Genomic DNA, 55,105 nt, shown 5'->3' with positions numbered 1-55,105 from the left:
CCGCGGGCACCGAGCCGGTGAGCGGCACGGTCGTGGTGGGGTTCGCGGTGCCGGTCGCCGAGCGGTACTGGATCGAGAGGCCGCCGAGGGCGATCTCGGCGGCGGTGGGGTTGTAGAGCTCCACGTAGCGGTTGCTGAACGCGGCGCCGGCGGAGCCTCCGCGGGCGAAGACCTCGCTGATGACGAGCTCGTCGCCCGAGGGCGCGGCCGCGGCGGAGGTCGCGACCAGCGGAGCGGCCGCCAGGGCCAGTCCGGTCAGGGCCGCCAGGCCGAGCCCGCGCCTCCGGCGGCGGTCGGGCGGGGTGGGAGAGTCGGGCATGGTGGTCCTCTCGATCGCCGCTCGGAAGAGCGGTCGCAGCGTCGTCGCCGCGCGGCGCGGCCGGCGCACCCCCGGAAGGGGCACGCATGGTCACGCTATGCAGTGCGGGTGCCCGGCCTGTGAACCGGACGTTTCATGAACGTAAACTCATCCACCGACATCGGGGCGCGCGGGTGCCGCTCGCGGCGCGTTCGCGGCTTCGCGGGCCACACTCGTCGGATGATCTCCTTCGAGCTGGCCCGTGCCCTGCGCACGGCGGGCGTGCGCTGGACGCCCCGCACCGGTGACCGCTTCCGCATCGAGCGGGAGGGCTTCGACGGCGACGTCTTCACCGTCAGCGACATGACCATCGAGGCGCACGAGTACCCGAGCGGGACCGTCCTCGGCTTCAACGGCACCACGGAATGGGCGCTCGACTCCGTCTCCCTGGAGGACTCGCTCTGGCTGCCGCGGGAGGACCAGCTGCGCGAGCTCCTCCGCGGGACCTTCCGCTCCCTTCGTCGCCTCGCCGAGCCGGAGACGCGGTTCGCCGTCGAGGTCGAGCTCGGCGGCCGGGCGCGGACCTTCGAGGACGCGGCGGCCGAGAACGCCTACGCGGAGGCGCTGCTCGCGCTGGTCAGCTCGGTCGCGGTCGACCTCGACGACGTGGACGAGCTGGACGCGGCCGACGAGCCCGACCGGGCGGCCGAGCGGGCCTGAGGCTCCGTCCGACCCCGACCCTCCGCATCCGGCGGGGCTAGGACGCCGCCTTCTCCGCCGCCGCGGTCTTCTTCGGGGTCCGCTTCTTCGCAGGCGCGTCGGCGCCCTTCTCCGGGTCGGCTCTCTTCGCCGCGGGCTTCTTCTTCGCGGCGGTCGTCGCCGGAGCCTTCGCCGCCTTCTTCGGGGCAGGCGTCGTCGCCGCCTTCTTCTCGGCGGGAGCCTCCTCCGCCGGCGCACCTTTCGCCCCGCGGCTGCGCTCGACCGAGCGCTTGAGCGCCTCCATCAGGTCGAGCACCTCGCCGCCGCCCTCCTCCTCCGGCGCCTCGCCGAAGGTCGCGGCGGTGTCGAGGGCGTCGCCCTGCTCGATCTTGGCGTCGATCAGCGTGCGCAGCTCCTCCTGGTACGCGTCGTGGAACTTCGCGGCGTCGAAGTCCTCGGAGTAGGAGTCGACCAGGTGCGCCGACATCTCGAGCTCGCGCGCCGCGATCCGGGTGCTGCCCTCCAGCGACGGGAACTCGACCTCCCGTACCTCGTCCGCCCAGAGCAGGGTCTGCAGCATCAGCAGCTTGCCGCGCACCCGCAGCGCCGCGAGCCGGGTCTTCTGCCGGAGCGCGAACTCGACGATGGCGGTGCGGTCGGTCTCCTCGAGGGTGCGGCGCAGCAGGACGTAGGCCTTGGGGGAGGAGGAGTCGGGCTCCAGGATGTAGGCGCGGTCGAACATGATCGGGTCGACCTGCTCGCTGGGCACGAACTGCACGACGTCGATCTCGCGGTCGCGCTCCTCCGGCAGCGCCTTGAGCTCGTCCTTGGACAGGATCACGGTGCGCTCGCCGTCGTCGTAGGCCTTGTCGATGTGGTCGAAGGTGACGACCTCGCCGCAGATCTCGCACTTGCGCTGATACCGGATCCGTCCGCCGTCCTTGTCGTGGACCTGGTGCAGCGGGATGTCGTGGTCCTCGGTCGCGCTGTAGATCTTCACCGGCACGTTGACCAGGCCGAAGGTGATCGCGCCCTTCCAGATGGCTCGCATGCGCCCAGTGAACACCGTGTCCCCCGGCCGCCGGAAGCCCTGTCGGACGTGAGGGAGCCCCCGACCGTCGAAGGGACCCGCCGCAGCTCGACGGTCCGGGGTCCCCTCAGGGCGGAACGACGGAGCCGCCCGGTCGTCGCGGAGCGACGGCCGGACGGCTCCGAGGCGGTGGCGGCTAGCCGCGCTCGGCGCTCCGGCGGCGCAGCGCGGCGAGCAGGAGCCCGCCGACGCCGCCGGCGATCAGCAGTCCGCCGAGGCCCAGCGGCAGGCCGACGTCGGCTCCCGTCGAGGCCAGGGGCGGGCGGCCGCCGGGGTGCGGCGCCACGGCGGTCGGCGTGCTGCTCGGGGTGGGAGCGGCCGTCGGCGCGGTGGTGGGCGCGGTCGTCGGGGCGACGGTCGGCTGCGCGGTCGGAGCGACGGTCGGCTCGGCGGTCGGGGCCACGGTGGGCTCCGGCGTCGGGGTCGGCGTGGTCGGGTCCTTCTCGGCGTCGATCGCGGAGGTGTCCGCGGCGAACGAAGCGGTCACGAAGGCGATGGCCTTCGACGTGATGCCGAGCGCCTCCTGGTTGATGTTGTCGATGTCATCGGCGGCGGAGTGGTAGTTCGGGTCGTGCGTGATGCCGGCGGTGCCGCCGAACAGCGCGACCTCCTCCTCCGTCTTGACGTCGTCGGCGCCGGTGAAGACGCCCGAGGACGGGATGCCGACCGAGATGAAGCCGTCGTAGTCGCTGCGTCCGTCGAACGCGGTGTCGATCCAGGGCTGGTCGATCGAGTCGAAGTAGTCGGTGAACGCCTTCTCGGTCGCGATCGAGCCGGCGGGCACGTCCACGGGGGCCTCGTAGGTGGACTGGTCCGCGTCGTAGACGGAGATCACGTAGTTCGGCGAGGCGACCATGTCGAAGTTCATGTAGGTCGCGATCTTCGAGGCGTCCTCCTCCGTCAGGGAGTCGACGTAGGTGTAGGAGCCGACCAGGCCCACCTCCTCGGCGCCCCACCAGGCGAAGCGGACCGCGTTGGTCGTGTCGCCCGCGGCGGCCAGCTGCACGGCCGTCTCGAGCAGCGTCGCGGATCCGGAGCCGTTGTCGTTGATGCCGGGGCCGGCGGGCACGCTGTCGAGGTGCGCGCCGAGCATGACCACGTTGTCGTGGTCGCCGCCCGGGGTCTCCGTGACGATGTTGAAGGTCTCCACCTCGGTCGTCGTCTGGTCGATGAGGACCGAGACGCTCGCGGGGAGCGACGCCAGCAGCGCCTGACCCTCGGCCTGCGTGACGCCGACGCCGGGGACGGCGGCCTCGTCCTGTCCGCCGAACGTCCCGTTGAGGGCGTCGCTCGGCGCGTTGTCGTAGATGATGATCGCGGCGGCGCCGGCGGCACCGGCGGCGACCGACTTCTCGAGGAAGCTGCAGGAGCCGCGGCTGACGAGCGCGACCTTCCCGGTGGCGTCGCGGCCGGTCCAGGCGTCCGTGGTGCAGCCGAGCGGATCGACGGGGGCGATGAGCTCGCCTGTCACGCCGCCCTCGGGCGTCGACGGAGTGAACTCCATCGGGGTGCCGACGGCGCCGGTCCCGGTGGTCAGCGTGAACGCGTCGATCGTCTGCGTCGCGGTGGTGAAGTCCTGGCGCTGCGTCGTGTAGCCGGCGTCCGCGAGGACCTCCTCGACGTACGCGCCGCTCAGCTCGTAGCCCGGAGTGCCGATCGCGCGGGTGCCGCCGTTGGCGTCCGCGATCGCCTGGAGCGCCTCCAGGTGGGTCATGATGCCGTCGACCGTGACGGTGTCGGCGAAGTCGACCGGCTCGACGGCGCTCGCCGTCGGCGCGAAGGCGAAGCCGGCGACGAGGGCGCCCGCTCCGATCATCGTGCTCGAGCCGATCAGCGAGCGGCGTCGGCGGCCGCTCGGGGTGTTCGTGGTGGTTCGCGCCACTGGGGCTCCCTCTCCTCGAGAACGGGCCGCCGCGTCGGCGGCCCCGACGCGCACCTCCCGAAGACTGGGAGGGGATCGCGTCCTCTGCGAGGGTATTCACAGGAAACGGTGCGGCCCAGTCCCCCCTGCCAGATTTCATCCGGACGAAACACGGACCGGGCCGGCGGGTCGGTCAGGCCGTCGCCGGGCTCTCGGCCCACTCGCGGAGCATCGCGAGCGTCTCCTCCGGACGGTCGCGGTGGGGGCTGTGACCTGCGCCCGCCACGACCGCGTACCGGATGCGCGGATTCGCGCGCAGCACCAGGGCGGCGAGGGAGGGAGGGAGCAGCGTCTCGACCTGCGGGTCGCCGGCCAGCACGAGGACCGGCGGGCGGAGGCCCGGCAGGTCCGCCAGCAGGTCCCACGGGTCGTTGTCGTCGATCGTCGCGGCGACCGCGGCCGGATCGGCGGCCCGCACCGCGGCGAGCTTCTCGGCCCGGTCCCGCTCGTCCCAGAGCGGCTGCGCGACAGCGAGCTCCTCGGCCGAGACCGCGAGACCGGCGAGCTCGCCCGCGCGGACGGCGGCCCGCTGCTCCGGGGCGAGCCGGAGCACCGGGTCCAGCAGCGCCAGGCGCCCCGCCCAGCCGGACTCGCGGGCGGCGGCGCGCACCGCGACCACTCCGCCGAGCGAGTGCCCGACGACGAGGTCGAACCGTCCCCGCGCGAGGGCGTCGTCGGCGTAGGCGTCGTGGCGGGCGGAGCCGCCGCGCGGCCCGTCGCCGTGTCCGCGCAGGTCGGGAGCGGAGACGCTCCAGCCCGCCGCGGTCAGCTCGCGGCTCAGCCGCCACCAGGTGCGGCCCGAGCCGCCCAGGCCGTGCAGGAGCAGGACCCTGCCCGCCGTCATCGCCGGAGCCTCAGTCGAAGCGCGGGTCGCGGCCGGTGCGCTCACCTGTCGCGAGCCCGGCGATCGCGGCGAGGTCCTCGTCGTCCAGGGCGAAGCCGAAGACGTCCAGGTTCTCGCGGATCCGCTCCGGCGTCACCGACTTCGGGATCACGACGACGCCGAGCTGCACATGCCAGCGCAGCACCGCCTGCGCCGGCGAGACGCCGTGCTTCGCGGCGACGCGGGCCAGGGCCGGCTCGTCGAGGAGGCGCCCGCGGGCCAGCGGCGACCACGCCTCGGTGACGATCCCGTGGGCGGCGTCGAAGGCGCGCAGCTCCTCCTGGGGCAGCCGCGGGTGCAGCTCGACCTGGTTGATCGCCGGCACCACTCCCGTCTCGTCGAGCAGGCGCTGCACGTGCTCCTCGGCGAAGTTCGAGACGCCGATCGAGCGGGCCCGCCCCTCGCTCTGCAGGCGCTCGAGGGCACGGTAGGTGTCGACGTAGCGGTCGCGCGAGGGAATCGGCCAGTGCACGAGGTAGAGGTCGACGTAGTCGGTGCCGAGCAGCTCGAGGCTCCGGTCGAAGGCGGCGAGCGTCTCGTCGAAGCCGTGGTCGTCGTTCCACACCTTGGTCGTCACGAAGACCTGCTCGCGGGGGAGGCCGCTCGCGCGGATCCCCTCGCCGACTCCGCGCTCGTTGCCGTAGAGGGTGGCGGTGTCGACGTGCCGGTAGCCGGCCTCCAGGGCGACGGCGACCGTGCGGGCCGCCTCCTCGTCGCCGATCTTGTAGACGCCGAGCCCGAGCTGGGGGATCGCGCGGCCGTCGTTGAGGGGGATCAGGGGGACGCTCATGCCTCCCATGCTGGCATGCGCCTCAGACGCTCCAGTCGAGCTCGCCGTGCGGTCCCACGTGCACGTCGTCCTCGATCAGCGCCGCGAGACCGGCCACCCCGAAGAGAAGGCGCCGCTCGGCGCGCTCCGCGTCGCTGCGCTCGTCGATGCCGCGCACGGCGAAGTGCACGTCGTGGCCCGCCTGCAGGCCCTCGACGCCGAGCCGGCCTCGGAGCGCGCGCACGGGGCGCCGGCCGATGCCGAGTCCGCGCCAGAGGGAGCCCGTCTCGAGGACCACCGCCGTCTCGGAGGCGACGACCCCGTGCTGCTCGCGGTGCGCGGTGAGCTGCCACCCGTAGCCGAGGTGGTGCAGGCGGGTCGAGTGCGGGCCGCGCCAGGCGTGCGAGGACTCCTCGCGGCGGAAGTAGACGGGACTCGGGCGGAAGGACCCCTGCCAGAGCGCGGCGGCGAGCTCGGTGCACCACTCCGGGGTCTCCGGATCGGACCAGGGGTCGAGGAGGTCGGTCCGGGCGGCGGCGCGCCGGTGCTCGCGCACCAGCTCCTCCGCGTCCTCCCGCAGTCCCATGCCGCCCCCTCGCCGTCGTAGGCCTTCACCCTAGGGTGCCCGACAGGCGCCGGACAACCGGGGTGGCGGCCTAGGAGGGCAGGGTGACCGGCTCGGTGTCGGGGAGCGGGCTGGCGTCGCGCCCGCGGAGATCCGGGTGGTACCGGCGGCCGAGCAGGGGCACCAGGAAGCCGACCAGGGCGAAGGCGGCGGCGACGACGATGGCGGCGGTCGGCCCGGCCTGGTCGATCTGCACGCCGGCGATCGCGGAGCCCAGCGCTGCGCCGATCAGCTGACCGGTGCCGACCCAGCCGTAGGCCTCCGCCGTGTCCGAGAAGCGCACGCTCGAGGCGGTGATTGCGAACAGAGCCGCGAGAGCGGGGGCGATGCCGATGCCGGCGAGGAACAGCGTGACGCACAGCCACCAGAAGTCTGTCGAGACCGCCGCCAGACCCATGCCGACCGTGACGATCAGCATCCGCCGCGCGGTCGCCCACCGGCTGATCGGGATGTGGCCGAGGGCGAGGCCGCCGACCAGGGAGCCCGCCGCGAACACGGCGAGCACGACGCCCGACTCGACTCCGCCCTCGCCGAACACCGCGACGACGCCCGCCTCGACCGCCGAGCAGGCGCCGATCAGGAGGAAGCCGACGACCGTGGCCAGCAGCACCGGGGGCTTCGTGAGCACCACGCCGAGGCGGCGCTTCGAGCGCGGGATGCGGACGCGGCCCACCTCGGGCGAGGCGATGAACCAGATCCCGCCGCCGATCAGGAACGCGGCGGCGGTCAGGATGCCCGCGACCGTCGACACCTGGATCGACACGAGCGTCGCCAGCACCGGGCCGAGCACCCAGATGATCTCCTGCGCGGAGGCGTCGAGCGAGAAGAGCGGGGTCAGCTGCGAGCTGGTGACCATCTTGGGGTAGATGGTCCGCACGGCCGGCTGCACCGGCGGCATGCTCAGGCCGGCGACGAACCCGATCACGACGAACTGCCACACCTCGAGCGGGAGCACGGCCATCGCGATGATCGCGCCCGCGCAGACCACGAGGGTGATCGTCAGCACGCGGCGCATCCCGAGCCGCCCCATCAGGCGGCTGGTCAGCGGCCCGGCGATGGCCTGCCCGATCGACATCGAGCCGAGCACCAGGCCGGCGGCGGCGTAGGAGTGGTGCACCCGCTCCACGTGCAGGAGGAACGCCAGCGAGAGCATCCCGAACGGGAAGCGCGCGGTCAGCTGCGCGAGGATGATGCGCCCCACCCCGGGGGTCTTCAGGAGATCGGTGTAGCTGCCCACCGGACGACACTAGCGCTCCGGAGGGGACTGCGGTTCGTCGAGGGAGACCGCTGCCCGAGGGTCCCTCGACGGGTCGCGGTTCCCTCGGCGGAGGGGCGCGTCAGCCGGCCAGCACCTTGCGGATCCGCTGCAGCGACACGCTCTCGGCGGTGCCGAGCGACTGCGCGAAGAAGCTCACCCGCAGCTCCTCGATCATCCAGCGGGCGCGCGCGATCCGCTCCGGGGCGTGCGCGGGCAGCGGCACGACGCCGCCTGCCGAGCGGTAGAGCTCCTGGGCCGCCTGCACCTCGTTCAGCCAGACGCGGTCGCGCCCGACGTTCTCGGCGATCTTTCCGAAGCGCTCGGTGATCCCGCCGAGGTAGCGCGGGAGGTGCCGCAGCCGCTCCACTCCGGTCGCCGAGACGAAGCCCGGGTAGACCAGGCCGGAGAGCTGCTCCCGCGCATCCGTGAGGGCGGGCAGGAGCGCCATGCTCGTCGAGGCCTTGAGCGCCTTCTCGACGCCCCGGGCGGTGGTGAGGATCGTCGTGACCGTCTTCACGGTCTCGAACATCGCGTCCATGACGCTCGCCGAGACCCGGTCGCGCACGGCGTCGAACTCGGCGCGGAGGAAGAGCATCCCGTCGGGCTTCATCCGCCAGAGGACCGCGTCGACGCAGGCGAGCAGGCAGTCGGTGAAGAGCGCGGTCGTGTTCTGGTACGGGCTCTGCGCGAGCACGAGCTTCTCGTTCGAGGTGAGGTGCTGCTGCACGTAGGCGACGGGGCTCGGCGTCGCGAGCAGGAGGAGGCGGCGGACGCCTCGCGGGTGCTCGCGCGCCTGGTCCTCGGCCGTGGCGAGCAGGCGGATCGAGACCGAGTCGCCGTCGTCGATCAGGGCGGGGTAGGCGCGGATGGTGTTCCCGCCCTGCCGGGTGTCGGTGACGCGGGGCAGCTCCGGCATGTCCCAGGTCCTCAGGCCTCGGCGCTCGAGCGCGTCGGGGACCCGGGCCTCGACCACGCGGGCGACCTCGTCGCGGACCCGACCGCGCAGGCGCTCGGCCAGCGGGGCGAACTCCTTGCCTGCGGCGACCGTGCGCCCCCGCTCGTCGGCGACGGCGAAGGTGACCCGCAGGTGCGAGGGGATGCGCTCGAGGTCGAAGTCCTCGGGCTGCACCACCACGCCGGCCTCGCGGCGGATCGCTCCGGCCAGGGTCGCCGCGAACGACTCCGTCGGCGGGTTCGGCACGTCGTGCGGCAGGGACGCGGTGAGCTTGCGCGCCCAGTCGTTCGCGGGCACCACGTTCCGGCGCAGGTGCTTGGGCAGCGCCTTGATCATCGCGGTGACCAGCTCGGCCCGGAGCCCCGGCACCAGCCAGTCGAAGCCGAGGGGCGTCACGCGGGGCAGGAGGGCGAGCGGCACGTGCACCGTCACTCCGTCCTCCTCCGTCCCCGGCTCGAACCGGTACGAGAGGCGGAAGCGCTGGTCGGCCTGGCGCCACTGCGTGGGGAACGCGGTCTCGTCGATCTGCTCCGCGTCCTCGGGGAGGAGCGTCTCCTGCGTCATCGTCAGCAGGTCGGGCTCGTCGTGCTGGGTCGTCCGCCACCAGGAGTCGAACGAGCGCACCGAGGTGATGTCGCGGGGGAGTCGGCGGTCGTAGAAGTCGAACACGGCCTCGTCGTCGACGAGCAGGTCGCGGCGGCGCGTGCGCTCCTCCAGCCGCTCGAGCTCGGCCCGCAGGGCGCGGTTCTTGCGGTCGAAGGCGTGGCGCGACTCCCACTCGCCCTCGACGAGGGCGTGCCGGATGAACAGCTCGCGGGCGTACGAGGCGTCGATCCGCGAGAACTGGACGCGGCGGCGGGCGATGATCGGCACGCCGTAGAGCGTGACCTTCTCGTAGGCGACGGCCGCGCCCTGCGCCTTCTCCCAGTGCGGCTCGCTGAACTGCCGCTTGACGAGGTCGCCCGCGATCGCCTCGGCCCAGGCCGGATCGATCGCGGCGTTCGAGCGGGCGAAGAGGCGGCTGGTCTCGACCAGCTCGGCGCTCATCACCGCGTCGGGGAGCTTCTTGGCCAGGGCGCTGCCGGGGAAGATCGAGAACTTCGCGTTGCGGGCGCCGATGTACTGCACGTTCTGGCGCTCGCGGCTCTTCGCCGCGCGCTGCGCCTGCTGCGAGGTGGTGTCCTTGATGCCCAGGTGCGAGAGCAGGCCGGCCAGGAGGCTCCGGTGGATCCCGTCGGGGTCGACCTTCGGCTCGCCCAGCTCGAGCTTGAGGGGGCGCGCGAGCTGGCGCAGCTGGCGGAACACGTCCTGCCACTCGCGCACGCGCAGGTAGTTGAGGTACTCGGCCTTGCACAGGCGCCGGAAGGCGCTCGAGGAGAGCTCCTCCTGCTTCTCCTCCACGTAGTTCCAGAGGTTCAGCAGGGTGAGGAAGTCGCTGGTGGGATCGACGAAGCGCGCGTGCTGCTGGTCGGCCTGCGCGCGGCGCTCGAGAGGGCGCTCGCGGACGTCCTGGATCGTGAGGCCCGCGACGATCGCCATCACCTCGCGGCTGACGCCGTGGCGGCGCGACTCGATCACCATCCGGCCGAAGCGCGGATCGATGGGGAGCCGCGCGAGGTCGCGCCCGATGCGCGTGAGCTGCGGCGCGGCCTCCGCCCCCTTGCGCGGGACGCCGCTCGAGTGCGCGCTCGGCGGCGTGCCGCGCACCGGTGCGGCGTCTCGCGGCGCGGCGGAGGCGGCGGAGGGTGAGCCGGGGACGCGGAGGGCGCCGAGCTCCGTGAGCAGGTCGAGGCCGTCCTTGATGCCGCGGGAGTCGGGCGGAGTGAGGAACGGGAACGAGGCGATGTCGCCCAGTCCGAGCGAGATCATCTGCAGGATGACCGCGGCCAGGCCCGTGCGCAGGATCTCGGGATCGGTGTACTCGGGGCGGCGGAGGTAGTCCTCCTCGGAGTAGAGGCGGATCGCGATGCCCGCGCTGGTGCGGCCCGAGCGGCCGGAGCGCTGGTTCGCGGAGGCCTGCGACACCGCCTCGATCGGCAGCCGCTGCACCTTCGAGCGCGCGCTGTAGCGCGAGATGCGGGCCGTGCCGCCGTCGATCACGTAGCGGATCCCGGGGACGGTGAGGCTCGTCTCCGCCACGTTGGTCGCGAGCACGACGCGGCGGCGGACGCCGGGGGTGCGCCCCTTCTCGAAGACGCGGTGCTGATCGGCCGCCGACAGGCGCCCGTAGAGGGGGAGCACCTCGGTGCCCGGCAGATTCCGGCCCCGGATGGCGTCCTCGGCGTCGCGGATCTCGTTCTCGCCCGAGAGGAACACCAGGACGTCGCCCGGATCCTCGCGCGCCAGCTCGGCCAGGGCGTCGGCGATGCCGGTCATCAGGTCGCGGCTGCCGCTCGTCGCGTCGGGGACGTCGGTGTCGTCGTCCTCCTCCGGCTCCTCGGCGACCAGCGGGCGGTAGCGGATCTCGACCGGGTAGGTGCGGCCGGAGACCTCGATGATCGGCGCGGGCTCGCCGGCGGCGTCGGCGAAGTGGGCCGCGAAGCTCTGCGGGTCGATCGTCGCCGAGGTGATGATCACCTTCAGGTCGGGGCGCTGCGGCAGCAGGCGGTGCAGGTAGCCCAGGAGGAAGTCGATGTTGAGGCTGCGCTCGTGCGCCTCGTCGATGATGATCGTGTCGTACCGGCTGAGCATCCGGTCGTGGTTCATCTCGTTGAGCAGGATGCCGTCGGTCATCAGCTTGATCCGCGTCGAGGCGGACGCCTTGTCGGTGAACCGGACCTGGTAGCCGACCAGCCCGCCGACCTCGTCGTCGAGCTCCTCCGCGATGCGCTCGGCGATGGTGCGCGCGGCGATGCGTCGGGGCTGCGTGTGCGCGATGCTCTCGCGGCCGAGCTCCAGGCAGATCTTCGGCAGCTGGGTCGTCTTGCCCGATCCGGTCGCGCCGGCGACGATGACCACCTGGTGGTCGCGGATCGCGGCGGCGATGTCGTCGCGCCGCGCCGACACGGGGAGTTCGGGCGGGTAGCGGATGCTGAGCACGTCTGACATGAGCCCTCCATCCTACGCCGCGTGCGACAATGCCCTGTCTCGTGAAACATCGCGGGCCACCCTGCCCGGTCGGGCGCTCCGGCGCCGGTCGACCGCGGCGCACGATCCCGTGGAGCACCCCGATGAATCCGCAGTCCCTGCTGGTCGTGCTGAACATCGTGCTGCTGCTCTTCGCGATCCGGGGCGTGCTGTCGAACCCGAGGCTCTCGAAGGTCGCGAAGGTCTCCTGGGTGGCGTTCATCGTGATCGCGCCGTTCATCGGCAGCCTCGCCTACCTGGCGGTGGGCCGTCGCGGCGGGAGCGGCGGAAGCGGCACGGTCGTGCGCGGCACGGAGCGGCCGTCGGGCTGGTTCTTCGAGCGCTGAGCGGCCGGGCGGCCGGGCGGCGGGGGAGATCCGCGGACGTCGGCGCCCCGCGGACCTCCTGACCCTCCGTCCCGCGGCAACCCCCTGACCGCAGGCTCCGCCCGCGTCTAGCGTGGAGCGCATGGCCGATCGTCTGCGCTCCAGTGTCAGCCCCTACCTCCGCTCGCACGCGGACAATCCGGTCGACTGGTTCCCCTGGGGCGAGGAGGCGTTCGCCGAGGCGGTGCGCCGCGACGTCCCGGTGATGGTGTCGATCGGCTACTCCACCTGCCACTGGTGCCACGTGATGGCGCGGGAGTCGTTCTCGGATCCGGTGCTCGCCGCTCGGCTGAACGCGGACTTCGTCGCGGTGAAGGTCGACCGCGAGGAGCATCCGGACGTCGACACGGCCTACCTGACGGCCGCGAGCGCGTTCACCCGGCAGCTCGGCTGGCCGCTGACGGCCTTCGCCACCCCCGCCGGCGAGACCTTCTTCGCCGGCACCTACTTCCCGCCGCGCGCCGTCGGCGGCGTGCCCGCCTTCTCCGACGTCCTCGACGCGGTCTCGGAGGCGTGGCGGCTGCGGCGCGACGAGGTGCAGGCGACGGCGGGCGGCCTGGCCGCGGCTCTGCGCGAGGCGACCGCGGCGCTGCCCGCCGATTCCGCGCTGCCCGGCGACGCCGAGCTCGACGGCGCCGTCCGCGCACTCGCGGACGAGGAGGACCGGGTGCACGGCGGCTTCGGCGGCGCCCCGAAGTTCCCGGTGGCCCCCGTGCTCGGGTTCCTGGCCTCGCGGCCCTCGGGAGCGGCGCTCGCCGAGCGCACGCTGCTCGCGCTGGCCGCGTCCCCGCTCCGCGACCGCGACGGGGGCTTCTTCCGCTACGCGACGCAGGCCGACTGGAGCGATCCGCACTACGAGCGGATGCTGTACGACAACGCGCAGCTGCTGGACGTCGCGGCCGTCCTGCTCGGGCACGACGGCGCCCGGGTGGAGGAGCTGACCGGAATCGCGGAGGGGGTCGCCGCGTTCCTCCTGACCACTCTCGAGCGGCCGGGCGGCGGCTTCGCGTCGGCGCAGGACTCGGAGAGCATCGTCGACGGTCAGCGCTCGGAGGGCGGCTACTACCTCGCCGAGGACCGGTCCCGCCTCGCGCCTCCCGCTCTCGACGAGAAGGTCGTCACCGGCTGGAACGGCCTGGCGATCCGCGCGCTCGCCCGCGCCGGACGCGTGCTCGGACGGGAGGAGTGGCTCGACGCCGCCCGGCGCGCGGCGGACGCGGTGCTGCAGCGGCACCTCGTCGACGGCCGCGTCGCGGTGCGCGCCTCCCTCGACGGTGCCGTCTCCGCGGCCCGCCCGGCGCTGGAGGACCTCGGGATGCTGGCCGGCGGGCTCCTCGAGCTCGCCGTGGCGGAGGGCCGTCCGCGCTACGCGGTCGCGGCGCGCACCCTGATCGACGGCGCGCTCGACGCGGCCGACGGCCCGCTGCCGTTCGCGCTGCCCGGGGGAGGAGACCCGGCGCTGACCGCGCGGGGACTCCTGCTCGCGGCCGATCCCTCCGAGGGCGCCTACCCCTCCGGCCTGTCGGCGACGGCGGACGCGGCGCACGAGCTGTACCTGCTCACCGGATCGCAGCGCTACCGGGAGGCGGCCGAGGCGGTCGTCGCCTCGATCGCTCCGGGCGCGGTCCGCCGGCCGATGGGCTTCGGCGCCGTGCTCGGGCTCGCTTCGCGGCTGGCTCGCCCGGTGCGGCAGCTGGTCGTCGTGGGCGCCGGAGCGGCGGAGGCGGTGCAGGGCGCACGGTCCGCCGGGATCGGCGTGCTGGTCGGCGTGTCCGACGAGGGCGCCCGGGACTGGGCGGACGCGGGCTTCGAGCTGTTCGAGGGGCGGATCTCGCGGGAGGGGCTGCCGACCGCCTACTCCTGCGAGGCCTTCGTCTGCGCCCTGCCGACGACCCGCCTCCCGGAGGAGCTGCTCACGCGGCCGTGACCACCAGCGGCGCCTCGGGGTCGGCGGCCCACTCGTTGAGCGAGCCGTCGTAGACGACCGCCGTGTGGACTCCGAGCACCGCCAGTGCGAGCGCATCGGCCGTCGCGGCGATCCCGCCGCCGCAGTAGAGGACGATCCGCTCGGCCTGGAGAGCGTCTCCGAACAGCGACCGCAGCCGCTCCGGCGGCAGGAGCGTGTTGTCGGCCCGGTCGACGAGCCGCCCGGCGGGGACGCTCCGCGAGCCCGGCAGGTGTCCGAGGCGGGGTCGGCGCCCCTCCTCCCCGGTGAACTCCTTCGGCGGAACCGCGCAGACCAGCGCCCCGGGAGCCTCGCCGCGCACGACGCTCTCGACGCCGGCCTTGTCGATCCAGAGCGGCCGCTCCTCGCGCACGCTGATCCCTCCGCCCACGGCGGGCTCGACGTGCCCCGTCTCGATCGGGCGCTCCTCCCGCCGCCAGGCCGGGAGCCCGCCGTCGAGCACCGCGACGGCGTCGTGCCCGGCCGAGCGCAGCAGCCACCACAGGCGCGAGGCCCACTGGCCGACCGCGGAGTCGTACACGACGACCACCGAGTCGTCGTCGATGCCGAGCGCGGCCGTCGCGGCGGCGAAGCGCTCCGGGTCGAGCCGGGTGAAGGGCAGGGGAGCCGCCGGATCGGACAGCTGCTCGAGCAGGTCGCCGAACACGGCGCCGGGGACATGCCCCTCGAGGAGGTACTGCTCGTCGCCGCTCAGGTAGCCGGGCCGCCCGTCGAAGCCGGGCACGAGCAGCACGCTGGCGTCGACGACGACGAGGTGCTCGCGGCCTAGCTGGTCGGCGAGCCACTGGGTCGAGACGATCGGCCGGGCGAGGTACGGGACGGAGGAGGTGCTCACCCGCCCCACGCTAGGCGCGACCGCCGACATGTGCGCCCCCGTGCGTCACGCACGGTCACGGACGCCACCGGGCGCTCAGCACTCGATGACGTTGACCGCGAGGCCGCCCTCGCTCGTCTCCTTGTACTTCGACGACATATCGATGCCGGTCTGGCGCATCGTCTCGATGACCGCGTCGAGCGAGACGCGGTGGTCGCCGTCGCCGTGCAGCGCGAGGCGGGCTGCGCTCACCGCGGTGGAGGAGGCGATCGCGTTCCGCTCGATGCAGGGGATCTGCACGAGCCCGCCGACCGGGTCGCAGGTCAGTCCGAGGTGGTGCTCCATCGCGATCTCGGCCGCGTTCTCGACCTGGCGCGGACTGCCGCCGAGCACCGCGCAGAGCGCTCCGGCGGCCATCGCGCAGGCCGAGCCGACCTCGCCCTGGCAGCCCGCCTCCGCACCGGAGATCGAGGCGTTCGTCTTGCAGAGCGAGCCGATCGCGGTGGCGGTGAGGAGGAAGCGGCGCAGCCCCGCGCGGTCGGCGCCCGGGACGAAGCGGAGGTAGTAGTGCCCGACGGCGGGGATGATGCCCGCCGCTCCGTTCGTCGGAGCCGTCACGACGCGCCCGCCTGCGGCGTTCTCCTCGTTCACCGCGAGGGCGAAGGCGTGGAGCCACTCCACCGAGGTCGCGCGGGCGCGGTCGAGCGGATCCTCCTCGAAGGCCTCGAGCCGCTCGCGGAGCACCGAGGCCCGGCGGCGGACGCCCAGGCCGCCCGGCAGCACGCCGTCGGTCGCCAGGCCGTGCTCGACGCAGGCGGCCATGGCGTCCCAGATCGCGTCGAGGCGGGCGTCGATGTCGACCCCGGGGTGCAGAGCGCGCTCGTTCGCGGCGGCGATCTCGGCGATGCCGGAGCGGGTCCGATCGCAGGTCGCCAGCAGGTCGAGCCCGGAGACGAAGGGGTAGGGGTGCGGGGCCAGCGCAGCCAGCTCGGCACGCTCGCCCGCGCGCCGGATGAAGCCGCCGCCGATCGAGTAGTAGGTCTCCTCCCACACCGGCAGCGGGTCGTCTCCGACCCAGACGCTGAAGGTGAGGGCGTTCGGGTGCTCCGGCAGCCTCGTGCGCGGCTCGAAGACGACGTCGTCGCGCGTCATCGCGAGGCGCTGCTCGCCGGCCAGGAGGATCGTCCCCCCCGCGTCGAGGCGCTCCCATGCCCCGCGCACCAGCGCCGGGTCGCACGTCTCGGGGTCCAGGCCGGCGAGACCGGCGACCACCGCGTCGGGGGTGCCGTGGCCGATCCCGGTGGAGCCGAGCGAGCCGTAGAGGGTGCAGCCCACCCGGCTCACGCGGCCGAGGAGCCCGGCGTCGCGGATCCGCTCGGCGAGGGCGAGGGCGGCGCGCATCGGTCCGACGGTGTGCGAGCTGGACGGGCCGATCCCCACGCTGAACAGGTCGAGGACGGAGACGTAGGCGCTCATCCACTGAGACTACGCCGGGGCCGGCGGAGTGCGCCGCCCGAGCCGCGCCCGCGACGAAGAGCCACGGAGATCCGGCGTCGACGAGGGTCGGCGGCGGATCAGCGCAGCGTCTTGCGCGCCGAGATCTGGCCGGTGTCGAAGCCGAGCAGGTGCAGGCCGCCGTGGAAGCGGGCGTGCTCGACCTTGATGCAGCGGTCCATCACGACGGTCAGGCCCTTCGACTCGCCGTACTCGGCCGCCTCCTGGTTCCAGATCCCCAGCTGCACCCAGACCGTGGGCGCGCCGACGGCGAGGACGTCGTCGATCACGGCGGGGATGTCGCTCGCCTTGCGGAACACGTCCACGATGTCGGGCACGACCGGGAGCTCGGCGAGGCTGCGGTAGACCGGCTGCCCCAGGATCTCGGTGGCGTTCGGGTTCACGAAGTAGAGCTCGTAGTCGCTCGACTGCTGCAGGTAGGTGGCGACGAAGTAGGAGGAGCGGGCCGGGTTCGGCGAGGCGCCGACGATCGCCACGGTCTTCGCGCGGCGGAGGATGTCGAGTCGCCTGCGGGCGTCGGGGCCCACCCAGGTGCGCTGCGAGCGCAGCATCTTCGCCAGCGGCGAGTTCGCCGGGACCGAGCAGCTCAGCCCGTTGGACAGCTGGACGACCGTGTCGGCGGTGTCGGTGGTGCTCATGCTCAGACCTCCACGGCCGGGGTGTGCAGGGTGGTGGTCGTGTCCTCGGGGAGCTCGGTCGGAGCGTCGGGGGTGCCGTGCTCCTCGACCGCGCGGGCGAGCGCCTGGTCGAGATCGTAGATGATGTCGTCCGCGTCCTCGATGCCGACGGAGAGGCGGACGAGTCCGGGGAGGACGCCCGCGTGGAGGAGCTGGTCCTCGGTGAGCTGGGCGTGGGTGGTCGAGGCGGGGTGGATCACCAGCGTCTTGGCGTCGCCGATGTTGGCGAGGTGGCTGGCGAGGTCGACCGATTCGATGAAGGTCTGGCCGACGGCGCGGCCGCCCTTGACCACGAAGCTGAAGACCGAGCCCGGTCCCTTCGGCAGGTACTTCTGCGCGCGGTCGTGGTGCGGGTGCGCGGGCAGCCCGGCCCAGTAGACCGCCTCGATGCGGGGGTCGGCGTCGAGCCACTCGGCGACGCGGCGTGCGTTGTCGACGTGCGCCTGGATCCGGTACGGCAGCGTCTCGACGCCCTGGGCGAGCAGGAACGCGGAGTGCGGAGCGAGGACCGGCCCGATGTCGCGCAGCTGCTCCGCGCGCAGGCGCGTGAGGAAGCCGTACTCCCCGAAGTTGCCGTCCCACGACAGGTCTCCGTAGGAGGCGACCGGGTCGTGCAGCAGCGGGAACTTCTCGGGGGAGTAGTGGAAGCGCCCCGACTCGACGACGACGCCGCCGAGCGTGGTGCCGTGTCCGCCGAGGAACTTGGTGGCCGAGTGGATGACGATGTCGGCGCCCCACTCGATCGGGCGGACGAGGTAGGGCGTGGCGACCGTGGAGTCGATGATCAGCGGGATGCCGGCGGCGTGCGCGACCGCGGCGAGGCCCTCGATGTCGGCGATCTCGCCGGAGGGGTTCGCGATCGTCTCGGCGTAGAGCACCTTGGTCTTCTCGGTGATCGCCGCCGCGTAGTCGGCCGGGTCGCTCGAGCGGACGAAGGTGGTGTCCACTCCGAAACGGCGGAGCGTGACGTCGAGCTGGGTGATCGATCCGCCGTAGAGGTTGGCGGAGGACACCACGTGGTCGCCCGCGCCGACGAGCGCCGCGAAGGTGATGAACTGCGCCGAGAGCCCGGAGGCCGTGGCGACGGCGCCGAGGCCGCCCTCGAGGCTCGCGACGCGCTCCTCGAAGGAGGCGACCGTGGGGTTCGACAGGCGCGAGTAGACGTTGCCGTACTTCTGCAGCGCGAAGCGGGCCGCGGCGTCGGAGGTGTCGTCGAAGACGAAGGCGCTGGTCTGGTAGATCGGCAGAGCGCGGGCGCCCGTCACCGCGTCGGGGATGTTGCCCGCGTGGATCGCACGCGTCTTGAAGCCGTACTCACGATCTGCCATGCGATCGACGCTAGCGGGAGCCGCCGACACCGCCGCGCCGGAGCGACGCATCGCGTAACAGAGCGGTCCCGCAGTGCAGAGCGACCGTGCGCGACAGAGCGGTCGAGCGGATCGGAGCGCCGATCAGAGCGCCAGCTGCACCGCGGCCAGTCCCATCGCCGCGATCGCCGCCCACGACACCAGGGCGACGAGGAGAGCACGCCACCCCGTCGTCACGAGCGCGCGCACCCGGACGGCGCTGCCGAGCGCGAAGAGGGCCGCGGCGAGGAGCCAGGTCTGCGCGGTGTCGGCGGCGGCGAGCAGTCCCTCCGGCAGGGGGAGGAGCGTGCGCAGCAGCACCGCGGCGAGGAACCCGACCACGAACAGCGGCACGATCGCCGGGCGCGTCCCGCCGGTCCCGCCTCGGCGCCTCGTGACCGCCGCCGCCACCGCGACCATCGGCGCCAGCATGACCACTCGGGTGAGCTTCACCACGACCGCCACGGCCAGCGCCGACGCTCCGGCCACCTGGGCCGTCGCCACGACCTGGCCCACGTCGTGGACCGAGGCGCCGACCCAGTGCCCGAACTGCACGTCGGAGAGCCCGAGCGGCTGCTGCAGGGCGGGGAGCACTGCGATCGCGAGCGTGCCGCAGAGCGTCACCAGCGCGACCGGCGTCGCCTGCTCCTGCTCCTTCGCCCGGGTCGCTCCGGCCATCGCGCCGATCGCCGAGGCCCCGCAGATCGAGAAGCCCGCCGCGAGCAGCAGCGGCTCCTGCCCGGGCAGCCGGAGCGCCCGGCCCAGCGCCCAGGTCAGGCCGAAGGTGGCCAGGACGATCCCGACGACGACCAGGATTGCGCCCCAGCCCAGCGCAGCGATGTCGATCAGAGAGAGCTTCAGCCCGAGCAGGACGATGCCGGCGCGCATCAGCGAGCGGGACGAGAACTTCAGGCCCGGCGCCAGCGCCCCGCTCAGCAGGGGGCGCGCCGCGGGCAGCTGCGCCACGAGGATCCCGAGCGCGACCGCCGCGGTCAGCATCGGCACTGCCGGCACCGTCGCGTGCAGCAGGGCCGCGATCACCGCCGCGACGGCGCAGGCCGCGACTCCCGGGCCCAGCCGCCGGATCATACCCACGAGGGCAGCCACATGTGGGCCTGCCAGAAGGGGAAGGACGTCTGCGCGCCGATCCAGAGCGGCAGGAAGTAGGCCGTCAGCGCGGCCGCCGCCACCGCGAAGACGAGCACCACGAGGACGCCGCGGGTGCGCCGCCTCCGCTCGTCGCCCGGACTCCCGATCACGATCCCGGCCGTCAGCGCCAGTGCCAGCATCATGTAGGGCTCGAAGACGACGCAGTAGAACTGGAACACCGTGCGGTCGAGGTAGAGCAGCCACGGCAGGTAGCCCGCGACGATCCCCATCAGCACGTAGCCGGCGCGCCACTCCCGGTACCGCGCGAGCCGGTAGAGGAGGTACACCAGCGCCAGGACCCCGGCGTACCAGATGAGCGGATTGGCGACCGAGGTGATCGCCTCGTCGCAGCGTGCGGCGGTGCAGCCGTCGACGCCCGTCGCCTGGTCGACGAAGTACATGCTGGTCGGTCGGAGCATGAGCAGCCAGGTGAGCGGGTTCGCCTCGTAGGGGTGCGAGGCCCGCAGGTTGATCGAGTAGTCGTACATCTGCACGTGGTAGTGCCAGAGGCTCTGCGCCCAGTCCGGCACCCACGCCAGAGCCCCGGTCCAGGCGTTGCCGGGGGCCTCCGACGCCCACTGCCGGGCCCATCCGCCGGAGGTGCGCAGCCAGCCCGTCCAGGTGACGAGGTAGGCGATCAGGGCGATCGGCACGACCAGGAGGAAGGTGACCGGACCCTGCTTGAGGATCGCGCCGCTGCCCCAGAACGGCACGCCCGCGCGGCGCCGCATCAGCGCGTCGACGACCACCGCGTACACGCCGTACGCCGCGAGGAAGTAGACGCCCGTCCACTTCACGCCCGCGGCCAGGCCGAAGAGCACGCCGGCCGCGAGCAGCCAGGGCCGCCACCACAGGACCGGCCCCCAGCTCGGCAGCGCTCCCGCCGCCACCTTCCGCGCCAGCTGCAGGTCGGCCCAGCGCCGGTCCAGCAGCACCGCCGCGACCCCGCAGAGCGCGACGAACATCAGGATCCCGTCCAGGAGCGACACCCGCGACATCACGATCGCGTGGCCGTCGAGCGCGAGCATCAGCCCCGCGAAGGAGGAGAGGAGGGTGGAGCGGAACAGGAGGCGGCCGATCACGATCACCAGCGCGACGGCGAGGATCCCCACGACGGCGGTCGCGACGCGCCAGCCGACGCTGTCGTCCGCGCCGAACACGCCCATCCCGAGCCCGATGATCCACTTGCCCAGCGGCGGATGCACCACGAAGGACGGCGCCCCCGTGAAGGTGTCCACGTCGCCGGCCGCGAAGCCGGGGTCCGGGTTCTCGGGCCAGGCGCCCTCGAACCCGAGGTTCCAGAGGGTCCAGGCGTCCTTCACGTAGAAGGTCTCGTCGAACACGAGCGAGCGCGGGTGGCCGAGGTTCCACAGCCGCAGCACCGCGGCCAGGGCGACCACCAGCAGCGGCAGTCCGAGCTCGTACAGCCGGCGGCGCGCGGGGGAGGCGACGAGCCGGGCGTGCAGGTCGTCGAACCAGGAGCCGCGCGGCACGTCCGGGAGCGGGGTGCGCTCCCGCGGTGCGGACGCCTCGGCGGGCTCCACCGGGACCGAGCGCGCCGATCCCGCCGCGTCCAGGAGCAGGTCGTCGAAGTCGCGCTGCGGTCGGTCCGTCACCCGGCCATGCTAACGGGGCGCCTCCTCCCGGGACGGCGGCGATCCGCGGCGGGAGGCCCCGGACCCGGCCTGGGAGACTGGCGGCATGATCATCCTCGCCGGCACTCCCATCGGAAACCTCGGCGACGCCTCCCGCCGGCTCGTGGAGGCGCTGGGCTCCGCCCGCCACGTCGCCGCCGAGGACACGCGCGTGACCATCCAGCTGATGCGCGCCCTGGGCGTCGAGAACCGGCCCGCCCTCTACGCCCTGCACGACCACAACGAGCGCGAGCGCGCCGCCGAGCTGGTGGAGCTGGCCCGCGAGGAGGACCTGCTCGTGCTGAGCGATGCTGGCATGCCCACGGTCTCGGACCCGGGCTACCACCTGGTCGAGGCGGCGGTGGCGGCGGGAGTCGCGGTCACCGCGCTGCCCGGTCCCTCGGCGGTGCTCATGGCGCTCGCCGTGTCCGGGCTCCCGACGGACCGCTTCAGCTTCGAGGGGTTCCTGCCCCGCCGGCACGGCGAGCGGGTCTCGACCTTCCGGGCGCTCGTCGACGAGCGGCGCACCATGGTCTTCTTCGAGTCCCCGCACCGGATCGGCGACGCGCTCGCCGACCTGGTCGAGGCGATGGGCCCGGAGCGGCGCGTCGTCGTCTGCCGCGAGCTCACCAAGATGTTCGAGGAGGTCCGGCGCGGCACGGCGGCCGAGCTGGCCGAGTGGGCCGCCGACGGCCTGCGCGGCGAGATCTGCCTGGTCGTCGAGGGAGCCCCCGCGCGGGAGGCGTCGCTCGAGGACGCGCTGGCCGACGTGCTGGCCCGCGTCGAGGCCGGATCGCGGCTCAAGGAGGCGTCGGCCGAGGTCGCCGAGATCACCGGGCTCTCCCGCCGCGCGCTCTACGAGGCGGCGCTCGCCTCCCGCCGCGGCTGAGGCTCCCTCCCCGGCGGCGATCGCGGCCGGTCGTCCACAGCGTCCGTCACACGCCGGGAGCGGTGCCGCGCGGTGAATAGGATGGTCGCCATGTCCGACGGCGCCTCCTTCTACCTCACGACCCCGATCTTCTACGTGAACGACGTCCCGCACATCGGGCACGCGTACACCGAGGTCGCCGCCGACGTGCTCACCCGCTGGCACCGCCAGGCGGGCGACGACACCTGGCTGCTGACCGGCACCGACGAGCACGGACAGAAGATCCTCCGCACCGCCACCGCCAACGGCACGACCCCCCAGGAGTGGGCCGACCGCCTCGTGAGGACCGCCTGGCAGCCGCTGCTCGAGACCATCGACATCGCCAACGACGACTTCATCCGCACCACGGACGCGCGGCACGAGGTCAACGTCCAGAAGTTCCTGCAGAAGCTGTACGACGAGGACGCGATCTACACCGGCGAGTACGAGGGCTACTACTGCGTGGGCTGCGAGGAGTACAAGCAGCTGTCCGACCTCGAGGAGGGCACCGGCGACTACGCCGGCCAGTACGTCTGCAAGATCCACTCGAAGCCGGTCGAGCTGCTGAAGGAGAAGAACTACTTCTTCAAGATGAGCGAGTACACCGAGCGGCTGCTCGCGCTCTACGAGGAGCGTCCCGACTTCGTCCAGCCCGAGTCGGCGCGCAACGAGGTCGTGAGCTTCGTCCGCCAGGGCCTGGCCGACCTGTCGATCTCCCGCTCCAGCTTCGACTGGGGCGTGAAGGTCCCGTGGGACGACTCGCACGTGGTCTACGTCTGGTTCGACGCGCTGCTCAACTACATCACCGCGGTCGGCTACGGCCAGGACGAGGCGGAGTTCGAGCGCCGCTGGCCCGCGACCCACATCGTCGGCAAGGACATCCTGCGCTTCCACGCGGTGATCTGGCCCGCCATGCTCATGGCCGCGGGCCTCGAGGTCCCCCGGCAGGTGTTCGGCCACGGCTGGCTGCTGGTCGGCGGCGAGAAGATGTCGAAGTCGAAGCTCACCGGCATCGCGCCCGAGCAGATCACCGACACCTTCGGCTCCGACGCCTTCCGCTACTACTTCCTCCGGGCCATCACCTTCGGCCAGGACGGCTCGTTCTCGTGGGAGGACCTGTCGGCGCGCTACCAGTCCGAGCTCGCGAACGGCTTCGGCAACCTCGCCTCGCGGGTCGTCGCGATGCTGCACCGCTACTACGACGGCGTCGTGCCTGCGCCGGGCGAGCCGACCGAGGCGGAGGAGCGCGTGCAGCGCATCGTCGCCGAGGCCGCCGCGTCGGCCGACCGGTCGATCGACGCGCTCGCGATCCACGATGCGATCACCGCCGTGTGGAGCATCGTCGAGGAGCTCAACGGCTACATCACCGAGCAGGAGCCGTGGGCACTCGCCAAGCGCGAGGAGCGCGAGCGCCTCGGCACGGTGCTCTACACCGCGACGGAGGGGCTCCGCGCCCTGGCCGTGCTGCTCTCGCCGGTCGTGCCGCGCGCGACGGCGTCCCTCTGGGAGGCGCTCGGCGTGACGGAGTCGCTCGGCGCCCTCACCGCGCAGCCGATCCGCGAGGCGGGCCGGTGGGGGGTCCTCCCCGTCGGCACGACCGTCGGGACGCTCGCCGCGCTCTTCCCGCGCATCGAGGCTCCCGCGTCCTGACGGCCGCGCCTCGACCCGTGGACGGAGCAGTCGCGCGGCCTTGAGTCGCCGACGGAGGATCCGCAGGAGAGTGCACGATGACCGCGCTCCGAACGCGAGGGGCCGGGTGCGAACGGCCCGCCGCTCCGTGGGGGCGCAGATGACGCGCGAGGTCCTCGACGCTCTCGGGCAGGCGGCCGAGCTCACCCGGCGCCACGTCGGGCACCCCGAGCGCGCCGCCGCGCTCGCCCTGCGCCTGCACCGGGTGACCGCTCCGACCGAGCTCGTCTACACCCGGTTCCCGCCGACCCTCAGCCTGGTGCTGGCCGGCCGGAAGCGCTCGGTGGTCGGCGACTCCGACGAGCGGTGGGGCGCCGGCCGCTTCCTGATCACCCCCGTCGATCTGCCGGTGGTCGCGGCCGTCGTGGAGACCGGCGACCGCGGCGACTTCCTGTCGGCCAACTGGCGTCTCGACCCGCTCGTGGTGGCCGAGATCGCGGCGCTCGCCCCCCGGACGGCCCCGCGGGCTCCCGCCCCGCGGATCGGCACGGTCACGGAGGAGATGGCCGACTCGCTGCGCCGACTCTTCCGTCTGCTCGACGCCCCCGCCGACATCCCGGTGCTCGCCCCCGCGATCACGCGCGAGCTCGTGCTACGGCTGCTGCAGACGGACCAGGCGCCCCGGCTGCTGGCCGCGTCCAGCACCGTCCGCTCGGAGGCCGTCTCCCGCGCGGTCGAGGCGATGAGCGCGTCGCTGTCGCGCGGATGGACCCTCGGCGCGCTCGCCGCGGAGGCGGGCACCAGCGTGCCCACACTCACCCGCCGCTTCCGCGAGCTGACCGGGATGTCGCCGCTGGGCTACCTGCGGCGGCTCCGCCTCGGGGAGGCCAGGAGGCTGCTCCTGGTCCGGGGCGACACCGCCGCGCAGGCCGCGGCCGCGGTCGGCTACGCGAGCGCGTCGCACTTCGGGCGCGACTACCGCCGCGCCTACGAGACGACCCCCGCGGCCGACGCCGCGCTCCACCCCGGGCCGCTCGTCCAGATCCACTGAGCGGCGGGCGCTGTCGCGGGGACTCCGAGCGGCGCGTGCCGCGGCGTCAGACGCGGGCGCCGACGATGCCTCCGTCGACGTCGAGCGTCGTGCCGTGGACGTACGAGGCCTCGTCCGAGACGAGCCAGCGCACGGCCAGGGCGATCTCGTCCGGACGTCCGGGCCGGCCGGCGGGGGCGGACGCGGTCATCTGCTCCAGGATCGCCGCGGCGTGCTCGTTGCCGGGCGTGAGAGTCGCGCCGGGCGCGACGGCGACCACGCGCACGCCGCTCGGGCCGTACTCAGCCGCCCACGCCCGCGTGAGGTGCTCCAGCGCCGCCTTGGTCGCGGGGTAGAGCGCGGTCCCCGGCGTTCCCACCCGTCCCATCCACGAGGTGATGTTGACGACCACTCCGCTCCCGCGCTCGGCCATGGCCGGGGCGATCGCCGCGACGAGCTGGTGCGGCACGCGGATGTTCGTGGTGAGGAGGGACTCGACATCGGCGTCGCTGAGGTCGGCGGTCGGCCCCACCGGGAACACTCCGGCGTTGTTGACGAGGACGTCGATCCGCCCGTCGAGGAGGGTCAGCGCCCGCTCGGCGACGGCGCGGGTCTCCTCCGGCGTGCCCGCGAGGTCGGCGACGAGCGCGGAGGCGGTGCCCCCGTCGGCGCGGATGCCGCGGACGACGGACCCGACCCGCTCGGGGTCGCGTCCGTGCACGAGGACGTGAGCGCCGGCCCCGGCGAGCCGGCGGGCGATGGCTGCGCCGATCCCGCTCGAGGATCCGGTGACGAGGGCGTGGCGCCCGGCGAGGGAGCCGGGTGCGGAGTGGGCGAGGAGCTCGGTGTCTGTCATGGCTCCAGCCTCCCGGCGGCGCGGGAGGCGGGCTGTCCCGATCCGATCGGGTGCTGACCAGATCCGCTCAGGGCGCCTCAGCGGCCGCCTCTCGGCCCTCGTCCACCCGGGACTCCGGTCCGCGCGAGCCCTCCCGGTAGCCTGGAGCGCATGACCGACAGCCAGCACGTCCGCTCCCGCGAGGCCTCGTCCGGCCGCGACCTGACGTACCCGCCGCTGCCCGAGGCGCTCGTCGTCCCCGTCTACGACAACCACACGCACCTCGAGATCGCCGACGGCCTCGAGCCGCTCGACCACCGCGAGCAGCTCGACCGGGCCTCCACCGTCGGGGTCCGCGGCGTCGTCCAGGTCGGCACGGACGTCGAGACGAGCCGCTGGTCGGCCGAGCAGGCGGCGAGCGAGCCGCGCATGCTGGCCGCCGTCGCGATCCACCCCAACGAGGCGCCCGAGCTGGAGCAGCGCGGCGAGCTCGACGCCGCCCTCGCCGTGATCGCCGAGCTGGCGGAGCAGCCGCGGGTGCGCGCCATCGGCGAGACCGGGCTCGACTTCTTCCGCACCGGCGAGAGCGGCCGCGCCGCGCAGTTCCGCTCCTTCGAGGAGCACATCCGCATCGCGAAGGAGCACGACCTCGCGCTGCAGATCCACGACCGCGACGCGCACCGCGAGGTCATCGAGACCCTGCGCCGCGTCGGCGCCCCCGAGCGCACCGTCTTCCACTGCTTCTCCGGGGACGCGGAGATGGCGCGGATGTGCACGGACGAGGGCTGGTACCTCTCCTTCGCCGGCACCGTGACGTTCAAGAACGCCGAGCCGCTGCGGGAGGCGCTCGTCGCGACCCCGCGGCACCTCATCCTGGTCGAGACCGACGCGCCCTACCTCACTCCGTCGCCCTTCCGGGGCCGCCCGAACGCGCCCTACCTCCTCCCGCACACCCTGCGCTCGATGGCCGCGACCCTCGAGACCGACGTCGGCCACCTGGCCGCGACGATCGCCTCGAACACGGAGGCCGTGTACGGCGAGTGGGGCGGCGAGGTCGGCTCCGAGCCGACGGAGCCGGTCGGACCCCTCGCATGAGCGGCCGCCACGCCGCCGAGCCGACGGGCGCCGCGATCCCGCGCCTGCTGGGCCCGGCCGAGATCCGCGACCTCGCGGACCTCCTCGACGTCACGCCGACCAAGAAGCTCGGCCAGAACTTCGTGCACGACGCCAACACGGTCCGCCGCATCGTCAAGCTCGCTCGGGTGCGCCCGGGGGAGACCGTCGTCGAGATCGGCCCCGGCCTCGGATCGCTGACCCTCGGCCTGCTCGAGGCGGGCGCGCAGGTCGTGGCCGTCGAGATCGACGGGCGCCTCGCCGAGCAGCTGCCGCGCACCGTCGAGCTGATGGCGCCGGGCGCCGATCTCGCGGTCGTGCACGCCGACGCGATGAAGGTGCTCGACCTGCCGGGGGATCCGGTCCGGCTCGTCGCCAACCTCCCGTACAACATCTCGGTGCCGGTGCTCCTGCACTTCCTCGAGCACTTCGCCAGCATCCGGTCCGGAGTGGTGATGGTGCAGTCCGAGGTCGGGCACCGGCTCGCCGCCGGTCCCGGCTCCAAGGTCTACGGCGGCCCGAGCGTCAAGGCGGCGTGGTTCGGCTCCTGGACGACGGGCGGCGCGGTCTCGCGTCAGATCTTCTGGCCGGTGCCGAACGTCGACAGCGTGCTCGTCGCGTTCGACCGCGGCGAGGAGCCGGGCGACGAGACCCTGCGCCGCGCCGTCTTCGCGGTCGTCGACGCGGCGTTCGCGCAGCGGAGGAAGATGCTCCGCCAGTCGCTCGCGACCCTCTTCGGCGACAGCGCCGCGGCGATCGTCGCGCTCGAGCGGGCCGGCGTCCCGCAGACCGCGCGCGGCGAGGAGCTGGACGTCGCCGCCTTCGTCCGCCTGGGCCGCGAGCTCGATCCGGCGCGGGTCCCCGTGCGCGGCGCGGCGGTGCCCGACGGGTCGCTGGCGGAGACCGACGGGGACGACGCGGACGGCGACGGGGAGCCCGCCCCGGGTGCGGACGAGGGCGCCTCCGCCACCCTGTAGCGTGGATGCATGGCCCACCGCGCGACGTCGAACCGGGTCCACGCGCGGGCGCCCGGCAAGATCAACGTGTTCCTCAAGGTCGGCGCCGTGCGCGACGACGGGTACCACGAGCTGGCCACCGCGTTCCAGTCGCTCTCCCTCTACGAGGACGTGTTCGCGGAGGAGGCGGCCGACTTCTCGGTCTCCTTCTCGGGCTCGATCGACACCTCCCGCCTGGCCGTCGACGGCTCCAACCTCGCGATCAAGGCGGCTCGGGCGCTCGCCCGGGCGACCGGCTACCGCGGCGGCGTGCATCTCGAGATCGAGAAGAACGTCCCCATCGCCGGCGGCATGGGCGGCGGCTCGGCCGACGCGGCGGCGACCCTGCTCGCCTGCGACGCGCTCTGGGGCACGGCCTGCACGAGGGAGCAGCTGCTGGGCATCGCCGCGAGCCTCGGCGCCGACGTCCCCTTCTCCTTCACCGGCGGCACCGCGATCGGAGTCGGCCGAGGCGACGAGCTGAGCCCGGCGCTCGCCAAGGGCCGCTTCGAGTGGGTGCTGGTCCTCTCGGAGGAGGGCCTGTCGACCCCCGAGGTCTACAGCGAGCTCGACCGGCACCGCGAGCGCCACCTGCACGACTTCCGCCCGATCTCGGCGACCCCCGCCATCGATCCCAACGTGCTGCAGGCCCTCCGCGCCGGCGACGCCGCCATGCTCGCCGACGCGATGCACAACGACCTGCAGGCGCCGGCGCTGCACCTGCAGCCCGGGCTCGCCCGCATCCTCGAGCTCGGCGAGGGCCGCGGAGCGCTCGGCGGCCTCGTCTCGGGGTCCGGCCCGACCGTCGCGTTCCTCGCTCCGGACGCCGATGCGGCGGCCGACCTGCAGCGCGAGCTGAGCTCCGCGCGGCTGAGCGCCGTGCGGGTGTCCGGCCCGGTCCACGGGGCTCGCCTGCTCTCGACCTAGTCGCGGAGGCGGTGCCTCCGGAGCGGGGCTCGCGAGCCTCGCGCCCGGCGCCCTCCACAGACGGTCCGCAGAGAAGTTCCGACCTCGTGGCTTAGAGTGCCGCTCATGTCCCGCCGAGCCACCCTCTTCGCGATCCTCTCCGGGATCGTGGCCGCCGTCGTCGCCCTCGCGGCCGCCGAGGTCGTCGCGGTCTTCACCGGAGCGGGCGGCAGTCCGCTGGTCGCGGTCGGCGGCTTCGTCATCGACATCGTGCCCCCGGGCGTGAAGGACACGGTCATCGCGCTCTTCGGCACCGGCGACAAGCTCGTGCTGCTGGTCTCGATCGGCCTCGCGATCGCGCTGCTGGCCGTCGGCGCGGGAGTCCTCGAGTACCGCCGCCCGCCGTTCGGCGTGCTGCTGCTGGCCGTCGTCGCGGGCGCCGGTGCGCTCGCCGCCGTCAGCCGCGAGGGCGCGTCCGGGATCGACGCGGCGCCGAGCGTCGTGGGCATGGTGGCCGGTGCCGCGGTGCTCCGCTCGGCCTCCGTCCGCCTCCGCGGCTGGCAGGAGGAGCGCGAGAGCGACTCCCCGGACCGCCGGTCGTTCCTCCGCCTGGTCGGGATCGCCGGAGTCGCCGCGGTCGCCGCCGGCATCGGCGCCCGCTTCCTCACGTCCGCCTCCGCCGCCGTCACCGCCGTGCGCGAGGCCGTGTCCCTGCCGGCTCCCGCCTCGGCCGCCGCGCCCGTCGCGGCCGGCGCCGTGCTCGACGACATCGACGGCATCAGCTCCTACGTCACTCCCAACTCCTCGTTCTACCGGATCGACACCGCGCTCTCGGTGCCGTCGGTCGAGCCCGCCGACTGGTCGCTGAAGATCACCGGCATGGTGGAGGAGGAGATCGAGATCACCTGGGACGAGCTGCTCGCGCTGCCGCTCGAGGAGCACCTGGTCACCCTGTCCTGCGTGTCCAACGAGGTCGGCGGCGACCTGATCGGCACCGCCCTCTGGCTGGGCTACCCGATCCGCGAGCTGCTGGCCCGGGCCCGGCCGACCGCCGGCGCCGACATGGTGCTCTCGCGGAGCATCGACGGCTTCACCGCCTCCAGCCCGCTCGACGTGCTGCAGGACGAGGACCGCGCGAGCCTGCTCGCCGTCGGGATGAACGGCGAGCCGCTTCCGGTCGAGCACGGCTTCCCCGTCCGGATGGTCGTCCCCGGCCTCTACGGCTACGTCTCGGCGACGAAGTGGGTCGTCGAGCTGAAGGTCACGACCTTCGCGGAGGACCTGGCCTACTGGTCGACGCGCGGCTGGACCGAGCGCGGTCCGATCAAGATCGAGTCGCGGATCGATGTGCCGCGCCAGGGCCAGCCCGTCGAGGCGCGGACGGTCGCCGTGGCGGGAGTCGCCTGGGCGCCGCACACCGGCATCGCGAAGGTGGAGGTGCAGATCGACGGCGGCGCCTGGCAGGAGGCGCGCCTCGCCGAGCAGGTCACCGCGGACACGTGGATCCAGTGGGTCCTCGAGTGGGACGCGACGGTCGGCGATCACGTCGTGACCGTGCGTGCCACCGACGCGGACGGCACGGTGCAGACCACGGTCGAGCGCCCGCCCGCCCCCGACGGCGCCACGGGACTGCACCGCCGCTCGGTGTCCGTCTCGGAGCCGGCACCCGCGGGCTGAGGTCCGGGGGCCGCGACCCGGCCGCACTGTGATCGACCCGCGGCGGACCGCTCAGGCGGCACCGCCTAGGCTGGATCCCTATGGCACATCTGCTGGGCGCCGAGGCGCTGCGACTCGAGTACCCCACACGCGTGATCTTCGACGACGTCTCCCTGGGGATCGAGGAGGGCGACCGCATCGGGATCGTCGGACGCAACGGCGACGGCAAGTCGACCCTCCTGCGCCTGCTCGCGCAGCGCATCGAGCCGGACAGCGGCCGCGTCACGCACCGCCGCGGCGTCACGCTCGGGATGCTCGACCAGGCCGACACGGTCGACGAGGACCTCACCGTCGCCCAGGCCGTCGTCGGCGGGCTCCAGGAGCACGAGTGGGCGGGCGACGCGCGCACCCGCGACGTGATCGCGGGCCTGCTGCGCGACGTCCCCTGGGACGGAGTGGTCGGCTCCCTCTCGGGCGGCCAGCGGCGCCGGGTCGCCCTCGCGAAGCTGCTCGTCGGCGACTGGGACGTCGTCTTCCTCGACGAGCCCACCAACCACCTCGACGTCGAGGGCATCGCCTGGCTCGCCGAGCACCTCAAGCGCCGTTGGGCGGCGTCGTCGGGCGGGCTCGCGGTCGTCACCCACGACCGGTGGTTCCTCGACGAGATCTGCACCGCCACCTGGGAGGTGCACGACCGCCTCGTCGAGCCGTTCGAGGGCGGGTACGCGGCGTACATCCTGCAGCGCGTGGAGCGCGACCGGATGGCGTCGACCATGGAGGCCAAGCGACAGAACCTGATGAAGAAGGAGCTCGCCTGGCTCCGGCGCGGCGCCCCCGCCCGCACGGCGAAGCCCAAGTTCCGGATCGACGCCGCGAACCAGCTGATCGAGGACGAGCCCCCGGTGCGCGACTCGGTCTCGCTCTCGCAGCTCGCCGTCTCGCGCCTGGGCAAGGACGTCGTCGACCTGCTCGACGTCACCGTCCGCTACGGCGAGCGGACCGTCCTCAACCGCATCGAGTGGCGGATCGCGCCCGGCGAGCGCACCGGCATCCTCGGCGTGAACGGCGCCGGCAAGTCGACCCTCCTCGGCCTGGTCGCGGGCAGCGTGGAGCCGACGAGCGGCCGGGTGAAGCGCGGCACCACCGTGCGCGTCGCGATCCTCGACCAGCAGCTGCGCGAGCTGACCGGTGTCCAGCACCGGCCCGTCCGCGAGATCATCGCGGAGCAGCGCACCAGCTACTCCATCGGCGGCAAGGAGATGACCCCGGGCCAGCTGCTCGAGCGGCTCGGCTTCTCGAGCGCGCAGCTCTCGACGCCCGTGAAGGACCTCTCGGGCGGTCAGCGCCGGAGGCTCCAGCTCCTGCTCATCCTGCTCAGCGAGCCCAACGTGCTGATCCTCGACGAGCCGACCAACGACCTCGACACCGACATGCTCGCCGCGATCGAGGACCTGCTCGACTCCTGGCCGGGCACCCTCCTCGTCGTCTCGCACGACCGGTACCTGCTCGAGCGCGTCACCGACCAGCAGTACGCCGTGATGGACGGCGCGTTCCGCCACCTGCCCGGCGGCGTCGAGCAGTACCTCGACCTGCGCCGCGCGCTAGAGAAGGGCGCGCCCGCGGCGGCCTCGTCGGGCTCCTCCTCCGGCGCGCCGGCGTCGAGCGGACTCGCGGGGGCCGAGCGCCGCACCGCGGAGAAGGAGGTGTCGGCGATCGACCGGCGCCTGCACAAGCTCACGCAGCTGACGAAGACCGTGCACGAGAAGATGGCGACGCACGACCAGGACGACTACGACGGGATCCTCGCGCTCAACGCCTCGCTCCGCGCCTACGAGGACGAGGCGGCAGAGCTCGAGATGCGCTGGCTGGAGCTCTCGGAGCAGCTCGAGGGCTGACGCCGCTTTTCTCCGCGGCACCGGCAGCTGTCCCGTACCGCGTGGGCGGGCCGCCGTCGCGGGCCCGTACCGACCGGCTCAGCCGAAGTCGAGGGAGAGCTTCCGGAGGAGCTGCGCCAGCCGCTCCTGCTGCGCGTGGGTGAGCGCGCCGAGCAGCTCCTGCTCCGCGTCGACCAGGCGGGTGATCGCCGCGTCGACCCGGGCGAGCCCCGACGGCGTCATCTGCACCAGCACGCCGCGCCCGTCGTTCGGGTCGTCGAGGCGCTCGACCAGGTCGCGCTCGACCAGCCGGTCGATGCGGTTGGTCATGGTCCCGCTGGTGACCATGGTCGCCTGGAGGAGCTGCTTGGGGCTCATCCGGTAGGGCGCGCCCGCGCGCCGCAGGGCCGAGAGCACGTCGAACTCCCACGTCTCGAGCTCCGACCGGCCGAAGGCGCTGCCGCGCGCGCGCTCGAGCTGCTTGGCCAGCCGGCGCATCCGCGAGAAGACCTGGAGCGGCGTGAAATCGAGATCGGGCCGCTCCCGGACCCAGGCGTCGACGATCCCGTCGACCTCGTCATTCGCACTCACCCGTCCATTGTGGCGGCTGGGCGGCTCGGGGGACGCCGGGAGGCGGACGGGCCGGGAGGCGGGGACCTCCCGGGCCGCCGTCGTCCGCCCGAGCGGCGGCCGCCCGCGCCCGAGGCGGGGCCGGGGGCGCGGGGGTGGCAGGATGGACGGCGCGCGATCGCGCGGTCCGCCATGGTGTAACGGCAGCACGGCAGCCTTTGGAGCTGTCCGGTCCAGGTTCGAATCCTGGTGGCGGAGCGGCACCAGGACGGTGCGCTCACGGAGGAGAACGCGAAGAACATGGCAGACAGCACGCTCGCCGTCGTGATCCTGGCGGCAGGCCAGGGCACCCGCATGAAGTCCCGCACCCCGAAGGTCCTGCACCGCCTCGCCGGGAGGCCGCTGCTCGGGCACGTGCTGGACACGGCCGCCTCGCTCGACGCGGCGCACGTCGTCACCGTGGTGCGCCACGAGCGCGACCGGGTCGCCGAGGCCGTCCTCGAGCACACCCCCTCCGCACTGGTGGTGGACCAGGACGAGACGCCCGGCACCGGCCGCGCGGTCGAGCAGGGCCTCGCGGCGCTCCCGGCGTCCTTCGCCGGCACGGTCGTCGTGCTGAGCGCCGACGTCCCGCTGCTGGACGCGCCGACCCTCCGCCGCCTGGTCGACGAGCACCTCGCCGCGGCGAACGCGCTCACCATGCTCTCCTGCGTGCTCGAGGACCCGACCGGCTTCGGCCGGATCGTCCGCGGCGGCGACGGCGCCTTCGCCTCCATCGTGGAGCAGAAGGACGCGAGCCCCGACGAGCTCGACCTCACCGAGATCAACGCCGGCGTCTACGCCTTCGACGCCGCCGCGCTCCGCTCGGTCATCGGCGCGATCGGCACCGAGAACGCCCAGCGGGAGAAGTACCTCACCGACGCCGCCGCCGCGCTCAAGGCCGCCGGCCGCGCGATCGAGGCCGTCCCCGTGCAGGACCGCTGGCTCGTGGCCGGGATCAACGACCGCGCCCAGCTCGCCGACGCGGCGCTCGAGCTCAACGCGCGCATCGTGCGCCGCTGGCAGCTCGAGGGCGTCACGATCCAGGACCCGGCGACCACCTGGATCGACGTGGACGCGGTCCTCGCCCCGGACGTCGAGATCCTCCCAGGCACGCAGATCAAGGGCCCGACCGTCATCGCCACCGGTGCGGTCATCGGCCCGGACACCACGCTCGACTCCTGCGAGGTCGGCGAGGACGCGGTCGTGAAGCGCTCCGACGCGACGCTCGCCGTCATCGGCGCGAAGGCCCAGGTCGGCCCGTTCTCGTTCCTCCGCCCCGGCACCGTGCTCGGCGCCCGCGGCAAGATCGGCACCTACGTCGAGACCAAGAACGCCGTCATCGGCGAGGGATCGAAGGTCCCGCACCTCTCCTACGTCGGCGACGCGGTCATCGGCGAGGAGTCGAACATCGGCGCCGGCTCGATCTTCGCCAACTACGACGGGGTGAGCAAGGCGTCCTCCGTGGTGGGCTCGCACGTGCGTGCGGGGTCGCACAACGTCTTCGTCGCCCCCGTTAGAATCGGTGACGGAGCGTACACGGGCGCCGGCACGGTCATCCGCAAGGACATCCCCGCCGGAGCCCTCGGGATCACCGTCGCTCCGCAGCGCAACATGGCCGGGTGGGTGCAGACCCACCGTCCGGGCACCGCGGCGGCCGACGCCGCCGAGGCGGCCCTGGCGTCGGATCCCACCGGATCCGACCAGGCGCCCACCGGAGGAAGCGGAGCACAGTGACCGGCATCACCGCCAGCAACAAGAAGAGCCTGGTCCTCGTCTCGGGGAGGGCGCATCCGGCACTGGCGGAAGCGGTCGCCGCCGAGCTCGGGACCGAGCTCGTCACGACCGAGGGGCGCACCTTCGCCAACGGCGAGCTCTACGTCCGCTACGGCGAGTCGGTCCGCGGAGGCGACGTGTTCGTCCTCCAGTCGCACACGTCCCCGATCAACGAGTGGCTGATGGAGCAGCTGATCATGGTCGACGCGCTCAAGCGCGCCTCCGCCAAGCGGATCACCGTGGTCGCCCCCTTCTACCCCTACGCGCGCCAGGACAAGAAGGGCCGCGGCCGCGAGCCGATCTCGGCCCGCCTCGTCGCGGACCTCTTCAAGGCGGCGGGAGCCGATCGGATCATGTCGGTCGACCTGCACGCGGCGCAGATCCAGGGCTTCTTCGACGGCCCCGTCGACCACCTCTTCGCGATGCCGGTGCTGCTCGAGCACTTCCGCGAGAAGCTCGACCCCTCGACCCTCACCATCGTCTCGCCCGACATGGGCCGCGTCCGCGTCGCCGACATCTGGAGCGACAAGCTCGGCGTCCCGCTGGCGATCATCCACAAGCGCCGCGACCCGAAGGTCGCCAACCAGGTCTCCGTCCACGAGATCGTCGGCGAGGTGAAGGGCCGCGTCTGCCTCCTCGTCGACGACCTCATCGACACCGGGCGCACCATCGCGAAGGCGGCCGAGGCGCTGAAGAAGGCGGGCGCGATCGGCGTGGTCGTCGCGGCCACCCACGCCGTCTTCTCGGACCCGGCGGTCGAGCTCCTGAGCTCGGAATTCATCGACTCGGTCGTCGTCACCGACACCCTGCCGCTGCCGCCGGAGAAGACCTGGGACCGCCTGACGATCCTGCCCATCGCTCCGCTGCTGGCCCGCGCCATCCACGAGGTCTTCGACGACGGCTCCGTGACGTCGATGTTCGACGGCGACGCGTAGGACCCCGCGCCCCGGGTGCGCCCTGCAGAGCGCACCCGGGTCCCGCCCCGGCTCCACCGCCTAGGGTGAGGCCGTGCCCCAGCGTTCGGATGCGACCCTCGCCCTGGCGGCGGTCTTCCTGGTCTGGTCGCCGGCCGCCGCCGCGGCGGGCTGGTGGCTGCTCCTCGGGCTCGCCGTCGCTGCGGCCGCCGCGGCCCTGAGCGCCGTCGCCGATGCCGGGCGCACCGTCCACGACGGCCCCTCCTCCGAGTGGCTCGGGATCGTCGGGCGCGCCTTCGCCTCGGCCGCGCTGGCCCTGACCGCGGCCCAGTCGGTCCTCGGGGGAGCGGCCCGGCCCCTGGCCGTCCTGCTGCTCGTGGCCGTCGCGCTCTTCGGTCTGCGCGGCGGGCGCCTCCCCGCTCGCCCGGTCCTGCTCCTCGTCGGTGCGGTCGTCGTCCTGCTGGCCGCCGCCGCCGTGATCGTGCTGGTGTCCCCTCCGGACCCCGCGCCGCTCGACCCGCTGCGCAACGGAGGGCCGCTGGGAGCCGGCACCGCCGCGGCCCTGCTCCTGATCCTCCTGCCGACCTCCCGCTCCGGCGCGGTGACGGCTCTCCGCCCCGCCCTGCTGCGCATCGGGATCGCCACGGCGGCCGCCGCCGCGCTCGGCACCGGTCTGCTCCTGGCGGCCGGTCCCGAGGTCCTCGCGTCCTCGGAGACCCCCCTGAGCGCTGTCACCCGGGGCACGCCCGCGTCCGGGCTCGTCGGGGCCGCCGCGGTGATCGCGGTCCTGCTCGCGCTCCTCGACCTCGGGAGGAGGGATGCGCGCGCCCTCGTCCGTCTCGCCGGCGCGGGGGAGATCCCGGCAGTGCTCGCCACCAGGAACCGCAGGACCGGCGTGCCGGCGGCGGCCCAGCTCGTCCTCTGCCTGGTCGCCGTGCTCGCGGTCGTGATCCTCGACGCCGACGCGCTGCTCGCCTTCGCCGTGGCCGCTCTGCTGGTGGCGACCATCGTGCGGCGCCTCGACCACGGAGCGGCCGGGGCGAGCGGGCCCGCCCTCGCGTCGGCCGCGGTCTCGCTGCTGCTCCTGCTCGCCCTCCCGGCGGCCACGGCGGCCGCCGCAGCGGTGCTCCTGGCGGCGCTCCTGATCGCGCGGGCGTTCCGGACCTGAGGGGTCAGCCGGCCCGGGCGTCGAGCGCCCGCTCGGGGAGCCGGACGCCACCGCCCGGCTCCGCTGACGACAGGGGAGCTCTCTCCGCAACGAGGAAGGCGCCCCCGCCCGAGGATCCGTGGATCCTGCGGGCGGGGGCGCCTTCCTCGTGCGACGCAGGTCAGTGCGTGGAGGGGTCCTGCTCGACCTCGGTGCGGTCACCCGACCACAGCGTGTGGAAGGTGCCCTCCCTGTCGACGCGCTTGTAGGTGTGCGCTCCGAAGAAGTCGCGCTGGCCCTGCACGAGAGCGGCCGGGAGGCGCTTGGAGGCGAGCGAGTCGTAGTACGACAGCGCGGCGCCGAAGCCGGGGATCGGCACGCCCGAGAGCGCGGCGGTCGAGACGATGCGGCGCCAGGCGGCCTCGCCGTTCGCGACGGCCTCGGCGAAGTACGGGTCCTCGAGGAGGGTCGTGATGCCGGCGTTCTCGTCGTAGGCGTCGACGATGCGGTTGAGGAACTGGGCGCGGATGATGCAGCCCGCGCGCCAGATCTTGGCGACCGCGCCCTTGTCGATCTCCCAGCCGTACTTCTCGGCCCCGGCGATGATCGCGTCGAAGCCCTGCGAGTAGGCGACGACCTTGGAGGCGTAGAGCGCGGCGCGCACGTCGTCCTCGAAGCCCTCGTACTTCTCGACCGGGGTCGGGCGCGAGGTGACGCGGGCCTGCACGGCCTCGCGCTGCTCGGGGTGGGAGGACACGGCGCGGGCGAAGACGGCCTCGGCGATGCCGCCGACGGGGACGCCGAGGTCGAGCGCGTTCTGCACGGTCCAGACGCCGGTGCCCTTCGAGCCGGCCTGGTCGAGGACGACGTCGATGAAGGGGTTGCCGGTGTCGGCGTCGACCTGGCGGAGCACCTCGGCGGTGATCTCGATGAGGTACGACTCGAGGTCGCCCTTGTTCCAGGCGTCGAAGACCTCGGCGATGGCGGCGGGCTCGTGTCCCCCGACGGTGCGGAGCAGGTCGTACGCCTCGGCGATGAGCTGCATGTCGGCGTACTCGATGCCGTTGTGGATCATCTTGACGAAGTGGCCGGCGCCGTCGGTGCCGATGTGGGTGACGCAGGGCTCGCCCTCGGCGACCGCGGCGATCGACGAGAGGATCGGGCCGAGGGTCCTGTAGGACTCGACCGAGCCGCCGGGCATGATCGACGGGCCCTTGAGCGCGCCCTCCTCGCCGCCGGAGATGCCGGTGCCGACGAAGTGGATGCCGGTCTCGCGGACGGCCTTCTCGCGGCGGATGGTGTCGGTGAAGAGCGCGTTGCCGCCGTCGACGATGATGTCGCCGGGCTCGAAGACCTTCGTCAGCTGCTCGATCACGGCGTCGGTGCCGCGGCCGGCCTGGACCATGATGATCGCGGTGCGCGGGGTGGCGAGCGAGGCGGCGAAGTCCTCGATGGTCTCGGACGCGACGAAGCCCGCCTCCGGGTGCTCCGTGATGAGGGTCTCGGTGCGGCCGTAGGAGCGGTTGAACACCGCGACCGTGTTGCCCTCGCGGCTGGCGAGGTTGCGGGCGAGGTTCGAGCCCATCACCGCCAGACCGACGACTCCGATGTTGGCTGTGGCGGTGGGCTTGTCAGACACGGTTCTCCTCGACGTTCGCGTTCAGGGGCGAGCTCAGGCTAGCCCCGGGTCGCTCCGGGGAGCCCGGGTCCGAGCCGTCTCCCGGCTGCACATCAGTCGTGCGGCGCGCGCACGGTCTTGCGCGCGCCGCGACGACCGCGACCGGAACCGGTCAGGCGCCGTGGCCGAGGGGGACGCGCTCCGACGGGATCGGCGGCGGCGGGGGAGTGCCGTCGCCGAACGGGCGGCCGCCGAGCTCCTCGCGGCGCGAGGGGACGAGCCAGCCGGAGAGGTCCGGGCCCTTGGGGACGACGCCGGTCGGATTGATGTCCCGCTGCACCTCGTAGTAGTGCGACTTGATGTGGGTGAAGTCGATCGTGTCGCCGAACCCCGGAGTGGCGAACAGATCCCGGGCGTAGCCCCAGAGCGCGGGCATCGCCGACAGCAGGTTCCGGTTGGCCTTGAAGTGGCTGTAGTAGACGGCGTCGAAGCGGGCGAGCGTCGTGAAGAGCCGCACGTCCGCCTCGGTGATGGTGTCGCCGACCAGGTAGCGGCGGGTGCTCAGCCGCTCCTCCAGCCAGTCCAGCCGCGCCCAGAGGCGGTCGTAGGCCCGGTCGTAGGAGCGCTGCGAGCCGGCGAAGCCGCACTTGTAGACGCCGTTGTTCACGTCGTGGAAAACCAGCTCGGCGATCTCGTCGATCTCCTCGCGGTGCTCCTCGGGGTAGAGGTCGGGGGCGCCGTCGCGGTGGAACGCGGTCCACTCGGTGGAGAAGTCGAGCGTCATCACCGGGTAGTCGTTGGTGACGACCTGGCCGCTCGGGATGTCCACGAGGGCCGGGACGGTGATCCCGCGCGGGTAGTCGGGGAAGCGGGCGAAGAACGCGTCCTGGAGGCGGGGGATGCCCAGCACCGGGTCGACCCCGCCCGGATCGAGGTCGAAGGTCCAGCTGCGCTTGTCGTGGGTGGGCCCGCAGATGCCCATCGAGAGGGCGTCCTCGAGCCCGAGCAGGCGCCGCACGATCACGGCGCGGTTCGCCCACGGGCAGGCGCGGGAGACGACGAGGCGGTAGCGCCCGGCCTCCACCGGGTACCCGTCGCGGCCGTCGGCGGTGATCCGCGTCGGGATGTAGTTCGTGTCGCGGTGGAAGCCGTTCTTCTCGACGTAGGAGCCGAAGTCGTCGCTCGTCATACCCGCACGGTAGGCGGTCCGCCTGGACGTCCGGCTCCGAGTCCGGCGGCGCGACCGCCTGCTGGCGGGCGGCCGCGATGCCGGGTAAGATCGGCAGCTGAACTTCGGCGAGGGATGCACGTGCATCCGTGATCGACGCGGTGGAAGCAGGCGAGGCCCCCACGGGGCGCCACGGACTTCTCCTCACGCTGACATGCGTTCGAGTCGACAAACCGTCCGTGGCCGCAGGCCACGACCCGATCCGGTGGCGTGCGCGCCGCCCAAGGAGAACATCATGGCTGAACTGACCAACAAGGTCGTCGTCGAGGTCCGCACCTCGTTCGGCAAGGGCGCCGCCCGCAAGATCCGCGCGCAGGACAAGATCCCCGCGGTCCTCTACGGCCACGGCACCGAGCCCCAGCACCTCACCCTCCCGGGCCACCAGGTGCTCCTGCTCACCCGCAAGGCGAACGCGATCCTCGAGCTCGACATCGAGGGCGCCGCGCAGACCACCCTGGTGAAGGACATCCAGCGCGACCCGGTGCGCCAGATCATCGAGCACATCGACCTCGTCGTCATCAACAAGGGCGAGAAGGTCGAGGTGGACATCCCCGTGCACGTCGAGGGCGACGCCGCTCCCGGCACCCTCGTCTCGATCGAGTCGAACACCCTCTCGCTCGAGGTCGACGCCACGCGCATCCCGCAGAACATCGTCGTCTCCGTCGAGGGCCTCGAGGCCGGCACGCAGATCACCGCCGCCGACGTCACGCTCCCCGAGGGCGCCACGCTGGTCACCGACGCCGAGGTGCTCATCGTCAACGTCACCGCCGAGGTCGAGCAGGACCTGGGCGAGGACGACGAGACCCCGGCCTCGGGCGACGTCGTCGCCGAGACCGCGGAGTAGTCCGCACCACCCCGGGAACGGGCCCGCTCGCAGCCGCGGCGGGCCCGTTCCGCGTCCGGCGGGGGAGTCCCTCCGCCGCCCCCGAGGAAGAGGAACGACATGGGTGACACCTGGCTGGTCGTCGGACTGGGCAACCCGGGCGCGCAGTACGCGCGCAACCGGCACAACGTCGGTCAGATGGTGCTCGACGAGCTCGCGACGCGGATCGGCGGCTCGTTCCGCCGGCACAACCGCGCCAACGCCGTGGTCGCCGAGGGCTTCCTCCGCCCGGGCGGGCCGAAGCTCGTGCTGGGCAAGCCCAACAGCTTCATGAACCTCTCCGGCGGGCCGACGGCGCAGCTGCTCGACTTCTACTCGGTCGCCCCGGCGCACCTGATCGTCGTGCACGACGAGCTCGACATCCCCTTCGACACCCTGCGCCTCAAGCAGGGCGGCGGTCACGGAGGGCACAACGGCATCCGCGACATCCTCGCGGCGACCGGAGGAGCCGAGTTCCTGCGCGTGCGTGTCGGCATCGGCCGCCCGCCGGGCCGCCAGCAGGCCGCCGACTTCGTGCTGAAGGACTTCGCCGGCCCGGAGCGCGAGGCGCTCCCGATCCTGGTCTCGGACGCCGCCGACGCCGTCGAGCTCATCGCCGACTCCGGCCTCTCCGCCGCCCAGCTGAAGTTCCACACCAGCGCCTGACCCGCCCTCCGCCGAGGGGACCCCGGACGGCGAGGGAGATCGCAGCCCCGGGCTCCCTCGACGGTTTGGGGCTCCCTCGGCGGTCGGTCCGCGGGGCGGCCGTAAACTGGACCCGTGCCCCTCAACGAGATCATCTCGGCGCTGTCGCGCGCCTCCACGTTCGACGATGCTCTCGCGTACGCGGTGCGGGACGCCGACTTCTCGGTGGCCGACGGCCTCCGGGTCCCCCTGCTCGCGGGCCTGATCGAGAGGCGCGCGGAGGCGGGACGCCCGCAGGCGGCGCTGGTGGTCACGGCCACGGGCCGCGACTCCGAGAACGTGCGCGCCTCCCTCGGCTGCATGCTGCCGGACGCGGACGTCGTCGAGTTCCCCGCGTGGGAGACGCTGCCGCACGAGCGCCTCAGCCCGAGCGCCGAGATCGTGGGGCGGCGCCTGGACGCGCTGCGGCGGATGAAGCAGTGGTCCGGCGAGCGGCCCCTCGTGGTGGTCGCCTCCGTGCGCGCGGCGCTGCAGCCGGTCGCCGACAACCTCGCCGACATCGAGCCGATCCGACTCGTGAAGGGCGCCCGCGGCTACGACCTCGGCCGCATCTCCTCCGAGCTGGTCGACCTGGCCTACGCTCGGGTCGACATGGTCACGCGCCGCGGCGAGTTCGCCGTGCGCGGCGGCATCCTCGACGTCTTCCCCGCGGTGGCCGAGCATCCGAGCCGAGTGGACTTCTTCGGCGACGAGGTCGACTCCATCCGCGGCTTCTCCGTGGCCGATCAGCGCTCGCTCCCGGGCGAGGCCGACTCGGTGGTCCTCCCGCCGAGCCGCGAGCTGCTGCTGGTGCCAGCGGTGAGGCAGCGGGCCCGCGAGATGCTTCACGAGTTCCCGAGCCTGTCGGCGATGCTCGCGAAGATCGCCGAGGGCATCCCGGTCGAGGGGATGGAGTCGCTCGCCCCCGCGCTGCTGGAGCGGCTGGTCCCGATCTCGCACTACCTCCCCGAGGGGGCGGCCGTCGCGGTCCTCGCCCCCGAGCGCGTGGCGACGCGGGCGATCAGCCTCGCCGAGACGAACCGCGAGTTCCTGCAGGCGGCCTGGAGCGCGGCGACCGCCGGCGCCGAGGCTCCCATCGACCTCGCCTCGGGCGAGTTCATCTCGCTCGGCGCGCTCCGCGACTCCGTGAAGCTCAGCGCCCCGGGCGCCGACGCTCCCGACCACCCGTGGTGGACGATGAGCACGTTCCGCCAGGGCCCCGCCGCGGGCGAGGCCGAGGTGCTGCCGGAGGAGCTCGGGATCGACGAGATCCTCGCCGTCCGCGTCGAGGGCGAGCCGGTCCCCGGCTTCGGAGCGAGCGTCGAGGGCGCCCTCGCCCACGTCCGCGCGCGCCTGGCCGACGGCTGGACCGTGGTCCTCACCGCGCCCGGCACCGGCACGGTCGAGCGCACCGACCAGGTCCTCGCCGAGCACGAGGTCGCCGCCCGCATCGTCGCCGACCTCCCCGCCGGGCTCGAGACGGGCCTGGCCTACGTGGTGCAGGCCTCCGTCGACCACGGCTTCGAGGTGGAGGAGGCGAAGCTCGCCCTGCTCACCGACACGGAGTTCTACGGCCGCACCGTCGGCTACGACTCCCGAGCGGTGAAGAAGCTCGCCTCGCGCCGCAAGAACGTCGTCGACCCGCTGCAGCTCACGCCCGGCGACTTCGTGGTGCACGCCACGCACGGCATCGGCCGGTTCGTGGAGCTCTCGCAGCGCGAGGTCTCCAGCGGGGGCCGCAACGCGATCAAGACCCGCCGCGAGTACCTGGTGCTCGAGTACGCCCCCAGCAAGCGCGGCTTCCCCGGCGACAAGCTGCTCGTCCCCACGGACCAGCTCGACCTGCTCTCCCGCTACGTCGGCGGCGAGGCTCCGGCGCTGAGCAAGATGGGCGGGAGCGACTGGGCGCAGGCCAAGAGCAAGGCCCGCCGCGCGGTCCGCGACATCGCGGTCGAGCTCGTGAAGCTCTACTCCGCCCGGATGGCCTCCCGCGGGCACGCGTTCCCGCCGGACACCCCCTGGCAGCGCGAGCTGGAGGAGGCGTTCCCGTTCGCCGAGACCCCCGACCAGCTCACCGTCATCGACGAGGTCAAGGCCGACATGGAGCGGCCGATCCCGATGGACCGCCTGCTCTCGGGCGACGTCGGCTTCGGCAAGACCGAGGTCGCCGTGCGCGCCGCGTTCAAGGCGATCCAGGACGGGAAGCAGGTCGCGATGCTCGTGCCGACCACGCTGCTCGTCCGCCAGCACCTCGAGACGTTCCAGGAGCGCTTCGCCGGCTTCCCCGTCCACCTGCGGGCGCTCAGCCGGTTCCAGAGCGCGAAGGAGTCGAAGGAGACGATCGAGGGCCTGGCCGACGGCACCGTCGACATGGTCATCGCGACCCACCGGCTCCTCAGCGACAACATCGTCTTCAAGGACCTCGGCCTGCTCGTGATCGACGAGGAGCAGCGTTTCGGCGTCGAGCACAAGGACAAGCTCAAGGCGCTGAAGAAGAACGTCGACATCCTCTCGATGAGCGCCACGCCCATCCCGCGGACGCTCGAGATGGCGGTGACCGGCATCCGCGAGATGTCGACCCTCGCGACCCCGCCGGAGGAGCGCCACCCGATCCTCACCTTCGTCGGCCCCTACTCCGAGAAGCAGGTGTCGGCCGCGATCCGCCGGGAGCTCCTGCGCGAGGGCCAGGTGTTCTTCGTGCACAACCGCGTCTCGACGATCAACCGCGTCGCCTCGCAGCTCGCCGAGCTGGTGCCCGAGGCGCGGATCGCGGTCGCGCACGGCAAGCTCAGCGAGTCGCAGCTCGAGCGGATCATCGTCGACTTCTGGGAGCGCAAGTTCGACGTCCTGGTGTCGACGACGATCGTCGAGACCGGCCTCGACATCCCGAACGCGAACACGCTGATCGTCGACCGCGCCGACAAGTACGGTCTCTCGCAGCTGCACCAGCTGCGCGGGCGGGTCGGCCGCGGCCGCGAGCGCGCCTACGCCTACCTCCTCTACGACGAGACGAAGCCGCTGAGCGAGACCGCGCACGACCGGCTGCAGACGCTGGCCGCCAACTCGGACCTCGGCGGCGGCATGCAGATCGCGCTGAAGGACCTCGAGATCCGCGGTGCGGGCAACCTCCTCGGCGGCGAGCAGTCCGGGCACATCCAGGGCGTGGGCTTCGACCTCTACCTGCGGATGATCGGCGAGGCCGTCGACACCTTCCGCGGCGAGGTCGCCGAGGGGCAGACCGAGCTGCGGCTCGAGCTGCCCGTCGACGCGCGCATCCCGGAGGAGTACGTCGACAGCGAGCGGCTGCGCCTGGAGGCGTACCAGAAGCTGTCGGCCGCGTCGTCGCCGACGGCGAAGGAGGGGAGCATCGACCTCGTGGTCGAGGAGCTGACCGACCGCTACGGTGAGCTGCCCGAGGCGGTCGAGAACCTCATCCTGGTGTCGAGGCTGAGGATGCGCGCGCAGAAGGCGGGCCTCAGCGACGTGGTCGCGATGGGCTCGAACGTCCGCGTGGCTCCCGCTCACCTGCCCGACTCGATCCAGGTGCGCCTGCGCCGGATGTACCCGACCGCGAAGTACCTGCAGCAGGCAGACGCGGTCGTCGTGCCGATGCCCGTGCTCGACGGCGTCCCGCTCGGCGACCGGGCGCTGATCCAGTGGGTGGCGTCGCTCCTGGACGCGCTGTTCCCGGAACCGGTCACCGTCTGAGGTCCTCGGGGCGGCGCTCCCCGGTGGCGCGCCGCCCCGCTCCGGCGGCCGTCGCCGCTGCGGCAGGGCGCGCTGGCAGGATGGAGGGCATGCCGCTCCTCGCCGCCCGCCGTCCTCGAGAGCCGGAGCCGCTCGCCGGCCCGCTGGTCGCCGTCCGCGGGGTCGCGGTCCGCGCCTCGGGGGTCGAGCTGCTCGCCCCGTGCTCGCTCGAGGCGGAGGCGGGGGAGCGCGTCGCGGTGACGGGCCGCAACGGCACCGGCAAGACCACGCTCCTGCGGGTGATCGCCGGCCTCACCGCTCCGAGCGAGGGAGTCGTGGCGGTGGCCGGGCGCGCTCCGGAGGAGCGCTCCGCCGCCCACCGCCGCGCCGTCGCCGCCCTGATCGGCACCCCTCCCTTCGAGCGGGACCTGACCCTCGAGGAGCACCTCGCGATGGTGGCCGTCTCGTGGGGCGCGCCGGTCTCCGTCGCCCGCCGCGAGGCCGCGGCAGGTCTCGACGCGCTCGCGCTCGCTCCGCTCGCCCGCCGCTTCCCGCACGAGCTCTCCTCCGGGCAGACGCAGCTGTTCTCCCTCGCGCTCGTGCTGGCCCGGCCCTCGGCGGTGCTGCTGCTCGACGAGCCGGAGCAGCGGCTCGACGTCGAGCGGGTGCCGCTGGTGGCGGAAGTCCTGCGGCGCGCAGCCGCGTCCCGGGCACTCGTCGTCGCGACCCACAGCCCTGTGCTGATCCAGGGTCTGGGCGCGCGGGTCGTCGAGCTGGAGCGGGCGTGACGCGCGCGGAGAGGGCTCGCGTCGCCGAGGTGCGGGCTCTGCACCGGCACCGCGCCGCGGCTCCGCCGAGTCCGCGCACCTACGCGGGCTACCTCGCCGCGATGACCGTCCTCGTCGTCGTCCTCCCCGTCGCCCGGGCCCTCGCGCTCCTCGCTGCCGAGGCGGGAGCCGTGCCGGAGCCGCTGATCGCCCTCGCCGCGGGTCTCGCCCTGCCCGCCGCCGTGCTCCTGGGCCGGGTGCGCGGACCCGCGGTGGGCGAGCCGCACACCACGGCCGTGCTGCTCGCGACCGATCTGCGCCGCTGGTCGGTGCTCCGCCGACCCGTGGTCCGGGCGTCGGCCGGTCTCGTGGCGTGCTGCTCCGCCGTCGCGTCGCTCCTCGCCCTCGCCGCCTCCGCGCCGCTCCTCGCGGCCGTCGCCGGCGGCGCCGCGTTCGCCGGCCTCCTCGCCGTCGCCTGGCTCGCCGGTCAGTGCCTCCCCTCGCGCCTCCCCGCGCTCGCGGCGGGCCTCCTCGCCTCCCTCGCGGTCCTCGGGGCACTCCTGCCCGGTGCGCCCACGCCGGGCGGCCTCCTCGCCTCAGCCGTGAGCGGAGCGGAGGAGGTGCGCGCCGCGACCGTGCTGCTCGCGTCGGCCGCGGTCCTCCTGGCCGCGGCGCCCCGGCTGCTCGACGCCGCGCGCGGGCCTCGCCTCCTCGCCCAGGCCCAGCAGTGGTCGGCGACCACCCGGCTCGGAGCGACGGGCGACCTCGCCGAGTCGCTCGACGGGTACCGCGCCCTCCCGGCGATCGGGCGGGGGCTCCGAGCGGTCCGCCTCTCCCCGTTCGCCCTCGCGGTGCCGGTGCGCGACGCGATCGGCGCGCTGCGCACTCCCGGCCGCTCAGCGGTCGCGGTCGTCGCCCTGGCCGTTGCCGGCGCCGCCGCCGTGCTCGCCGCGGTCGTGCCGTCCTCCCTCCTCGCACTCCCGGCCGCCGCGGCGGGCGTGCTCGCCTACCTCGGCGCCGGCGTCTGGAGCGACGGCTTCCGCCACGCCGCCGCGACAGCGGGGCAGCCGGCGCTCCTCGCCCCCGGTCCGTTCGAGCTGCTCCTCCTGCACGCCGTGTTCCCTCTGGTGCTCGCGGTCGGAGTCGCGGTGCTCGGCGCCCTCGCCGCCTCGCTGCTGCTCCCGAGCGCGGCGGTGCCGGTGGCCGCCGCGACCGCCGTCGCCGCCGTCGCCGCGCGGGCGATGGACGCGACCCGGGGTCCGCTGCCGCCGCAGCTGCTCAGCCCGGTGCCGCTCCCGATCGGGGACGGCGCGGGAGTCGCGGTGGTCCTCTGGAACCTGGCGGGTGCACTGGTCAGCGCCTCGATCGCGGTGTCCGTCGCGGCGTCATCCGGCCTCCTCGCCGCGGTGCCGCTCGTCGCCGGCGGCTGCCTCCTCGTCGCGCGGCGGCGTCTCGCGCGGGCCTGAGGCTCCCGGGCGCCCGCGCCGCCCGGATGTCCGCGGAGGCGGCCGGACCGGATGCGAGGATGGTGGGGTGACCGCGCATCCCCGGCTCGACGAGCTCATCCGCACCGTCCACGTCCTCCGCGCCCCGGGCGGCTGCCCGTGGGACGCCGAGCAGACCCACGAGTCGCTCGTGCGCTACCTGATCGAGGAGTCGCACGAGCTCGTCGACGCCATCGAGGCGGGGGACCGGGCCGACCTGATCGAGGAGCTCGGCGACGTCCTCTACCAGGTGCTCTTCCACGCCGACCTGGCGGCCGAGAGCGCCGAGCCCTTCACCATCGAGGACGTCGCGGCGCACATGAACGCCAAGATGATCGGCCGCCACCCGCACGTCTTCGGCGACGCCACGGCCGAGACGGCCGACGACGTCATCGCGGTGTGGGACGAGCTCAAGCGCACCGAGAAGCCGCACCGCACCAGCGTGCTCGACGGGATCCCGCAGGGCATGCCCGCCCTCGCGCTCGCCGACAAGGTGATCGGCAAGGCGACCTCGCTGGGCGTCGTGGACGCCGGCCAGGGCCCTCTGCCCATCGAGTCGGAGGAGGACCTCGGCCCGCTCCTGCTGGCCATCGTCGCCTCCGCGCGCGCCCAGGGGCTCGACGCCGAGCGTGCGCTCCGCACGGCGACGCGCGACCTGCAGGACGAGATCCGCGCGGTGGAGCAGGAGCGGCGCGCGGACTGAGGCGTCCGCCGGCCCGCCCCGGCCGATCTGGGAGAATCGCCGTCATGGCCTCCCCGATCACCCCGCCCCGCGGCATGCGCGACTTCCTCCCCGCCGACAAGGCGAAGCGCGAGCACGCGCTCGGCGTCATCCGCCGCGTGTACGCCTCCCACGGGTTCGACGAGATCGAGACACCGGTGGTCGAGGACTTCGACCGCCTCCACTCCGGGCTCGGCGGCGACAACGAGAAGCTCGCCTTCAGCGTCCTGCGCCGCGGGCTCACCCGCGACGACCTGGCGGCGGTCGACGACGCGTCCGCCCTCGCCGACCTCGGCCTGCGCTTCGACCTCACGGTGCCTCTCGCCCGCTTCTACGCCTCGCACCGCGCCGAGCTGCCGGCCGTCTTCCGCTCGGTGCAGATCGCGCCGGTGTGGCGCGCCGAGCGCCCGCAGAAGGGGCGGTACCGCCAGTTCGTGCAGTGCGACATCGACATCATCGGCGAGCCCGGGCAGCTGGCCGAGGTCGAGCTCATCACGGCGACCGCGGCGGCGCTCGACGCGCTGGGCCTCGAGGACTGCACCATCCGGATCAACGACCGCCGCATCCTCACCGGAATCCTCGAGCACTGCGGCTTCGCCCCCGAGCGCTTCGGCCCGGCGCTGATCTCGATCGACAAGCTCGACAAGATCGGCGACACCGGGGTCGTCGCCGAGCTCGAGGCCGACGGGCCGGACGCGGCCGCGGTCCTCGGGGGCTACCTCGCGCGGATCGAGGAGGCGGTCGCCGCCGGGGGAGTGGCGCTCGAGCAGTCCGCGATCCTCGACGTGCTGCCCGAGGGCATCGACCCGGAGGCGGTGCTCGCGCTCGAGACCCTGGCCCGGTCGCTGCGCTCGCTGCCCGCCGGCGTCTCGCTCCGCTTCGACCCGACTCTCGTGCGGGGCATGGGCTACTACACCGGCACGATCTTCGAGATCGCGCACCCGTCCTCGGGCTCCTCGGTCGGCGGAGGCGGGCGGTACGACGGGATGATCGGCCGCTTCCTCGGTCAGGACGTGCCGGCCTGCGGCTTCTCGATCGGCTTCGAGCGGATCGTCGAGCTGATCGGCGGTGCCGTCGTCGAGCGTCCCGACGCCGTCGTCCTCGTCCACGAGCGCGACGCGGCGCCCGAGCTGCTGCTCGCGCTCAAGCAGGAGCTGATCGCCCGGGGCTCGCGCGTGCGCCTCGAGCGCCGGGCGAAGAACCTCACCCCGCTGCTGGACCGCGCGGCCGCCGCGGGCTTCACCCGCTTCGCGCTCGTCCCGCGGGACGCCGCCTCCGCCGCCGACCTCTCCTTCAAGGACCTCGGCTGAGCTGCACCGGCTGTTCCGGATGAGCGTCGCCGGCTGCCGGCGCTGGGCCATGTCCGCGGGAGGGGCCGGGTGCTGACGGGGCCGTCCCATCGGGCCTGAACAGGGTCTCAGATGATCCGTCAGAGGATCATGTCGATCTGGTCGGATCCTTGTCGGATCCGTGAGAGCCTTAATACCCGCGAAATCTGCGGACACACCCGAGAAATCTCCCCCGGATAGCGTCGAGGCACCCGATCGGCGCGGCTTGGCGCGCCTGCACGGGCACCCCGTCGCGACCCCGCGCACCGCACCGCAGCAGCCCTGACGATCCCCACCCGAGGAGTCCCCTTGCCCCTGTCGCCCCTTCGCTCCCTCCCGGCCTTCGACCGCCGCAGCCTCCTCCGCCTGGCGGGTGTCGCCGGCCTCGCGATCGGCGGCGCCTCCGTCCTCGCCTCCTGCGCCTCCGACTCCTCCGGCGCGTCCGCCGCGGACGGCGGCAACCTCGGCACCCTCAAGGTCCAGCTCTCCTGGATCAAGAACGAGGAGTTCGCGGGCGAGTTCTTCGCCGACTCGAAGGGCTACTTCACCGAGGCCGGCCTGGCGGGAGTGACGCTCACCCCCGGCCCCTCGACGGGCGTGGCCGAGCTCCTCTCGGGCAGCGCGGACGTCGCGCTCAGCGACGCCGTCTCGATCGGCACCGCGATCGCCCAGCAGGAGGCCCCGCTCAAGATCATCGGCGCGACCTACCAGAAGAACCCCTTCACGGTCCTCTCGATCAAGACCGCCGGGAACATCGCCACTCCGGCCGACCTCGCCGGGAAGAAGATCGGCGTCCAGGCCTCGAACACCTCCCTGTTCCAGGCGCTGCTCGCCGCGAACGGCCTGTCCGAGTCCGACCTCACGGTCGTCCCCGTCGAGTACGACCCCTCCGTCCTCGTCAACGGCACCGTCGACGGCTTCATCGCCTACCTGACGAACGAGGCCATCACGGTCGCGGCCGAGGGCTACGAGGTCGTCAACCTGCCCTTCGCCGACAACGGCCTCCCCTTCGTCGCCGAGACCTTCTCGGTGTCGGAGCAGGCGATCGCCGAGAAGCGCGACGCTCTGAAGGCGTTCCTCGTCGCCGAGATCAAGGGCTGGACCGACGCGGTCAACGACCCGGAGGCGGGCGCGATGCTCGCCGTCGAGAACTACGGCAAGGACCTCGGCCTCAACGAGGAGTCCTCCAAGAAGGGCGCCACCATCCAGGCCGAGGAACTGGTCGTCTCGGACGAGACGGTCTCGAACGGCCTCTTCACCATCTCCGAGACGCTGCAGTCCGAGACCATCGCGTCCCTCGCGGGCGCCGGGATCGACGTCACGGCCGAGGACCTCTTCGATCTGACCCTCCTCGACGAGGTCTACGAGGAGAACCCCGAGCTGATGAAGTACGCGGCCTGATCCTGATCCACGAAGGGCACCACTCGTGAGCGACACGACCGACGCCGGCACCCTGCGCGACCAGGGTGCCGGCGGCACCGGCATCCAGATCCACGGCCTGTCGAAGACGTTCCGGATGGGCTCGCGCAGCGTCGCGGCGCTGCAGGACACCGATCTCCACACCGACCAGGGCAGCTTCCTCGCCCTGCTCGGCCCGTCGGGGTGCGGCAAGTCGACCATCCTGCGCATCCTCGCGGGACTGGAGGAGCCGACGTCCGGCTCCATCCGGGTCGACGGCCGCACTCCCCAGGAGCTGCGCCGCGACAACAAGCTCGGCATCGCCTTCCAGGACCACGCGCTCCTGCCGTGGCGCAGCGTCATGGCGAACATCCGTTTGCCGTTCGAGATCGCGGGCAAGAGCGTCGACCAGTCCTACATCGACGAGCTGATCGACCTCGTCGGCCTCCGCGGCTTCGAGAAGGCCAAGCCGGCCCAGCTCTCGGGCGGCATGCGCCAGCGTGTGTCGATCGCGCGGTGCCTGATCCTCAAGCCCGAGGTCCTGCTGCTCGACGAGCCGTTCGGCGCCCTCGACGACATGACGCGGCAGAAGCTCAACCTCGAGCTGCTGCGGATCTGGACGGAGAAGCCCGCCACGACGCTCCTCGTCACGCACGGCATCTCGGAGGCGATCTTCCTCTCGGACCGCGTCGCGGTGATGAGCCCGCGCCCGGGACGGGTGAAGGAGATCATCGACATCGACCTGCCCCGCCCGCGCACCCCCGAGATGCAGCGCACCCCCGAGTTCCACGCCTACGTCGACCAGGCCTCCGAGCTGCTGTTCGGCGACGGCGGCGCGGCCGCGGACGACCGCGTCTAGGAGGCATCGTGGCCACCACGCTCCCCGCGGCCCCGCGCCGCGCCCTGTCCCTGCCTCCGTGGCTCACCGGGCTGATCGGCGTCGCCGCGATCATCGCCGTCTGGTGGATCGTGGCGCTCGTCACCGCGCCCACCGGCGCCGCGACCTACGCGCCCGTCCCCACTCCCGTGCAGGTCGTGCAGACCGCGATGGAGGACGGCGCCGGCTTCTACTGGCGCAACTTCTCCGTCACGATCGGCGAGGCGGCCGTCGGCTACTTCTGGGGCAACCTCCTTGCGCTCGTGCTCTCGGCGCTCGTGCTGGTCCTGCCCTGGCTGGAGGGGGTCGTCTCGCAGCTCGCGGTCATCACCTACTGCGTGCCGATCGTCGCCATCGGAGCGATCGTGCTGCTGATCCTCGGCGGTGCGGACGCTCCCGGGAAGGCGAGCGCGACGGCGATCTTCCTGGCCGGCCTCTCGGTGTTCTTCACCACGGTCGTCGGCAGCCTGCTCGGGCTGAAGGCGGCCGACAAGGCGGCGCTCGACGTCGTCACGGTCTACGGGGGCTCGCGGTTCACCCAGCTGCGCAAGGTCCGTCTGATCGCGGCGCTGCCCAACATCCTGTCGGCGCTGCAGATCGCGGTGCCCGCGGCCTTCCTCGGCGCGATCCTCGGCGAGTACTTCGGCAAGATCGAGACGGGCGTGGGCCCGATCCTGGTCGCGGCGCAGGTCTCGCTGAACTCGCCCCGCGTCTGGGCGCTCTTCCTCCTCTGCGCGGGCGTCGCGCTCCTCGGCTACGGCATCGTCGGACTGATCGGGCGCCTCATCGCGCCCTGGTCCTCCGGAAAGCGGGCATGACCATGACGACCACCGTCCCCGACCGCACGGAGCAGTCCACGGCCACGTCGATCCTCGCGGTCGACGAGCTGCGGCGTCAGCTGCGCACGGCCGCCCTCGGCGCGACTCTCAAGAGCCTGCGCAAGAGCCTGCTCGTCGCCCTGTCCACGATCGTGATCGTGCTGGCGATCTGGATCGGCGTGGTCCTCTTCAGCGGGGTCTCGCCCTACGTGGTCAAGGGCCCGTGGGACGTCTGGCAGCACCTGGTGACCGATGCGAAGGCCGCGGAGCACCGCGCCGAGCTGGGCGGCCTCTTCGCCGTGACCATGGGCGACGCACTGATCGGCTTCGCGGCCGGCCTGGTCGTGGCGATCCTCGGCGCGATCCTGTTCCGCCTGTCGAAGGGCATCGAGCACGCGCTGATGCCGTTCGCGATGCTGCTGCGCTCGGTGCCGCTGATCGCGATGGCGCCGCTGATCATCCTCGTCTTCGGGACCGGCTCGATCGCCTCGGTCGCGGTGATCGGCGGGATCGTCGTCCTGTTCCCCGCGCTGGTGACGATCGCCTTCGGCCTCAACAACGCCTCCCCGCAGATGCTCGACGTGGTCGCGGTCTACGGCGGCAGCACCCTCACCGCGATCCGCAAGGTCGCCATCCCCGGCTCGCTGCCCTCGCTCTTCGCCGCGATCCGCATCTCGGTGCCCGGAGCGATCACGGGCGCGCTGCTCGCCGAGTGGCTCTCCACCGGTGCGGGCATCGGCGGGGCGATCAACGCCTGGTCCGCCCAGGCCCGGTTCGCGGACGTCTGGTCGGCGGTCGTGCTCGTGACCGGCGTCTCGCTCGTGCTCTACATGCTCGTGCAGGTGCTCGAGACCTTCGTCCTCTCCCGGATGTCCCTCTCCCTCACCTGACCCCGTCGCTTCCCCCTTCCGCGGGACGCCACTCGAGTGCGGCTCGCCCGGTGGGTCGCATACCCGGGTGGCGTCTCGCGGGAAGGGGGAGGGCAGGGGGAGCGGAGCGACGGGGCCCGGTCAAACGGTGACGATCGCGTCGACGCGGTGGCCGGCCAGCACCTCGCGGCCGCCGAGCCCGTCGAGCTCCATGACCACCGCGATCCCCTCGAGGCTCCACCCGGCGCGCTCGATCAGGCGGCGGCTCGCGTCGAGCGTGCCCCCGGTCGCCAGCACGTCGTCGACCAGCAGCAGGCGCGCGCCGTGGGGCGCCGCGTCCTCGTGCACCTCCAGCATCGTCTCTCCGTACTCGAGGGTCGCCTGCTCGCGCAGCACGGCCCGCGGCAGCTTGCCGGGCTTGCGGATGGTCACGACGCCGAGACCGGCCGAGTAGGCGGCCGCCGCGGCGAGCAGGAAGCCGCGCGCCTCCACGCCCGCGATCGCGTCGATCCGTCCGCGGTAGGGCTCGATCAGCGCGTCGGCCACCGCCCGCAGGGCCTCGCTGTCGCCGAAGACCGGCGTGAGGTCGCGGAACAGGATGCCCGGGCTCGGGAAGTCCGGGACGACGGCGGTGAGACGGTCGACGTGGTCGGCGGCGGTCGTGGTCACGGGGAACCTCCGGGTCGGCGGGTGCGCCCGGGCCGTCCGGCGATCGGGCCCTGGGAGTCTACGACCGGCCGCGGTCTCCTGCGCTTCGGAGGCGGTCAGTAGACTCCTTCCCGACCGCTCCCGTCTCCGGGAGCCCACCCGTCAAGAGGAGATAGTTGTGGCCCTTATCGAGGCAGTCGTCGCCCGAGAAATTCTGGACTCCCGTGGCAACCCCACGGTCGAGGTCGAGGTCCTGCTCGAGGACGGCGCGTCCTCGCGAGCGGCCGTCCCGTCCGGCGCCTCCACCGGCGCGTTCGAGGCGTACGAGCTCCGCGACGGCGACTCCGACCGCTACCTCGGCAAGGGCGTGCAGAAGGCCGTCGACGCCGTCATCGACGAGATCGGCCCGGCCATCGAGGGCTTCGACGCCACCGACCAGCGCCTCGTCGACGCCGAGCTGATCGAGCTCGACGGCACCGAGAACAAGTCCCGCCTGGGCGCGAACGCGATCCTCGGCGTCAGCCTCGCCGTGGCCAAGGCCGCCGCGCAGTCGTCGGACCTCGACCTGTTCCGCTACGTCGGCGGCCCGAACGCGCACACCCTGCCCGTGCCGCTGATGAACATCATCAACGGAGGCGCGCACGCCGACACCGGCGTCGACATCCAGGAGTTCATGGCCGTCCCGCTGGGCGCCGAGTCCTTCTCCGAGGGCCTGCGCTGGGGCGTCGAGATCTACCACGCGCTCAAGGCGCAGCTGAAGAAGGCCGGCTTCGCCACCGGCCTCGGCGACGAGGGCGGCTTCGCCCCCGACCTGCCCACCAACCGCGAGGCGCTCGACTTCATCCTCAAGGCCGTCGAGGCCGCCGGCTTCACCCCCGGCAAGGACATCGGGCTCGCGCTCGACGTCGCCTCCTCGGAGTTCTACGAGGACGGCGCCTACACGTTCGAGGGCAAGAAGCTCTCGGCCGAGGAGCTCTCCTCCTACTACGCCGACCTCGTCGCCAACTACCCGCTGGTCTCGATCGAGGACCCGCTGGACGAGGACGACTGGGCCGGCTGGACCCACCTCACCGCGGCCATCGGCGACAAGGTGCAGCTCGTCGGAGACGACCTGTACGTCACCAACCCGGTGCGCCTCGCCCGCGGCATCGCCGAGAAGGCCGGCAACTCGATCCTGGTCAAGGTGAACCAGATCGGCACGCTCACCGAGACGCTCGACGCCGTGGCCCTCGCCCAGCGCAACGGCATGACCGCGATCCTCTCGCACCGCTCCGGCGAGACCGAGGACACCACCATCGCCGACCTCGCGGTCGCGGTGGACGGCGGCCAGATCAAGACCGGCGCCCCGGCCCGCTCGGACCGCGTCGCGAAGTACAACCAGCTGCTGCGCATCGAGGAGATCCTGGGAGGTGCGGCGACCTACGCGGGTCGCTCCGCCTTCCCGCGCTTCTCCGCGTAGTCTCGGCACGCCGGACCGGCCCCGGAGCCCAGCACCTCGGTGCGGGCGCCGGGGCCGCTCCACTTCCCCCGCCGCGATCGAGGAGGCACCCGCCCATGGCCCGTCCGCCCCGCCGCCCCTCCGCCTGATCCGCGTCGTCCGGGTGCGCCCGCGGATGCGCGGAGTGCTCGCGTTCGCGACGATCGCGCTGATGGCGGTCTCGGTCGGCACCACCG

At 73.2% G+C, this 55,105-nt stretch carries 44 protein-coding genes, 1 tRNA gene and 1 pseudogene; 27 read left to right on the top strand and 19 right to left on the bottom strand.

Translation table 11 applies throughout. The features are described 5' to 3' along the window. Positions 1-319: pseudogene (locus C5C71_RS11800) on the bottom strand (lamin tail domain-containing protein); the annotation flags it as partial. A 219-nt stretch (positions 320-538) separates the two neighbouring features. Here C5C71_RS11800 and C5C71_RS11795 point away from each other — a divergent pair. After that, entirely contained in the window at positions 539-1,018 is a 480-nt protein-coding gene (locus C5C71_RS11795) for a pilus assembly protein CpaE (RefSeq protein WP_244229602.1), read from the top strand. A 37-nt stretch (positions 1,019-1,055) separates the two neighbouring features. On the opposite strand, the gene C5C71_RS11790 is transcribed toward C5C71_RS11795, so the two are convergent. From C5C71_RS11790 to hrpA, 7 genes are all read right to left on the bottom strand, one after another. After that, a complete protein-coding gene (locus tag C5C71_RS11790; protein WP_104337742.1) occupies positions 1,056-2,048 on the bottom strand; it encodes a Ku protein in 993 nt (330 codons plus the stop codon). Between the two features lie 175 nt (positions 2,049-2,223). Next, a complete protein-coding gene (locus C5C71_RS11785; protein ID WP_104337741.1) occupies positions 2,224-3,969 on the bottom strand; it encodes a M28 family peptidase in 1,746 nt (581 codons plus the stop codon). Positions 3,970-4,141: 172 nt separating this feature from the next. Beyond that, a complete protein-coding gene (locus C5C71_RS11780; RefSeq protein ID WP_146084460.1) occupies positions 4,142-4,852 on the bottom strand; it encodes an alpha/beta fold hydrolase in 711 nt (236 codons plus the stop codon). Positions 4,853-4,862: 10 nt separating this feature from the next. Next, entirely contained in the window at positions 4,863-5,681 is an 819-nt protein-coding gene (locus C5C71_RS11775) for an aldo/keto reductase (protein WP_104222368.1), read from the bottom strand. A gap of 22 nt (positions 5,682-5,703) precedes the next feature. Beyond that, positions 5,704-6,246: a hypothetical protein gene (locus C5C71_RS11770; protein ID WP_104226914.1), complete on the bottom strand. Its 543-nt coding sequence runs from the start codon at positions 6,244-6,246 to the stop codon at positions 5,704-5,706. Positions 6,247-6,316: 70 nt separating this feature from the next. Continuing rightward, positions 6,317-7,522: an MFS transporter gene (locus C5C71_RS11765; RefSeq protein ID WP_104222308.1), complete on the bottom strand. Its 1,206-nt coding sequence runs from the start codon at positions 7,520-7,522 to the stop codon at positions 6,317-6,319. 100 nt (positions 7,523-7,622) lie between these two features. After that, a complete protein-coding gene (gene hrpA, locus C5C71_RS11760; RefSeq protein ID WP_104337739.1) occupies positions 7,623-11,546 on the bottom strand; it encodes an ATP-dependent RNA helicase HrpA in 3,924 nt (1,307 codons plus the stop codon). Between the two features lie 122 nt (positions 11,547-11,668). Here hrpA and C5C71_RS11755 point away from each other — a divergent pair, with 122 nt between their 5' ends. Next, complete coding sequence (locus C5C71_RS11755; protein WP_159939582.1) at positions 11,669-11,911, top strand: PLDc N-terminal domain-containing protein; 243 nt, start codon at positions 11,669-11,671, stop codon at positions 11,909-11,911. Between the two features lie 121 nt (positions 11,912-12,032). Then, positions 12,033-13,877: a thioredoxin domain-containing protein gene (locus tag C5C71_RS11750; protein WP_104337738.1), complete on the top strand. Its 1,845-nt coding sequence runs from the start codon at positions 12,033-12,035 to the stop codon at positions 13,875-13,877. On the opposite strand, the gene C5C71_RS11745 is transcribed toward C5C71_RS11750, so the two are convergent. From C5C71_RS11745 to C5C71_RS11720, 6 genes are all read right to left on the bottom strand, one after another. Next, the gene (locus tag C5C71_RS11745; protein ID WP_146080923.1) at positions 13,864-14,751 is read right to left on the bottom strand and encodes a sulfurtransferase; all 888 of its coding nucleotides are present in this window, start codon (positions 14,749-14,751) and stop codon (positions 13,864-13,866) included. The genes C5C71_RS11750 and C5C71_RS11745 overlap by 14 nt on opposite strands. Positions 14,752-14,826: 75 nt before the next feature. Further along, complete coding sequence (locus C5C71_RS11740) at positions 14,827-16,206, bottom strand: L-serine ammonia-lyase (RefSeq protein ID WP_104337736.1); 1,380 nt, start codon at positions 16,204-16,206, stop codon at positions 14,827-14,829. Between the two features lie 98 nt (positions 16,207-16,304). Beyond that, entirely contained in the window at positions 16,305-16,883 is a 579-nt protein-coding gene (locus tag C5C71_RS11735; RefSeq protein WP_104237688.1) for a CoA-binding protein, read from the bottom strand. 2 nt (positions 16,884-16,885) lie between these two features. After that, positions 16,886-18,250, bottom strand: a complete 1,365-nt coding sequence (locus C5C71_RS11730; protein WP_104226921.1) for an O-acetylhomoserine aminocarboxypropyltransferase/cysteine synthase family protein — start codon at positions 18,248-18,250, stop codon at positions 16,886-16,888. Between the two features lie 123 nt (positions 18,251-18,373). Then, a complete protein-coding gene (locus C5C71_RS11725) occupies positions 18,374-19,357 on the bottom strand; it encodes a YeiH family protein (RefSeq protein ID WP_104226922.1) in 984 nt (327 codons plus the stop codon). Further along, a complete protein-coding gene (locus C5C71_RS11720) occupies positions 19,354-21,033 on the bottom strand; it encodes a dolichyl-phosphate-mannose--protein mannosyltransferase (RefSeq protein ID WP_258068717.1) in 1,680 nt (559 codons plus the stop codon). The genes C5C71_RS11725 and C5C71_RS11720 overlap by 4 nt, the downstream gene beginning before the upstream one ends. An 85-nt stretch (positions 21,034-21,118) precedes the next feature. Here C5C71_RS11720 and rsmI point away from each other — a divergent pair, with 85 nt between their 5' ends. From rsmI to C5C71_RS11705, 3 genes are all read left to right on the top strand, one after another. Continuing rightward, positions 21,119-21,940 (top strand): 16S rRNA (cytidine(1402)-2'-O)-methyltransferase, encoded by an 822-nt coding sequence (gene rsmI, locus C5C71_RS11715; RefSeq protein ID WP_104226923.1) that lies wholly within the window; start codon positions 21,119-21,121, stop codon positions 21,938-21,940. A 90-nt stretch (positions 21,941-22,030) separates the two neighbouring features. Further along, positions 22,031-23,608: a methionine--tRNA ligase gene (gene metG / locus C5C71_RS11710; RefSeq protein ID WP_104226924.1), complete on the top strand. Its 1,578-nt coding sequence runs from the start codon at positions 22,031-22,033 to the stop codon at positions 23,606-23,608. A 139-nt stretch (positions 23,609-23,747) separates the two neighbouring features. Next, positions 23,748-24,638, top strand: a complete 891-nt coding sequence (locus C5C71_RS11705; RefSeq protein WP_104222370.1) for an AraC family transcriptional regulator — start codon at positions 23,748-23,750, stop codon at positions 24,636-24,638. A 46-nt stretch (positions 24,639-24,684) separates the two neighbouring features. Here the strand turns inward: C5C71_RS11705 and C5C71_RS11700 are convergent, their stop codons facing one another. Then, a complete protein-coding gene (locus C5C71_RS11700) occupies positions 24,685-25,473 on the bottom strand; it encodes an SDR family NAD(P)-dependent oxidoreductase (protein WP_104222330.1) in 789 nt (262 codons plus the stop codon). Positions 25,474-25,623: 150 nt separating this feature from the next. On the opposite strand from C5C71_RS11700, the gene C5C71_RS11695 reads away from it, so the two are divergent. From C5C71_RS11695 to C5C71_RS11675, 5 genes are all read left to right on the top strand, one after another. After that, the gene (locus tag C5C71_RS11695) at positions 25,624-26,547 is read left to right on the top strand and encodes a TatD family hydrolase (RefSeq protein WP_104222332.1); all 924 of its coding nucleotides are present in this window, start codon (positions 25,624-25,626) and stop codon (positions 26,545-26,547) included. After that, positions 26,544-27,542: a 16S rRNA (adenine(1518)-N(6)/adenine(1519)-N(6))-dimethyltransferase RsmA gene (gene rsmA, locus C5C71_RS11690; RefSeq protein WP_181065701.1), complete on the top strand. Its 999-nt coding sequence runs from the start codon at positions 26,544-26,546 to the stop codon at positions 27,540-27,542. Before C5C71_RS11695 ends, rsmA begins: the two co-directional genes overlap by 4 nt. A 9-nt stretch (positions 27,543-27,551) precedes the next feature. Next, positions 27,552-28,487: a 4-(cytidine 5'-diphospho)-2-C-methyl-D-erythritol kinase gene (locus tag C5C71_RS11685; RefSeq protein ID WP_104222334.1), complete on the top strand. Its 936-nt coding sequence runs from the start codon at positions 27,552-27,554 to the stop codon at positions 28,485-28,487. Between the two features lie 105 nt (positions 28,488-28,592). Continuing rightward, positions 28,593-30,143 (top strand): molybdopterin-dependent oxidoreductase, encoded by a 1,551-nt coding sequence (locus C5C71_RS11680; protein ID WP_104337735.1) that lies wholly within the window; start codon positions 28,593-28,595, stop codon positions 30,141-30,143. 80 nt (positions 30,144-30,223) lie between these two features. Beyond that, complete coding sequence (locus C5C71_RS11675; RefSeq protein ID WP_104272842.1) at positions 30,224-32,017, top strand: ABC-F family ATP-binding cassette domain-containing protein; 1,794 nt, start codon at positions 30,224-30,226, stop codon at positions 32,015-32,017. A gap of 78 nt (positions 32,018-32,095) precedes the next feature. On the opposite strand, the gene C5C71_RS11670 is transcribed toward C5C71_RS11675, so the two are convergent. Beyond that, the gene (locus C5C71_RS11670; protein WP_104222340.1) at positions 32,096-32,587 is read right to left on the bottom strand and encodes a MarR family winged helix-turn-helix transcriptional regulator; all 492 of its coding nucleotides are present in this window, start codon (positions 32,585-32,587) and stop codon (positions 32,096-32,098) included. 165 nt (positions 32,588-32,752) lie between these two features. Here C5C71_RS11670 and C5C71_RS11665 point away from each other — a divergent pair. From C5C71_RS11665 to C5C71_RS11650, 4 genes are all read left to right on the top strand, one after another. After that, positions 32,753-32,824, top strand: a tRNA-Gln gene (locus C5C71_RS11665). A gap of 42 nt (positions 32,825-32,866) precedes the next feature. Beyond that, a complete protein-coding gene (gene glmU / locus C5C71_RS11660; protein WP_104226937.1) occupies positions 32,867-34,342 on the top strand; it encodes a bifunctional UDP-N-acetylglucosamine diphosphorylase/glucosamine-1-phosphate N-acetyltransferase GlmU in 1,476 nt (491 codons plus the stop codon). Beyond that, on the top strand, positions 34,339-35,316 hold the full coding sequence (locus C5C71_RS11655) for a ribose-phosphate diphosphokinase (RefSeq protein WP_104222342.1): 978 nt from the start codon (positions 34,339-34,341) through the stop codon (positions 35,314-35,316). The genes glmU and C5C71_RS11655 overlap by 4 nt, the downstream gene beginning before the upstream one ends. A gap of 73 nt (positions 35,317-35,389) precedes the next feature. Then, positions 35,390-36,463 carry a hypothetical protein gene (locus C5C71_RS11650; RefSeq protein WP_104226927.1) on the top strand — a complete coding sequence of 358 codons (1,074 nt, stop codon included), beginning with the start codon at positions 35,390-35,392 and terminating at the stop codon, positions 36,461-36,463. 160 nt (positions 36,464-36,623) lie between these two features. Here the strand turns inward: C5C71_RS11650 and gndA are convergent, their stop codons facing one another. Further along, complete coding sequence (gene gndA / locus C5C71_RS11645) at positions 36,624-38,081, bottom strand: NADP-dependent phosphogluconate dehydrogenase (RefSeq protein WP_104226928.1); 1,458 nt, start codon at positions 38,079-38,081, stop codon at positions 36,624-36,626. 151 nt (positions 38,082-38,232) lie between these two features. Further along, complete coding sequence (locus tag C5C71_RS11640; RefSeq protein WP_104226929.1) at positions 38,233-39,249, bottom strand: glutathione S-transferase family protein; 1,017 nt, start codon at positions 39,247-39,249, stop codon at positions 38,233-38,235. Between the two features lie 274 nt (positions 39,250-39,523). On the opposite strand from C5C71_RS11640, the gene C5C71_RS11635 reads away from it, so the two are divergent. The 11 genes from C5C71_RS11635 (at position 39,524) to C5C71_RS11585 (ending at position 52,804) form a co-directional block, all read left to right on the top strand. Beyond that, positions 39,524-40,132, top strand: coding sequence for a 50S ribosomal protein L25/general stress protein Ctc (locus tag C5C71_RS11635; protein ID WP_104238997.1), 609 nt, complete (start codon positions 39,524-39,526; stop codon positions 40,130-40,132). Positions 40,133-40,231: 99 nt separating this feature from the next. Next, positions 40,232-40,816 (top strand): aminoacyl-tRNA hydrolase, encoded by a 585-nt coding sequence (gene pth / locus C5C71_RS11630; protein ID WP_104337734.1) that lies wholly within the window; start codon positions 40,232-40,234, stop codon positions 40,814-40,816. A gap of 114 nt (positions 40,817-40,930) precedes the next feature. Next, entirely contained in the window at positions 40,931-44,542 is a 3,612-nt protein-coding gene (gene mfd, locus C5C71_RS11625; protein WP_104262852.1) for a transcription-repair coupling factor, read from the top strand. An 89-nt stretch (positions 44,543-44,631) separates the two neighbouring features. Beyond that, the gene (locus C5C71_RS11620) at positions 44,632-45,309 is read left to right on the top strand and encodes an ATP-binding cassette domain-containing protein (RefSeq protein WP_104337733.1); all 678 of its coding nucleotides are present in this window, start codon (positions 44,632-44,634) and stop codon (positions 45,307-45,309) included. Further along, positions 45,306-46,754 (top strand): hypothetical protein, encoded by a 1,449-nt coding sequence (locus C5C71_RS11615; protein WP_104337732.1) that lies wholly within the window; start codon positions 45,306-45,308, stop codon positions 46,752-46,754. The genes C5C71_RS11620 and C5C71_RS11615 overlap by 4 nt, the downstream gene beginning before the upstream one ends. A 67-nt stretch (positions 46,755-46,821) precedes the next feature. Next, positions 46,822-47,475 carry a MazG family protein gene (locus C5C71_RS11610; protein WP_104222356.1) on the top strand — a complete coding sequence of 218 codons (654 nt, stop codon included), beginning with the start codon at positions 46,822-46,824 and terminating at the stop codon, positions 47,473-47,475. Between the two features lie 44 nt (positions 47,476-47,519). Continuing rightward, complete coding sequence (hisS, locus tag C5C71_RS11605) at positions 47,520-48,803, top strand: histidine--tRNA ligase (protein ID WP_104337731.1); 1,284 nt, start codon at positions 47,520-47,522, stop codon at positions 48,801-48,803. 327 nt (positions 48,804-49,130) lie between these two features. Beyond that, positions 49,131-50,222, top strand: a complete 1,092-nt coding sequence (locus C5C71_RS11600) for an ABC transporter substrate-binding protein (RefSeq protein ID WP_258068716.1) — start codon at positions 49,131-49,133, stop codon at positions 50,220-50,222. A 115-nt stretch (positions 50,223-50,337) separates the two neighbouring features. After that, positions 50,338-51,078, top strand: a complete 741-nt coding sequence (locus tag C5C71_RS11595) for an ABC transporter ATP-binding protein (protein WP_104222373.1) — start codon at positions 50,338-50,340, stop codon at positions 51,076-51,078. Between the two features lie 8 nt (positions 51,079-51,086). Then, complete coding sequence (locus C5C71_RS11590; RefSeq protein WP_258062147.1) at positions 51,087-51,914, top strand: ABC transporter permease; 828 nt, start codon at positions 51,087-51,089, stop codon at positions 51,912-51,914. Next, the gene (locus tag C5C71_RS11585; protein WP_104222359.1) at positions 51,911-52,804 is read left to right on the top strand and encodes an ABC transporter permease; all 894 of its coding nucleotides are present in this window, start codon (positions 51,911-51,913) and stop codon (positions 52,802-52,804) included. Before C5C71_RS11590 ends, C5C71_RS11585 begins: the two co-directional genes overlap by 4 nt. A 120-nt stretch (positions 52,805-52,924) precedes the next feature. Here the strand turns inward: C5C71_RS11585 and C5C71_RS11580 are convergent, their stop codons facing one another. Further along, on the bottom strand, positions 52,925-53,452 hold the full coding sequence (locus C5C71_RS11580; protein ID WP_104337730.1) for an adenine phosphoribosyltransferase: 528 nt from the start codon (positions 53,450-53,452) through the stop codon (positions 52,925-52,927). Positions 53,453-53,609: 157 nt separating this feature from the next. On the opposite strand from C5C71_RS11580, the gene eno reads away from it, so the two are divergent. After that, on the top strand, positions 53,610-54,890 hold the full coding sequence (eno, locus tag C5C71_RS11575) for a phosphopyruvate hydratase (protein WP_104222361.1): 1,281 nt from the start codon (positions 53,610-53,612) through the stop codon (positions 54,888-54,890). Positions 54,891-55,105: the final 215 nt, after the last annotated feature.

The sequence above is a fragment of the Rathayibacter sp. AY1C1 genome (assembly GCF_002932105.1).
Lineage (GTDB): Bacteria > Actinomycetota > Actinomycetes > Actinomycetales > Microbacteriaceae > Rathayibacter.
The sequence above is the reverse complement of the archived record's forward strand: the minus strand, read 5'-3'. Positions and strand labels throughout refer to the sequence as shown.

Excerpts from the sequence above, each read along its gene's own strand:
- C5C71_RS11795 (WP_244229602.1), top strand. The coding sequence starts at position 539 with ATGATCTCCTTCGAGCTGGCCCGTGCCCTGCGCACGGCGGGCGTGCGC.
- C5C71_RS11790 (WP_104337742.1), bottom strand. The coding sequence starts at position 2,048 with ATGCGAGCCATCTGGAAGGGCGCGATCACCTTCGGCCTGGTCAACGTG.
- C5C71_RS11780 (WP_146084460.1), bottom strand. The coding sequence starts at position 4,852 with ATGACGGCGGGCAGGGTCCTGCTCCTGCACGGCCTGGGCGGCTCGGGC.
- C5C71_RS11775 (WP_104222368.1), bottom strand. The coding sequence starts at position 5,681 with ATGAGCGTCCCCCTGATCCCCCTCAACGACGGCCGCGCGATCCCCCAG.
- C5C71_RS11770 (WP_104226914.1), bottom strand. The coding sequence starts at position 6,246 with ATGGGACTGCGGGAGGACGCGGAGGAGCTGGTGCGCGAGCACCGGCGC.
- hrpA (WP_104337739.1), bottom strand. The coding sequence starts at position 11,546 with ATGTCAGACGTGCTCAGCATCCGCTACCCGCCCGAACTCCCCGTGTCG.
- C5C71_RS11755 (WP_159939582.1), top strand. The coding sequence starts at position 11,669 with ATGAATCCGCAGTCCCTGCTGGTCGTGCTGAACATCGTGCTGCTGCTC.
- C5C71_RS11750 (WP_104337738.1), top strand. The coding sequence starts at position 12,033 with ATGGCCGATCGTCTGCGCTCCAGTGTCAGCCCCTACCTCCGCTCGCAC.
- C5C71_RS11740 (WP_104337736.1), bottom strand. The coding sequence starts at position 16,206 with ATGAGCGCCTACGTCTCCGTCCTCGACCTGTTCAGCGTGGGGATCGGC.
- C5C71_RS11735 (WP_104237688.1), bottom strand. The coding sequence starts at position 16,883 with ATGAGCACCACCGACACCGCCGACACGGTCGTCCAGCTGTCCAACGGG.
- C5C71_RS11730 (WP_104226921.1), bottom strand. The coding sequence starts at position 18,250 with ATGGCAGATCGTGAGTACGGCTTCAAGACGCGTGCGATCCACGCGGGC.
- C5C71_RS11725 (WP_104226922.1), bottom strand. The coding sequence starts at position 19,357 with ATGATCCGGCGGCTGGGCCCGGGAGTCGCGGCCTGCGCCGTCGCGGCG.
- rsmI (WP_104226923.1), top strand. The coding sequence starts at position 21,119 with ATGATCATCCTCGCCGGCACTCCCATCGGAAACCTCGGCGACGCCTCC.
- metG (WP_104226924.1), top strand. The coding sequence starts at position 22,031 with ATGTCCGACGGCGCCTCCTTCTACCTCACGACCCCGATCTTCTACGTG.
- C5C71_RS11705 (WP_104222370.1), top strand. The coding sequence starts at position 23,748 with ATGACGCGCGAGGTCCTCGACGCTCTCGGGCAGGCGGCCGAGCTCACC.
- C5C71_RS11700 (WP_104222330.1), bottom strand. The coding sequence starts at position 25,473 with ATGACAGACACCGAGCTCCTCGCCCACTCCGCACCCGGCTCCCTCGCC.
- C5C71_RS11695 (WP_104222332.1), top strand. The coding sequence starts at position 25,624 with ATGACCGACAGCCAGCACGTCCGCTCCCGCGAGGCCTCGTCCGGCCGC.
- rsmA (WP_181065701.1), top strand. The coding sequence starts at position 26,544 with ATGAGCGGCCGCCACGCCGCCGAGCCGACGGGCGCCGCGATCCCGCGC.
- C5C71_RS11685 (WP_104222334.1), top strand. The coding sequence starts at position 27,552 with ATGGCCCACCGCGCGACGTCGAACCGGGTCCACGCGCGGGCGCCCGGC.
- C5C71_RS11680 (WP_104337735.1), top strand. The coding sequence starts at position 28,593 with ATGTCCCGCCGAGCCACCCTCTTCGCGATCCTCTCCGGGATCGTGGCC.
- C5C71_RS11675 (WP_104272842.1), top strand. The coding sequence starts at position 30,224 with ATGGCACATCTGCTGGGCGCCGAGGCGCTGCGACTCGAGTACCCCACA.
- glmU (WP_104226937.1), top strand. The coding sequence starts at position 32,867 with ATGGCAGACAGCACGCTCGCCGTCGTGATCCTGGCGGCAGGCCAGGGC.
- C5C71_RS11640 (WP_104226929.1), bottom strand. The coding sequence starts at position 39,249 with ATGACGAGCGACGACTTCGGCTCCTACGTCGAGAAGAACGGCTTCCAC.
- C5C71_RS11635 (WP_104238997.1), top strand. The coding sequence starts at position 39,524 with ATGGCTGAACTGACCAACAAGGTCGTCGTCGAGGTCCGCACCTCGTTC.
- pth (WP_104337734.1), top strand. The coding sequence starts at position 40,232 with ATGGGTGACACCTGGCTGGTCGTCGGACTGGGCAACCCGGGCGCGCAG.
- C5C71_RS11620 (WP_104337733.1), top strand. The coding sequence starts at position 44,632 with ATGCCGCTCCTCGCCGCCCGCCGTCCTCGAGAGCCGGAGCCGCTCGCC.
- hisS (WP_104337731.1), top strand. The coding sequence starts at position 47,520 with ATGGCCTCCCCGATCACCCCGCCCCGCGGCATGCGCGACTTCCTCCCC.
- C5C71_RS11595 (WP_104222373.1), top strand. The coding sequence starts at position 50,338 with ATGGGCTCGCGCAGCGTCGCGGCGCTGCAGGACACCGATCTCCACACC.
- C5C71_RS11585 (WP_104222359.1), top strand. The coding sequence starts at position 51,911 with ATGACCATGACGACCACCGTCCCCGACCGCACGGAGCAGTCCACGGCC.